Origin of the sequence: Achromobacter sp. ESBL13 (assembly GCF_036668755.1) — a bacterium.
GTDB lineage: Bacteria > Pseudomonadota > Gammaproteobacteria > Burkholderiales > Burkholderiaceae_B > Achromobacter.
Map to the genome: position 1 here is coordinate 168939 of NZ_JAZEVT010000005.1, position 57064 is coordinate 226002.

52 protein-coding genes and 1 tRNA gene (2 of these 53 only partly in view) are annotated in these 57064 nt (G+C 65.8%); 33 read left to right on the forward strand and 20 right to left on the reverse strand.

Translation table 11 applies throughout. The features are described from left to right. The 12 genes from V6F88_RS19850 to pdxK form a co-directional block, all read left to right on the forward strand. On the forward strand, positions 1-8851 hold the 3' portion of the coding sequence (locus V6F88_RS19850) for a filamentous haemagglutinin family protein (protein ID WP_332611657.1). It extends 4007 nt beyond the left edge of the window; only the last 8851 of its 12858 coding nucleotides appear in the window; its start codon lies beyond the left edge, outside the window; the stop codon is at positions 8849-8851. Between the two features lie 343 nt (positions 8852-9194). After that, a complete protein-coding gene (locus V6F88_RS19855) occupies positions 9195-10808 on the forward strand; it encodes a ShlB/FhaC/HecB family hemolysin secretion/activation protein (protein ID WP_332611659.1) in 1614 nt (537 codons plus the stop codon). Positions 10809-10842: 34 nt separating this feature from the next. Beyond that, positions 10843-12828, forward strand: a complete 1986-nt coding sequence (locus V6F88_RS19860; protein ID WP_332611660.1) for a DUF2341 domain-containing protein — start codon at positions 10843-10845, stop codon at positions 12826-12828. 10 nt (positions 12829-12838) lie between these two features. Beyond that, on the forward strand, positions 12839-13258 hold the full coding sequence (locus V6F88_RS19865; protein WP_046804844.1) for an ExbD/TolR family protein: 420 nt from the start codon (positions 12839-12841) through the stop codon (positions 13256-13258). Between the two features lie 16 nt (positions 13259-13274). Next, positions 13275-13988 carry a TonB C-terminal domain-containing protein gene (locus tag V6F88_RS19870; RefSeq protein ID WP_332611661.1) on the forward strand — a complete coding sequence of 238 codons (714 nt, stop codon included), beginning with the start codon at positions 13275-13277 and terminating at the stop codon, positions 13986-13988. Between the two features lie 36 nt (positions 13989-14024). Further along, on the forward strand, positions 14025-15719 hold the full coding sequence (locus V6F88_RS19875; RefSeq protein WP_332611662.1) for a putative porin: 1695 nt from the start codon (positions 14025-14027) through the stop codon (positions 15717-15719). 10 nt (positions 15720-15729) lie between these two features. Next, the gene (locus V6F88_RS19880) at positions 15730-16422 is read left to right on the forward strand and encodes a DNA repair protein (protein ID WP_332611663.1); all 693 of its coding nucleotides are present in this window, start codon (positions 15730-15732) and stop codon (positions 16420-16422) included. A 46-nt stretch (positions 16423-16468) separates the two neighbouring features. After that, the gene (locus V6F88_RS19885; protein WP_332611664.1) at positions 16469-16942 is read left to right on the forward strand and encodes a YbjN domain-containing protein; all 474 of its coding nucleotides are present in this window, start codon (positions 16469-16471) and stop codon (positions 16940-16942) included. Positions 16943-16968: 26 nt separating this feature from the next. Next, entirely contained in the window at positions 16969-18123 is a 1155-nt protein-coding gene (locus V6F88_RS19890; RefSeq protein ID WP_332611666.1) for a peptidylprolyl isomerase, read from the forward strand. Between the two features lie 13 nt (positions 18124-18136). After that, positions 18137-18601: an MbcA/ParS/Xre antitoxin family protein gene (locus V6F88_RS19895; RefSeq protein ID WP_332611667.1), complete on the forward strand. Its 465-nt coding sequence runs from the start codon at positions 18137-18139 to the stop codon at positions 18599-18601. After that, positions 18598-19131 (forward strand): RES family NAD+ phosphorylase, encoded by a 534-nt coding sequence (locus tag V6F88_RS19900; RefSeq protein ID WP_332611668.1) that lies wholly within the window; start codon positions 18598-18600, stop codon positions 19129-19131. The genes V6F88_RS19895 and V6F88_RS19900 overlap by 4 nt, the downstream gene beginning before the upstream one ends. Before the next feature lie 58 nt (positions 19132-19189). Further along, complete coding sequence (pdxK, locus tag V6F88_RS19905; protein ID WP_332611669.1) at positions 19190-20053, forward strand: pyridoxine/pyridoxal/pyridoxamine kinase; 864 nt, start codon at positions 19190-19192, stop codon at positions 20051-20053. A gap of 173 nt (positions 20054-20226) precedes the next feature. On the opposite strand, the gene cynS is transcribed toward pdxK, so the two are convergent. From cynS to amaB, 8 genes are all read right to left on the reverse strand, one after another. Then, positions 20227-20670, reverse strand: coding sequence for a cyanase (gene cynS / locus V6F88_RS19910; protein ID WP_332612030.1), 444 nt, complete (start codon positions 20668-20670; stop codon positions 20227-20229). Between the two features lie 11 nt (positions 20671-20681). Continuing rightward, on the reverse strand, positions 20682-21476 hold the full coding sequence (locus tag V6F88_RS19915) for an ABC transporter ATP-binding protein (protein ID WP_104144090.1): 795 nt from the start codon (positions 21474-21476) through the stop codon (positions 20682-20684). 4 nt (positions 21477-21480) lie between these two features. After that, entirely contained in the window at positions 21481-22323 is an 843-nt protein-coding gene (ntrB, locus tag V6F88_RS19920) for a nitrate ABC transporter permease (RefSeq protein WP_104144089.1), read from the reverse strand. Continuing rightward, positions 22323-23735, reverse strand: coding sequence for a CmpA/NrtA family ABC transporter substrate-binding protein (locus V6F88_RS19925; protein WP_332611671.1), 1413 nt, complete (start codon positions 23733-23735; stop codon positions 22323-22325). Before V6F88_RS19925 ends, ntrB begins: the two co-directional genes overlap by 1 nt. 134 nt (positions 23736-23869) lie before the next feature. Continuing rightward, complete coding sequence (locus tag V6F88_RS19930) at positions 23870-24508, reverse strand: response regulator (protein ID WP_046804855.1); 639 nt, start codon at positions 24506-24508, stop codon at positions 23870-23872. A 7-nt stretch (positions 24509-24515) separates the two neighbouring features. Further along, the gene (locus V6F88_RS19935) at positions 24516-25652 is read right to left on the reverse strand and encodes a sensor histidine kinase (RefSeq protein WP_332611673.1); all 1137 of its coding nucleotides are present in this window, start codon (positions 25650-25652) and stop codon (positions 24516-24518) included. A 183-nt stretch (positions 25653-25835) separates the two neighbouring features. After that, a complete protein-coding gene (locus tag V6F88_RS19940; protein WP_332611674.1) occupies positions 25836-27128 on the reverse strand; it encodes a phospholipase A in 1293 nt (430 codons plus the stop codon). Between the two features lie 198 nt (positions 27129-27326). Then, entirely contained in the window at positions 27327-28829 is a 1503-nt protein-coding gene (gene amaB, locus V6F88_RS19945) for an L-piperidine-6-carboxylate dehydrogenase (RefSeq protein WP_332611676.1), read from the reverse strand. A gap of 256 nt (positions 28830-29085) precedes the next feature. Between amaB and V6F88_RS19950 the strand changes: the two genes are divergently transcribed. The 9 genes from V6F88_RS19950 (at position 29086) to V6F88_RS19990 (ending at position 35894) form a co-directional block, all read left to right on the forward strand. Continuing rightward, positions 29086-29835 (forward strand): amino acid ABC transporter ATP-binding protein, encoded by a 750-nt coding sequence (locus V6F88_RS19950; RefSeq protein WP_332611678.1) that lies wholly within the window; start codon positions 29086-29088, stop codon positions 29833-29835. A gap of 105 nt (positions 29836-29940) precedes the next feature. Further along, complete coding sequence (locus V6F88_RS19955) at positions 29941-30732, forward strand: ABC transporter substrate-binding protein (RefSeq protein ID WP_332611679.1); 792 nt, start codon at positions 29941-29943, stop codon at positions 30730-30732. Between the two features lie 72 nt (positions 30733-30804). Further along, entirely contained in the window at positions 30805-31497 is a 693-nt protein-coding gene (locus V6F88_RS19960) for an amino acid ABC transporter permease (protein WP_332611680.1), read from the forward strand. A gap of 2 nt (positions 31498-31499) precedes the next feature. Further along, positions 31500-32189, forward strand: a complete 690-nt coding sequence (locus V6F88_RS19965; protein ID WP_332611681.1) for an amino acid ABC transporter permease — start codon at positions 31500-31502, stop codon at positions 32187-32189. A 16-nt stretch (positions 32190-32205) separates the two neighbouring features. Next, complete coding sequence (locus tag V6F88_RS19970; RefSeq protein ID WP_332611682.1) at positions 32206-33498, forward strand: NAD(P)/FAD-dependent oxidoreductase; 1293 nt, start codon at positions 32206-32208, stop codon at positions 33496-33498. 13 nt (positions 33499-33511) lie between these two features. Further along, the gene (locus V6F88_RS19975) at positions 33512-34096 is read left to right on the forward strand and encodes a helix-turn-helix domain-containing protein (protein ID WP_332611684.1); all 585 of its coding nucleotides are present in this window, start codon (positions 33512-33514) and stop codon (positions 34094-34096) included. A gap of 93 nt (positions 34097-34189) precedes the next feature. After that, positions 34190-34266: transfer RNA gene (locus V6F88_RS19980), tRNA-Arg, on the forward strand. Positions 34267-34437: 171 nt separating this feature from the next. Beyond that, a complete protein-coding gene (locus V6F88_RS19985; RefSeq protein WP_332611685.1) occupies positions 34438-35004 on the forward strand; it encodes a hypothetical protein in 567 nt (188 codons plus the stop codon). Between the two features lie 161 nt (positions 35005-35165). Then, on the forward strand, positions 35166-35894 hold the full coding sequence (locus tag V6F88_RS19990) for an Abi-alpha family protein (RefSeq protein ID WP_332611686.1): 729 nt from the start codon (positions 35166-35168) through the stop codon (positions 35892-35894). 265 nt (positions 35895-36159) lie between these two features. Here V6F88_RS19990 and V6F88_RS19995 read toward each other — a convergent pair whose 3' ends face one another. The 9 genes from V6F88_RS19995 to V6F88_RS20035 form a co-directional block, all read right to left on the reverse strand. Continuing rightward, positions 36160-36741 (reverse strand): M15 family metallopeptidase, encoded by a 582-nt coding sequence (locus V6F88_RS19995; RefSeq protein ID WP_332611687.1) that lies wholly within the window; start codon positions 36739-36741, stop codon positions 36160-36162. A 343-nt stretch (positions 36742-37084) separates the two neighbouring features. Further along, positions 37085-37468 (reverse strand): GFA family protein, encoded by a 384-nt coding sequence (locus tag V6F88_RS20000; RefSeq protein WP_332611688.1) that lies wholly within the window; start codon positions 37466-37468, stop codon positions 37085-37087. Between the two features lie 110 nt (positions 37469-37578). Beyond that, the gene (locus V6F88_RS20005; protein WP_332611689.1) at positions 37579-38943 is read right to left on the reverse strand and encodes a 3-carboxy-cis,cis-muconate cycloisomerase; all 1365 of its coding nucleotides are present in this window, start codon (positions 38941-38943) and stop codon (positions 37579-37581) included. A gap of 22 nt (positions 38944-38965) precedes the next feature. Continuing rightward, a complete protein-coding gene (gene pcaG / locus V6F88_RS20010; protein WP_332611690.1) occupies positions 38966-39541 on the reverse strand; it encodes a protocatechuate 3,4-dioxygenase subunit alpha in 576 nt (191 codons plus the stop codon). Between the two features lie 3 nt (positions 39542-39544). Next, entirely contained in the window at positions 39545-40246 is a 702-nt protein-coding gene (pcaH, locus tag V6F88_RS20015; RefSeq protein WP_332611691.1) for a protocatechuate 3,4-dioxygenase subunit beta, read from the reverse strand. 89 nt (positions 40247-40335) lie between these two features. Then, on the reverse strand, positions 40336-41616 hold the full coding sequence (locus V6F88_RS20020; protein ID WP_332611693.1) for a TRAP transporter large permease: 1281 nt from the start codon (positions 41614-41616) through the stop codon (positions 40336-40338). Beyond that, the gene (locus tag V6F88_RS20025; protein WP_332611695.1) at positions 41613-42188 is read right to left on the reverse strand and encodes a TRAP transporter small permease; all 576 of its coding nucleotides are present in this window, start codon (positions 42186-42188) and stop codon (positions 41613-41615) included. Before V6F88_RS20025 ends, V6F88_RS20020 begins: the two co-directional genes overlap by 4 nt. 40 nt (positions 42189-42228) lie before the next feature. Then, the gene (locus V6F88_RS20030; protein WP_332611697.1) at positions 42229-42672 is read right to left on the reverse strand and encodes a type II 3-dehydroquinate dehydratase; all 444 of its coding nucleotides are present in this window, start codon (positions 42670-42672) and stop codon (positions 42229-42231) included. 19 nt (positions 42673-42691) lie between these two features. Beyond that, positions 42692-43699 carry a TRAP transporter substrate-binding protein gene (locus V6F88_RS20035; RefSeq protein WP_332611698.1) on the reverse strand — a complete coding sequence of 336 codons (1008 nt, stop codon included), beginning with the start codon at positions 43697-43699 and terminating at the stop codon, positions 42692-42694. A 131-nt stretch (positions 43700-43830) separates the two neighbouring features. On the opposite strand from V6F88_RS20035, the gene V6F88_RS20040 reads away from it, so the two are divergent. Next, positions 43831-44652, forward strand: a complete 822-nt coding sequence (locus tag V6F88_RS20040) for an IclR family transcriptional regulator (RefSeq protein ID WP_046804884.1) — start codon at positions 43831-43833, stop codon at positions 44650-44652. Positions 44653-44715: 63 nt separating this feature from the next. Here V6F88_RS20040 and V6F88_RS20045 read toward each other — a convergent pair whose 3' ends face one another. Next, positions 44716-45534, reverse strand: a complete 819-nt coding sequence (locus tag V6F88_RS20045; protein WP_332611701.1) for an IclR family transcriptional regulator — start codon at positions 45532-45534, stop codon at positions 44716-44718. A 154-nt stretch (positions 45535-45688) separates the two neighbouring features. On the opposite strand from V6F88_RS20045, the gene V6F88_RS20050 reads away from it, so the two are divergent. The 4 genes from V6F88_RS20050 (at position 45689) to V6F88_RS20065 (ending at position 48352) form a co-directional block, all read left to right on the forward strand. Next, positions 45689-46720: a TRAP transporter substrate-binding protein gene (locus tag V6F88_RS20050; protein WP_332611702.1), complete on the forward strand. Its 1032-nt coding sequence runs from the start codon at positions 45689-45691 to the stop codon at positions 46718-46720. Positions 46721-46722: 2 nt separating this feature from the next. Continuing rightward, the gene (locus V6F88_RS20055; RefSeq protein WP_332611704.1) at positions 46723-47436 is read left to right on the forward strand and encodes a hypothetical protein; all 714 of its coding nucleotides are present in this window, start codon (positions 46723-46725) and stop codon (positions 47434-47436) included. A 96-nt stretch (positions 47437-47532) separates the two neighbouring features. After that, the gene (locus tag V6F88_RS20060) at positions 47533-47991 is read left to right on the forward strand and encodes a hypothetical protein (protein ID WP_332611706.1); all 459 of its coding nucleotides are present in this window, start codon (positions 47533-47535) and stop codon (positions 47989-47991) included. An 88-nt stretch (positions 47992-48079) separates the two neighbouring features. After that, complete coding sequence (locus tag V6F88_RS20065; RefSeq protein ID WP_332611708.1) at positions 48080-48352, forward strand: hypothetical protein; 273 nt, start codon at positions 48080-48082, stop codon at positions 48350-48352. 515 nt (positions 48353-48867) lie between these two features. Here the strand turns inward: V6F88_RS20065 and V6F88_RS20070 are convergent. Continuing rightward, positions 48868-49683, reverse strand: a complete 816-nt coding sequence (locus tag V6F88_RS20070; RefSeq protein WP_332611710.1) for an IclR family transcriptional regulator — start codon at positions 49681-49683, stop codon at positions 48868-48870. Positions 49684-49852: 169 nt separating this feature from the next. Between V6F88_RS20070 and V6F88_RS20075 the strand changes: the two genes are divergently transcribed. The 3 genes from V6F88_RS20075 to V6F88_RS20085 all read left to right on the forward strand — a co-directional run bounded on the left by V6F88_RS20075 (position 49853) and on the right by V6F88_RS20085 (position 53888). Beyond that, the gene (locus tag V6F88_RS20075) at positions 49853-50695 is read left to right on the forward strand and encodes an enoyl-CoA hydratase/isomerase family protein (RefSeq protein WP_332611712.1); all 843 of its coding nucleotides are present in this window, start codon (positions 49853-49855) and stop codon (positions 50693-50695) included. Further along, on the forward strand, positions 50692-52812 hold the full coding sequence (locus V6F88_RS20080) for an acetate--CoA ligase family protein (protein WP_332611713.1): 2121 nt from the start codon (positions 50692-50694) through the stop codon (positions 52810-52812). Before V6F88_RS20075 ends, V6F88_RS20080 begins: the two co-directional genes overlap by 4 nt. Positions 52813-52895: 83 nt before the next feature. Beyond that, entirely contained in the window at positions 52896-53888 is a 993-nt protein-coding gene (locus V6F88_RS20085) for a tripartite tricarboxylate transporter substrate binding protein (protein ID WP_332611715.1), read from the forward strand. A gap of 194 nt (positions 53889-54082) precedes the next feature. On the opposite strand, the gene V6F88_RS20090 is transcribed toward V6F88_RS20085, so the two are convergent. Then, positions 54083-54727, reverse strand: a complete 645-nt coding sequence (locus V6F88_RS20090; RefSeq protein ID WP_332612032.1) for a nucleotidyltransferase family protein — start codon at positions 54725-54727, stop codon at positions 54083-54085. Here V6F88_RS20090 and V6F88_RS20095 point away from each other — a divergent pair. The 4 genes from V6F88_RS20095 to V6F88_RS20110 form a co-directional block, all read left to right on the forward strand. Then, on the forward strand, positions 54726-54938 hold the full coding sequence (locus tag V6F88_RS20095; RefSeq protein WP_332612067.1) for a hypothetical protein: 213 nt from the start codon (positions 54726-54728) through the stop codon (positions 54936-54938). The two genes, V6F88_RS20090 and V6F88_RS20095, sit on opposite strands and share 2 nt — an antisense overlap. Positions 54939-55135: 197 nt before the next feature. After that, complete coding sequence (locus V6F88_RS20100) at positions 55136-56194, forward strand: XdhC family protein (RefSeq protein ID WP_332611717.1); 1059 nt, start codon at positions 55136-55138, stop codon at positions 56192-56194. A 14-nt stretch (positions 56195-56208) separates the two neighbouring features. Then, positions 56209-56853 (forward strand): aldehyde dehydrogenase iron-sulfur subunit PaoA, encoded by a 645-nt coding sequence (gene paoA / locus V6F88_RS20105; protein WP_332611718.1) that lies wholly within the window; start codon positions 56209-56211, stop codon positions 56851-56853. After that, a protein-coding gene (locus tag V6F88_RS20110) for an FAD binding domain-containing protein (protein WP_332611720.1) crosses the window boundary here: on the forward strand, positions 56850-57064 show its beginning. It continues 736 nt past the right edge of the window; the window shows 215 of its 951 coding nt (coding positions 1-215); the start codon lies at positions 56850-56852; the stop codon falls past the right edge of the window. Before paoA ends, V6F88_RS20110 begins: the two co-directional genes overlap by 4 nt.

Consider the following 57064-nt stretch of genomic DNA (forward strand, 5'->3'; position numbering starts at 1 on the left):
GTATCGCGTCGCGGGCGACAACGTTTCAAGCATTGACGTGCAGGTGCCGCGCGAACTGGTGCTGGGCGCGGGTGCGGCGGGCAAGGGCCTGCGCGCGGATCTGAAACCGGGCGAGGCCGAAGAGGGCCTGCGTTATGGACACACCCGTCTGGACACCACGCGCTTGTTGGGGGGCGGGGGCTTCGATCATCTGGGGCTGCTGTCCAATGGCCTGATGTCGTTTGACGGCGACGTCAACGTCCAGACGGCGCAAAGCCTGCGGCTGTATGCCGGCGCGTTCTCGCTGGCGCCACAAGCCGACGCACAAGCCGACGCACAAGCCAACGTACAAGCCAACGTACAAGCCAACGCACAAGCCGACGCACAAGCCAACGCACAAGCTAACGCGCAAGCGCGCGTGAACCTGGCGTCGTCGTATGTGCGGCTGTCCGGCTTGGGCAAGTACGCGGCCACCAATGGCGTGCTGCGTCCGCGCGTGTTGTTCGCCGATGCGGCCGAGGTCGGCGAAGGCGCCTTCACCGCGCGCGCCGGCAATCTGCTGGAAGTGGGCAACAGCTTGTCCTTCGGCACGCAGGGCTCGATCGTGCGCGGCGTGGGTGGTGCGCTGCCGGTGGCGCGCGCGGGCTTTGACCGCGTGACGCTGGACAGCGCGGGCGACCTGCGCTTTCTGGCCAACAACGACAACGAACCGCGCACGCGACTGTGGACGCGCGGCGATCTGGCATTGATTGCTGCGCAGGTCTATCCCGCCACCGGCGCCGAGGCCGAAGTGCTGGCGGGCTACACGCGGCGCGAGGACGGCACGCAGTGGTTCGACCCCGATCGCCGCCTGACCGTGGCGCGTCACGATGCCGCGACGGCTGCGTTGCCGCCCATTCCGTATTCGGCGTTCGGCTCGTTGCGCCTGGCGGCTGCCACCGTAGAGCAGGGTGGCGTCATCCGCGCGCCGCTGGGCGCCATTGTGCTGGGCGACCTGAGCCAACGGATGGGCACGCAACGCCTGAGCCTGCTGCCCGGCAGCGTGACCTCGGTCAGCGGCGCCGGGCTGTTGATGCCTTATGGCGGCACGACGGACGGCGTGTCGTATCAGTTCAAGGGTGCGCCGGTGTCTTTGGTGGGCGTGGGGGGCGCATCCGGCATCGGCGACCAGGCCGCGCTGCGCACCGGCATTACCCTGGCATTTCAGGACGTGGATGCGCTGCCGGGCTCGGTCCTGGACCTGTCCGGTGGTGGTCAGCTGACCGGCGCGGGCTTCGTGTCCGGTCGCGGCGGTTCCACCGATGCGCGGTACGCGCCGCTGGTGCGCAACAACCCCGACGGTGGCTTTACGTTGCCCGGCCTGGCCGCCAACCCGGTGTACGCCATCGTGCCCGGCGCGCAGGCGCCGGTGGCGCCAGTGGGCGGCGAGGCCGGCGCTTCCACGCCCGGCGTGGGCCGGCAGATCACGTTGGGGGCGGGCGTGCCGGGCTTGCCGGCCGGCACCTACACCTTGATGCCGTCCACCTATGCCTTGCTGCCCGGCGCCTTCCGCGTCGAGATCAACGGCGCGGCTTCGGCGGGCGCGGCGGTGACGCCCATGCGGATGCGCAACCAGTCCTGGGCCGCAAGCGGGTCCTTGTCGACCGCCGGCACACAGGTGGCCAACAGCCTGGCCAGCGCGGTCATCCTGACGCCGGCGAGCGTGTTGCGCACCCTGTCGCAATACAACGAAATGAGTTACGCCAGCTTTGTGGCGGCGGACGCCGTGACGCGCGGCGTGCCACGCGCGATGCTGCCCGCCGACGCACGCACCTTGCGCTTGGCGCTGCATGCCGGTTCGTCGGACGGGCAGGCGTTCAGTTTTGAAGGCCAGGCCGATTTCAAGGCTGCGCAAGGGGGCTTTGGTGGCGCCGTGGCGGTGAGCGGCGGCAGCACCGCGGTGGAGATCCTGGCCCCGGGCCAGGCGCCCACGGCAGGTTTCGCGGGCACGTCGGTGGGCGCCGATGCGCTGACGGCGTTGGGCGCCAGCCGCCTGGTCGTCGGTGCGATGCCGGTGGTGTCCTACGGGCAAGGCGGGCGCTTTTATACCTTCCAGCAGTCCGCCCGCGAAGTGGTGCTGCGCACCGGCGCGCAGCTGACCGCGCCCGAAGTGCTGCTCTCGGCAAACACCATCGAGCTTGAAGCCGGCGCCGGGATATCGACGCTGGGCCGGGGCGCGCCGTCCGTGGATTCCACCAGCGGCTACGCGTTCCAACCGGGCAGCGCCAGCCTGCTGGCCGTGTCCAACGGCCGCCTTGATGTGCTGGCGCCCGACGCGCTGGCCACGGGCGCCATCCGCATCGGTACCTGCGCCGTGGCGGCGTGCAACGATGTGACGCGCCTGTATTCCGAAGGCACCATCGCCGCCGCCACCAATGGCGCCTTCGACCTGGGCGAGCAGGTGCGCTACGGCACCCGCAACCTGTCGCTGGCTGTTGGCGCCGTCAATGTCGGCACGGCGCAAACGCTGGCGCAGGCGGCGGAGCAGGGCATCCTGCCCAGCGGCCTGACGCTGAACCAGGACATCCTGGCCCGCCTGCTGCGTGGCGACACCAGCATGGGCGCGCCCGCGCTGGAAGTGTTGACGCTGACCGCGCGCGACGCGATGAACTTCTACGGCACCGTCGCGCTGGACACGCGCGACCCAATCACCGGCAAATACAGCCTGGCGACCTTGGCGCTGGGCACCCCGGCCATCTACGGGTTTGGCGACGCGGGCGACGAGGCGGGCATCCGCACCCAGAACCTGGTCTGGAACGGCGCAACCCAAGCGCCCGGCGCAGTGGTGGCCGGCGGCGCGGGCACGGGCAAGGGCGTGCTGCGCATCGACGCCGAGCGCATCGAATTCGGCTATGGCCAGGGCGCGCAGCCCAGCGGCCAGGAAGACAACGCGCGGCTGGCGCTGGGCTTTGCCAGCGTCAACCTGAACGCCAGCGAACGGATCACCGCCAACCATCGCGGCAGCTTGTCCGTGTACGAATCGCAGGGCGCATTCGACAGCAGCACCGGCCGCTACGCGTATCGCGGCGGCAACCTGAACCTGACCACGCCGCTGTTGACCGGGGGCGCGGGTTCGGTGAACCAGATGCTGGCGGGCGGCGACGTGCGCCTGTCCGGCGCCGGCGCCGGGCCGGTGGCGGCCGTGCAGGACCTGGGCGCGCAAGTCGGCCTGTCCGGCGCCACCGTGCAAATCGATGGCCGCATCGTGCTGCCCAGCGGCAAGCTCACATTGCAAGGCCGCGACGGCGTGTTGCTGAGCGGGGCGTCGCAAATCGACGTGTCGGGTCGCGCCATCGCGTTCAACGACGTGCTGCGCTACAGCTGGGGCGGCGACGTGATCCTGGAAAGCGCACAGGGCGGCATCCGGCAAGCGGGCGGCGCGCTGATCGACCTGTCCGCGCAACAGAACAACGCGGGCACGCTGCGGGCCGATGCGCTGGCGGCGTCGGCCGGTGTGGTGGACCTGCAAGGCCGCATCCTGGGCGCCAGCTCGGGGCATTACGATGCCGGCGGCACCGCCGTGCCGTATCGCGCGGGCAGCATCGACGTGCGCGCCCAGCATCTGGGCACGGCGGCCACGCTCAGCACGGATTTCGATGCGCTGAACCAGCGCCTGAACGAAGGCGGCGTCATCGGCGCGCGCAGCTTCCAGCTCAAGCAAGGCAGCCTGACGCTGGGCAACACGTTGCGCGGCAATGACATCAACCTGTCCATCGATAGCGGCAGCCTGACGGTGGCCGGCGTGGTGGACGCCAGCGGTGAACGCGTGGGCCGCATCCGCCTGGCCGCGCGCGATGGCCTGACGCTGGCATCCAATGCCGTGCTGGACGTGCACGGCACCGTGCTACGCGTAGACAGCTACGGCAAGATCATCGACGCGCCCAACCGGGCGGCGGTCGAACTGAACGCCGGGCGCGGCGCGCTGACGCTGGCTGGCGGCGCGCGCATCGACCTGCGCCACGGCACGGCGGCCACGGCAGGCACGGGCGCGGGCCAGCATGACGGGGCCTCGCGTGGCACGCTGGACCTGCTGGCGCCGCGTATCGACGCGGCGGGCAACGCGGGCGTCAATGGCGGCGCGGCGGCCACGGCCGGCGACATCGCCATCGACGCGCGTGGGCCGCTGACCATCGACGGCGCCAAATCCATTTCGCTGGTGGCCATGCAGCGCTATGACGACGCGCGCGTCGGCGACCCGGCCGACCGCGCCAACGGACGCAGTCATCAGATCATCGACCAGGCCTATCTCGACACGCTGCATGGCGACAGCGCAGCGTTCATCGGCAACGCACTGGCCAACGGCAATCTGCTGAACGCCAAGCTGGCAGGCTTGAACAACGCCACCTACCGCGACGTGTTCCACCTGCGGCCGGGCGTGGAAATCGTCAGCAAGACGGGCGATGGCGACCTGGTCGTGCAAGGCGACCTGGACCTGTCGGGCTATCGCTATGCCAGCCTGAACCCGCGTTCGGCCATGACGTCGGTGTACGGCTCGGGCGAGGCGGGCGCGCTGACCTTGCGTGCCAAGGGCAATCTGGACGTCTACGGCAGCATCAACGACGGCTTCGCGCCACCGGCAGCCACGCCCGACGACGAGCACGGCTGGATTCTGACGCCGGGCGCGCAGCCCTTTGGCGGCGACGTGGTGTTGCCGCGCGGCGGCGTTGTTTTGGCCGACGGCACCGAATTCCCCGGTGGCAAAACGCTGAACTACGCGCTGCCCTTGCAGCCGACGACGCTGGCCGCCGGCACGCGCCTGCCCGTTGAAGCGGCGCTGAACCAGCCGCTGTCGATAGCGGCAGGCACGGTGTTGTCCGGCGACGTGCGCGATGCGGCCGGGCAATTGCTGTACCCGGCGGGCAGCATCCTCAAGCAGGCGGTGGACCTGCCGGTGGGCACGCGCCTGGGCGCGGGCACGCTGTTGATGGCGGGCACGGCCATGCAGGCATTCATGTGGCCGGCCAATGTGGCGCTGCCCAACCTGCACACCACGCAAGGCTATGAGCCGAACGTGTTGTTGATGGCGGGCACGATCACGCTCAAGCAAGGCGCGGTGATTCCGTCGCAGGCCAAGCTGGTGTTTCCGGATGGCGTGGACTATGTCGAGTTGCGCCCCGGCACGGCGGCCGATCAGCGGCGCAATTGGGCGCTGGCCCCGATGCTGCCCGCCGGCAGCCAGTCGTGGTCGTTGCGCCTGGTGGCCGGCGCGGATCTGGATGCGGCGGACCCGCTGCGCGTGCAACCCGGCCCTGGCGCCGGCAAGCTGAACCTGGCCGACAGCCACTACAACGTCACGCTGGCGATGGGCGCCGGCCTGGTGTGGGGCCCCGAGGCGGGCCCCTCCGGCTTCGAGCCCTATGCGCCGGTGCCGGAAGACCTGCTGTGGTTGTGCGACGCGGTCGAAGGGCTGTGCCTGCCGCCGCCCCGCTGGGCCTGGGCACCGGGCAACACGTACGGTCAGCCCGCCGGGTCGCCGGTGTCGGACGAAGACCTGGAAAAGTGTGCGCGCTCGCCAGAGCAGTGCTATGAGAACAAGTCGTCGACGACGGTAACCGCGCACACGCAGAACTTCAGCGTGCTGCGCACCGGCACGGGCGACCTGGACCTGGCGGCCGGCGGTGACATCAGCCTGATGTCGGCTTACGGGGTCTACACGGCGGGCACGCAGTCCGCCGACGTGGCGCCCGCCTACCAACTGCCGCGCGGCCGCTACGAAGCCACGGTGCTGGGCGATGCGCATTCCAGCACCTACGAACCCTTCGTATCGGAGGGCGGCACTTATCAAGCCTGGTATCCGGAACAAGGCGGCAACCTGGGCCTGTACACCGGCGGCGCCCTGCGCGGCGACGTGTGGGGCAAGACCACCGGTGGCCCCTTCGATGCGCGTGTGCTGGCGCCCAGCGTGGGCGTGGGCAACTGGTTGTGGAGGCAAGGCTCGGGCAGCGCCAACGGCGGCGATACGCCGACCGCGTGGTGGATCAACTTCGGCAGCTACGTCAAGGCGCCTTCCGACTTCAAGGACAACACGCCGCTGCTGGTGGGCTTCACGGGCTTTGGCGCGCTGGGCGGCGGCAACGTCAACCTGCGCGTAGACGGCGACGCCGGCAATATCGAATCGCGCGGGTCCGTCACCAACCCGCGCGGCCAGGGCTTGATCGTGGCGGTGGGCAGCACCGGGCGTGTCGCGGCCGATGGCGCCATCACGCTGACGGGCGGCGGCGACATCGACATCCGTGTGGGCGGCGGGCTTAACCCCACGCAGAGCGCACGCGGACGGGTCTCGTCCACCGTGGGCCCCACGCCGTACTACGGCGAACCCGCGCTGGACCTGCAAGGCGCGCTGATCAACCTGCGCGGCCACGCCGGGCTGTCCAGCGGCGCGGTCGGCGGCCTGGACTTGCAGTACGGCAACGAATCCACCCAACAGGACGCCAAGGACAGCCGTGGCTACGACCCGTATGTCTCCACCATGGCCAGCGCCACGGGCGGCCTGGTGCTGATCCCCGGCGACTCGGTCATGCGGCTGGATACGCGCGGCGACCTGGTGGTGGGCGGCGCCGGCGACCCCGGCCGCGTGGCGGTGCCCAACACCACGCCGTACCACCTGCTGGATGGCACCTTGCGCACCGGCGGCGGCACCAGCTGGTTCTCGATGTGGACCGAGAACACCGCTATCGAACTGTCCAGCGCGGGCGGCAACCTCACGCCCAGCCGGCAGACCTCGCACAGTGCGCAGGGGCTGTCGGTGCAGACCGGGCGCAATACGTCGCCGTCGGACGGCCGCTATCTGTATCCGTCGATTCTTCGCGCCACGGCCTACGACGGCAGCGTGTACGCGGGCGTGTCGGCCGGCTACCTGAACAACGAGGCCACGGGGCTGCCGTATTCGCTGACCCTGGCACCGGGCGCGCGGGGCCAGCTTGAAGTACTGGCCGGCAATTCCATCTACGCGGGCGGCTACGCCATCAACCGCTCGGGCGCCGACCCCGCAAGCGTGGCCAGCGTGTTCGCGCCGGCTTTTGCGGGCTACCTGTCCGAGGCCAACTCCAATGTGGCCCTGGGCAACAAGGGCGTGGACGGCATCGATGGCGCCCGCGACACCCATTTCCCCCTGTTCTATTTCAATGCGCCGACGGCCGGGGCGGCGGGCTCCAATGCGGTGACGCGCTTCTACGCCCGCGATGGCGACATCGTGGGGCTGCGCACCGGCGAAATGCTCTCTGTCTTGCAGGGGCCGAATACCGGGCAGACGTGGTACGAGGCGTCAGGCCCCGTGTGGATGATGGCGGGCCGCGACATCGTGGCCTCGGGTACCGACACCGGCGTCAAGACCGATGTGCCCACGACCAACGGCATGAACTTTGGCGCCAGCTCGACGTCGGTGACATCTACCGGCAACCTGTTCCTGCACCGCGACGCGCTGGACGTATCGCGCGTGTCGGCGGGACGCGACATTCTGTACAGCTCGTTCCAAGTGGCGGGCCCGGGCGTGCTGGACGTATCGGCCGGCCGTCACGTGTTGATGGCGGATCACGCGTCCATCACCAGCCTGGGGCCGGTGCTGTCGGGCGACCACCGGCTGGGCGCGTCTATCGCCGTGCAGGCGGGCGTGGGGGCCAAGGGGCCGGACTACGCGGGCTTTATCGACCGCTATCTGGATCCGGCCAAGGCCGCCGACCGCGGCCGTCCCTTGGTTGACCAGGGCCTGGCCTTCAAGACCTACGAGGCCGAACTGCTGCTGTGGCTGACGCAGCGTTACGGCTTTGCCGGCAGCACGGACGATGCGCGCGCGGTGTTCGCGGCGCTGCCCGCCGAGCAGCAACGCATCTTCGCGCGGCAGGTGTATTTTGCCGAGCTGCGTGCCGGGGGCCGCGAATACAACGACAAGAGCAGCCCGCGCAACGGCAGTTATCTGCGCGGTCGCCAAGCCATTGCCGCGTTGTTTTCCGACGCGACGCCGGGCGCGTATGACGGCGACATCACCTTGTACGGCGCGGCGGGCATCCGCAGCAGCTTCGGCGGCGACATCCAGTTGATGACGCCGGGCGGGCAGCAGGTGTTCGGCGTGGAAGGCGTGGCGCCGCCCGCCACGGCCGGGATCATCACGCAGGGCGAAGGCAACATCCAGCTGTATGCGCAAGGCAGCATTCTGCTGGGGCAAAGCCGCGTCATGACGACCTTTGGCGGCGGCATCACGGCGTGGTCGGCCGAAGGCGACATCAACGCGGGTCGCGGGTCCAAGACCACGGTGCTGTATTCGCCGCCCAAACGCGAATATGACGCGGTTGGCAACGTGACCCTGTCGCCCAACGCGCCCAGCACCGGCGCGGGCATCGCCACGCTGGCGCCGCTGCCGGAGGTGCCGGCGGGCGACGTGGACCTGTACGCGCCGCTGGGCACGATCGACGCGGGCGAGGCCGGCATCCGCGTGTCGGGCAACGTCAACATCGCGGCCTTGCAGGTGGTAAACGCCGCCAACATCCAGGCCCAGGGCGACAGCGTGGGCGTGCCGGTGACGGCGGCCGTCAACGCCGGCGCGTTGTCATCGGCCAGCGCGGCGGCCACCTCGGCCGTCAACGCGGCCGAGGCGTCGGCGCAACGTGCGCAAAACGAAGCGCGCCAGAATCAGCCGTCGGTCATCAATGTGCAGATTTTGGGCTATGGCGACGAACCGGTGGCGGGCGCCGCCCCGACCGCGCCGCCCGCCGGTTCGGCAGCGGCGGCGCCCAAGTACGACGCCGCCAGCGCCGTGCAGATCCTGGGCGCGGGGCCGCTGAACGCCAGTGAAACCAGCGGCCTGAGCGCAGAGGAGAAAAGCCGTCTGACGATGTAAGGACACTGCCCACAGGCATGGCGCCCATGCCTGGTACGCGCGGCCGGTATACCACCGGCCGCGCTTTTTTTTGCCGCGCCGCTTGCGCCGCATCCGCCGTCATATCGCGCGGCCAGAATCCCGGCGCAAGGCGGCGATGGACGGCAGCCGCGCGCACGCCGCGATTCTTTTTCATGAAGTTTTTCTTACAACGCGTCGTCCCGGGCCGGCCAGTACGTCTAGTAACAAGCAGAAGCCATGGACGCGCGGTTGCGGGCAAAAGCCGTAACGCAATTGTCGCGTAGCGCTGCGCGGTAGCGGCCGGCATCGACCGGCTTTCACACAAGGAACTGAGTGCATCGTCATGCATGATTTCGAAAGTAGGGGCAGCGCGTTGCGCGCCATATTGCGCCGCGCGCCGCATGCGTTGGCCTTGGCCATCGCCATGAACAGCGCCCTGGCGCAGGACGCGCCCACGGGCGCCGCGCGCCGCGTCAACATCAACGAATACGTCGTGCGCGGCAACACCGTGCTGCAAGCGCGCGACATCGAGCGCGCCGTCTATCCCTATCTTGGGCCCGACCGCACGCTGGCCGATATTGAATCGGCGCGCGAAGCCTTGCAGACGATTTACCAGGAGCAGGGCTACCAATCCGTCTATGTGGACCTGCCCGAGCAGCAGGTGGCCGATGGCATCGTCTTCCTGCAAGTGTCCGAAACCAAGATCGGCCGCGTGCGCGTGGTGGGCGCGCAGCACTATTCGCCGCTGACCATTCGCGACGAGGTGCCCGCGTTGCAGGAAGGGCAGGTGCCCAACTTCAACCAGGCGCAGGCCGAGCTGACCGGCCTGAACAAGGGCGCCAGCCGCCAAGTGGTGCCGCTGGTCAAGGAAGGGCGCTTGCCCGGCACGATGGACGTAGACCTGAAGGTGGAAGACAAAAGCCCCTGGCATGCCAGCGTGGGCCTGAACAATGATTACAGCGCGGACACCTCGCGCCTGCGCAGCACGGCGTCGCTGGGTTACGACAACCTGTGGCAGCTGGGCCATTCCGTCAGCCTGACCTTCTTTACCGCGCCGCAGGAAACCGACAACGCCAAGGTGTGGTCGGGCTCGTATTCGATGCCGCTGGCGCCGCGCTGGGCCTTGCAATTCTCCGGCTACAAAAGCGACAGCAACGTGGCCACCATCGGTGGCACCAACGTGCTGGGCAAGGGCTATTCGTTCGGCTTGTCCGCGATCTACACGATGGACCCGCAAGGCGACTGGAGCAATTCGCTGTCCATCGGCCTGGACTACAAGAAGTTCGACGAGTCCACCCGCTTTGGCGCCAACGAAGACCAGATCCCCATCAAGTACCTGCCGTTCACGCTGGCCTACAACGGCTACCGCTACAGCGAGTCCTCGCAAAGCAGCCTGGGCTTGTCGCTGGTGGGCGCCAGCGGCTCGTTCTTCAACCAGGGCAGCGACTGGAAGGAATTCGACGACAAGCGCTATCAGGCCAACCCCAGCTTTGCCCTGGTGCGCGGCGACGGCACGCATACGCAAAACCTGTTTGGCGATTGGCAACTGGGCCTGCGCGGATCGTTCCAGCTGGCCTCTGGTGCACTGGTGTCCAACGAACAATTCTCGGCGGGCGGCGCGACCAGCGTGCGCGGCTATCTGGCGGCCGAACGCACGGGCGATGACGGCATCCTGGCGTCGCTGGAATGGCGCACGCCGTCACTGGCGCGCTGGTTGGGCGCCAACGTCAACGAATGGCGCTTCTATGCCTTTGCCGACGCGGCCAGCCTGCGCTTGCGCGACCCGCTGCCCGAGCAGGACTCGCGCTACTCGCTGGCCAGCGTGGGCCTGGGTACCCGCCTGCAAATGATCGATTGGCTGTCGGGCTCGCTGGACTGGGGCTATCCGCTGAAAGACGGCCCCAACACCCGCAAACACGATCCCCGCCTGAACTTCAGCGTGCGCGCCAGCTTCTGAGCGCCCGCCACTTTTCCATCCCGGAGTCTTACTCATGCAACGCCTATTGATGCTCCTGCTGACCGTGCTGGCCGGCGTCTTGCCGTCGGCCGCCAACGCCTGGTGGCAACCGGATTGGCAGTACCGCAAGCAAATCACCGTTGACAGCACCGCGCAGGGCCTGCCGCTGGGCGGCCCCGCCGGCCGCACGCCGCTGCTGGTGCGCCTGCATACGGGCAACTTCACCTTTGACGGCATCAACGAGAAGGGCGCCGACATCCGCTTCGTGGCGGCCGACGACCAGACCGTGCTGAACCACCAGCTGGAATCGTTCGACCCCTTGCTGGGCATGGCGCTGGTGTGGGTGGACGTGCCGGAACTGGCCGACGGCCAGCGTCAGGACATCTGGATGTACTACGGCAACCAGAAGGCGCCCGCGTCCGCCAATGGGCAACTGAGCTTCGACCCGAACTACACGCTGGTCTATCACTTTGACGGCGCGGCCGGTGCGCCGCCGCGCGACACCACCGCCTACAGCAACCACGGCCAGACGCCCACCGGCGCCGCCGTCGATGGCGTGATCGGGCGCGCCGCGCAGTTCACGGGCAACGCGCCGCTGATGCTGCCCGCCAGCCCCTCGCTGGCCATACCCGCCGCGGGCGCCTTCACGTTCAGCGCCTGGGTGCGCGCCGACCAACCGGCCGGCGAACAGCTGGTCTATGCGCGTCGCGATGCGGGCAACGCCTTGCTGATCGGTATCAACCAGGGCGTGCCGTTTGTGGAAGTGAACGGCCAGCGCAGCCAGCCCGGCCAGCCGCTGACGCCCGCCGCGTGGCAGCACCTTGCCGTGACGGCTGATGGCAGCCAGGTGCACCTGTACGTGAACGGCCGCGCGACGGCGTCGCTGGCCGCCAGCCTGCCGCCGCTGGCCACGCCCGCCGCGCTGGGGGGCGACGTGCCGATGCCGGCCGCCTCCGCGGCGTCGGCCACTGCGGCGGCGCCTGCCACGCCGGCGACGAATTCCGCGAATTCCGCGAACTCCGCGAACTCGGCGAATACCGCGACCGGTGCGGCATCCGCCGACGCCGCCGCGCCCACCGCCGCGCCGCGTCCGGTATACGCGCCGTTCGTGGGCGCCATGGACGAAGTGCGCCTGTCCAAGGTGGCGCGCCCCGCCGCGCTGATCCACGCCGACGCCGCCTCGCAAGGCGCCGAGTCGCGCCTGGTGACTTACGGCGCGGATGAAGAGCAGTCGGGCTTCGGTTTTGGCGGCCTGGGCTTTCTGCTCAAGGCCGTGCCGATCGACGCCTGGATCATCATCGGCGTGCTGGTGCTGATGATGGTGCAGTCCTGGATCATCATGTTCAAGAAAAGCCGCAACGTGGCGCGCGTGGCCGCCGCCAACGAGGCGTTTCGCGACAGCTTCGCCACGGTCGGGCAACGGCTGGAACTGCTGGCCGATGACAACGCCTTGGCCCAGCGCCTGGCGAACGCCTCGTTGTGGCGCCTGTACCGCGTAGCCATCAACGAAATCCGCACGCGCCGCGCGCAGGGCGCCGACACCACGTCGATCTCGGCCGCCACCATCGAAGCCATCCGCGCATCGATGGACGCCGTGCGCACCAAGGAAAACCTGGCGCTGGGTTCCAAGCTGGGCTCGTTGTCGAACGCAATCGCGGGCGGCCCGTACATCGGCCTGCTGGGCACGGTGCTGGGCATCATGGTCGTGTTCCTGGGCACGGCGATGGCGGGCGACGTGAACATCAACGCCATTGCCCCGGGCATGGCCGCCGCCTTGCTGGCCACCGCGATGGGCCTGTTCGTGGCCATCCCCGCGCTGTTTGGCTACAACCGCCTGGTGTCGCGCAACAAGGAAGTCAGCGCCGACATGCGCGTGTTCGTCGACGAATTCATCACGCGCCTGGCCGAAGTGCACGGCGAAACCCAGGCGCAGGAAGCGGCGCATCACGCCGCCACGCGTGTGCCTGCCCCCGGCCATCCCGCCGTGCGCGAGGCGCAGCTCGCGCCCGCCCAAGCGTAAGGAGCAACGCATGGCTTCCGTATCCACCTCGCAGGACGATGATGACGACGCGCCTGTTGACGGCATCAACATCACGCCGCTGGTCGATGTGCTGATGGTTGTGCTGGTCATGTTCATCCTGACCGCCACCGCGCAGATTGCCGGCATCAAGGTCAACCTGCCCAAGGCCAGTTCAACCATGGCGTTGTCGCAGCCCAAGACCAAGGCGATATCCGTCAACGACGCCGGCCAGGTATTCCTGGACGCCTACCCGGTCACCTTGCCCGAACTGGAAGACCGGCTGCGTACCGAGAAAGCGCTGAACCCCGACTTCCCGGTGATTGTGCGCGGCGATGCCGCCGTGCAATACCAGAAGGTCGTGGAAGTGCTGGACCTGCTGCGCCGCCTGGAGCTTGCGCAGGTCGGCCTGGTCACCGGCAAGCCGCAATAGGGCCGGGAACCACGTCATGTCGCAACACGCATCCGATCCCTTGCGCGGGCCGCATCCGGCGCGCCGCTGGCTGAAGCTGGCGGCCGTGGCGGTGGTGGCCGTCGTGGCGGCCTATGCGCTTTGGCGCTGGGCCAACGATATGTCCGGCGTTCGGCGCGATGCGCCGAAGGTCACGGCCATCATCCCGCTGCCCCCGCCGCCGCCGCCGCCGCCCGAACCTGAAAAGCCGCCGGAAACCGAGCCGCCGAAGGAAGAGCCCGTGGCCACGCCGGAGCCCGAGCCGCAGCCCACGCCTGAACCGCCCAAGCCGCAGGACGAAGCGCCGCCGCGTCCGGCTGACGACCTGGCCAACCCGATGCAGATCGACGGCGATGCGCAGGCCGGCAGCGACGCCTTCAACATCGGCGCGGGGCAGGGCAAGGGCATGTCGGGCGGCGGTGGTGGCCGCGCGGGCAACGCGTCCTACAGCCAGTACCTGGCCTATGCGCTGCAAAAGATCCTGCGCGAAGACGAACGCACCCGCAACCTGACCTTCCGCCTGCAAGCCAACATCTGGCTGACGGCGGCCGGCCAGATCACCCGCGTTGAATTGACGCGCGGCAGCGGTGACGCCGACGTCGACGCCCGCGTGATCGCCGCCTTGCGCGCGGTGCCGGGCTTGGACGAACGCCCGCCGGCCTCGGCCAACATGCCCATCCGCGCGTCGCTGACTGGCCGCCGCCCGTCTTGATGTTCCAAATTGAATTGATCCTGGAGTGACAACAGCATGAAGTTCCCTTTGAACCGGTTGGCGGTATCGCTGGCGTTGGCCGTGGCGGGCGCCGCCTGCCCGCCGGCGCACAGCGCGCCCGCGCCGTCCGAGAACGCCACCATCAACCTGATCCGTCTGCTGGTGCAGCAAGGCGTGCTCAAGCCCGAACAGGCCAATGCGCTGGTCGCGCAGGCGGAAGCCGAAGCGAAGGCGGCCCGCCAGGCCACGCCGGACCGGGGCGCCGCCGTGGCGCAGGCCGGCGATGTGCGCGTGCCCTACATCCCGCAGACCGTGCGCGACCAGATCCGCGACGAGGTCAAGGCGGAAGTCATGGTGCAGGCCAAGGAAGAAAACTGGGCGCAACCCAACACGTTTCCGGACTGGGTATCGCGCATCACGGTGGAAGGCGATGTGCGGGTGCGCGACGAATCGCGCCTGTACAACGGCGGCAACAGCAATGAAATCACCGACTTCGCCAAGCTGAACGCCAAGGGGCCATACGACGTCAACCCCAATACCAACGGCGGCTATCCGCCCATGTTGAATACGCGCGAAGACCGCCGCAACCAGCTGCGCATCCGCGCCCGCCTGGGCGTGCGCGCCGAAATCTCGGATGCCTGGACGGCCGGCATCCGGCTGGCCACCGGCAGCGACGACAGCCCGGTTTCCACCTCGCAGACGCTGGGCGGCGGCATGGGCAAAAAAGACATCTGGCTGGACCAGGCCTACCTGACCTATCGCCCGGCCAAATGGGCCACGGTGACCGGCGGGCGCATCGCCAACCCGTTCGAATCCACCGATACGTTGTTCTCCAATGATCTGAACTTTGACGGTATCGCCGCGATCTTCAAGCACCCGCTGCAAGGCCGCGACGTGACGCTGTTCGGCACGCTGGGCGCGTTCGCGACGGAATACGCGAACAACGGCTGGAGCTCATCGTCGATGAGCGAAGGCGAAACGGAAAATAAATGGCTGCTGGGCGCACAGGTAGGCGCCGACTGGAAGATCAACAACCAGAACAGCCTGCGCGGCGCGCTGGCCTACTACCACTTCGACAACATCGCGGGCCAACGATCCAGCTCATGTTCGCCCTGGGCCGGAGCCGAAAACTGCGACACCGACTGGTCGCGCCCGGCATTCATGCAAAAGGGCAACACGCTGTTCCTGCTGCGCAACATCGCGCCCAACCCGCTTAACCCGGCCGACACGCCGCAGCCGCAATACGTGGGCCTGGCGTCCAAGTTTGACCTGCTGGACCTGAACCTGCGGTGGGACACGCGCGTGTTCGATGGCCTGGGCCTGCGTCTGAACGGCAACTACATCCGCAACCTGGCCTACAGCAAGAACAAGATGGCGAGCCGCTCGCAAGGCTACATCGTCAACAACTTCGGCGACAACGGCGACATCGAAAGCGGCCCCAACGCCTGGATGCTGCAAGCCACGCTGGGGCGCTCGTATGACTTGAAGGACAAGGGTGATTGGCTGGCCTTCGTTGGCTACAAGTACATCCAGCCGGACGCACTGCCCGACGCCTTTAACGATTCGTCGTTCCACCAGGGCGGCACCAACGCGCGCGGCTACTACATCGGCGCGGGCTACGCGTTCGAGAAGAACGTGTACGGCGTATTCCGCTGGATGAGCACCAAGGAGATCTACGGTCCGCCCTTGGCCATCGACACGATGCAGTTTGAAATCAACGCCAGGTTCTAAGGCCATGGACATGCATACCGTTTGGGATGAATCCCGCCATGCGGCCACGGCGGGACGCGGGCGGCGCTTGGCGGCGGCCGTGGCCTTGTGCGCGGCCGGCTTGAGCGTGGCGGGCGGCGCGCGAGCCGAAAGCATGGAAGAGCGCCTGCGGGCGCAGTTGCGCAGCACCACGCAGCAGCTACAGCAACTGCAAAGCGAACAGGCGCAGATCAACGCAGCCAAGACGGCCGCCGAAACCCAACGCGACGCCGCGCAGAAAGAGCTGGAGCTGCTGCGCGCGCAGCTGGCCAAGAGCCGTGGCCAAGCCGAAAAGCTGGCCGGGCAACAGGACGCCGTGGCGCAAGCCGCGCAAGCCCAGGTCGCGGCCAGCCAGGCGCAGCTGGGCAAGTTCAAGGGCGCGTACGACGAACTCCTGACCTTGTCGCGCGCCAAGGAAGCCGAGCGCGCCGCGCTGGCCCGCACGGTGGCGCTGCGTGATGACGACATCAAGACCTGCGTGGCCAGGAACCGCCAGATGTACGAGGCGGGCAAGGAAATTCTGAACGCCTACGAACGCATCAGCACCGGCGACATCCTGGCCATCAAGCAGCCCTTTGCCGGCAAGGCGCGCGTGCAGTTCGAAGAGCAGGCGCAGACCTATGGCGACAAGCTGTACGACGCGCAGGTGCCGGGCAGTCAAGCCGCTGCAACGTCGCGCCCGTAGCCTTGCTTTCCCAGATCGCTTCATCCCATTTTTCAGGACCTTGAGAATGACCGAAACCAGCTTGATCCTTGATGTCGACGCCGAACGCCTGCAAGCGTTGCTGCAATCCGTGGGCTACCGCGTCACGCTGTCCGAGCAGAACGGCATGGTGCAGTTGTTGAGCGCCAGCCAGGGCGTTGGCTTTGCCGCCCGCATGGGCAACCCGGCCGAGCAGGACGGCCATTTTCTGGACTACACGCTGAGCTGCGCGTTGCGCGTGCAGGGCGACGTGCCCGCCGGCCTGGCCGAGCGCTGGAACGTGGAAAAGCGCTTTGCCCGGCTGACGGTGCAGGGCGTGTTCCTGGTGCTGGAACTGGACGTGATCGTGGCGGGCGGCGTGTCGGAATCGTATCTGCGCGCCACGACGGAATTGTGGGACCGGCTGCTGCAAGAGTTTTTGCTGTTCCTGCGCGCCAATGCGTCGGCGCAGGAGGATGCGAATGCGGTGCAAACCCCGGCTGAATCGTTGGCGATTGTGTAACGTTAATTGCCAGAAGGGATAGAACCATGAACCAGACCCTGAGCGCCAACAAACGGCTGCGCGTCACGGCGGCCGTGTTGCTGATCGCCGTTCTGGCGGGCGCGGTGGCGTTGATGCGCGGCAACGACGCGCAAAGCGGCGAGGCATCGCCCACGGCCGCGGCTTCGGCGCCAGCGCCTGCATCGGCTTCAGCTCCCGCTCCCGTACCCGTACCCGCCCCCGGCTCGGCTACGGCCCGAACGCTCGCCGCCACGGCGGCCGCCGCCGCGCCATCTTCTAACGCCACCGCCAAATCGCAATCGAACTCGCCGCAGACCCAAGCCACGGCCATCGCCACGCTAGGCGCCGTACGGGTTGATCGCGACGAGCTGATGCGCCAATTGCAGGCCTTGCCGCCGCAAGCGCGCCAGCAGTTGCAGGACAACCGGGCGGGGCTGGAGCAATGGCTGCGTGCCCGTCTTGCAGAGAAGGCGCTGATCGAACAGGCGCGTGCGCAGGGCTGGCAGGATCAGCCCGACATCCGCCGTGCAGTGCAGGCGGCCGAGGAGCGCATCGTGATGCAAAGCTATCTGGACTCGGTCAGCCGTGCGCCGGATGGCTACCCCACCAACGCCGATCTGCAAGCCGCCTACGAACGCGCCAAGCCGCAGCTGACCGTGCCCGCGCAGTACCACGTCAGCCAGATCTTCCTGCCCGCGCCGCTGGGCGATGCCGACGCGGTCGCCGCTGCGCGCAAGCAGGCGCAGGACCTGGCCAAGCGCGCCCAGGCGCCCAAGGCCGACTTCGCGGCACTGGCGCAGGCCAATTCCCGCGACGAGACGACGCGGGCGCAAGGCGGTGACATCGGCTTCGTGCCCCTGGCGCAATTGACGCCGGAAATGCGTCCGGTGGTCCAGCAGATGAAGGCTGGCGACGTGTCGGCGCCGGTGCAGTCGGCGGCCGGCTTTCACATCTTGAAGCTGACGGCGTTGCAACCGGCGGGCGTGACGCCGTTCGATCAGGTCAGCCAACAACTGCGCGCGGCGCTGCGCAGCCAACGTCAGGAATTGGCCGCGCGGGCCTACATGGAGGGCTTGCTGAATGCCGGAACCGTCAGTATCGATGGCGCAGCGCTCAACGCCGCGTTCGAGCAAAGCACGGCGGCAACGCCCGGCCCCGCCTCCGTCGCCCGCGCTCCGTAAGCCGGCGTTGGGCGTGGACGTTGCGCAGGCACGCACGGTGATCCACCAACCGCCCCGCGCGGCGAACGCCGCGGCTGACCACGGCGTCACGCTGGCGTTGGACCTGCGGCTGACGCAGGCCCTGGGCGCGACTCGCGCACCGTCTACGTTGCAGGGCGCCGCGCCGCTGTTGCAGGCATTGCGTCAGACGTTCCCGGAAGACGTGGCGCGCTGGTTTCCGCTGCTGCCGTTATGGCCACCGGAGCCCGGCATGGCATTCGGCCTGGACGTGTCCGACCTGCGGGCGCTGTATCACGCGCTGCGGGTGGTGTGGCTGGCCGAGCTGGTATTTGGCGGCCGGGATGAGGCGCAGCGCTGGCTGCGCAGCCCCAAGCGCCGGCTGCTGGGCCGGGTGCCCCTGCTGCTGTGCCAGCACGGGCGCTATGCCGGGTTCATTGAAAGCTGGCTGATCGATATCGACGAAGGCAACGGACCATGATGCTGCTGTGGCGCTTGAGCAATGCCCGGGATTTACAGCCGCGCGCCTGCCCGGCCGGCCGCTGGCATGGCGCGGGCGTGCCGGTCATCGTGCTGGAGGCCAGCCCGGCGGCGGCGGTGCTGGCGCGGCTGGTGTTGGCCGAGCTTGCGCACCCCGACGCCTTGCCGCGCGGCTATCACTTGCTGTCGGTGACCACGCCCGGCCGTTCGGTCAGCGTGGCGGACGCGCCCATGCCTTGGCAGACGGACCTGCGCGCCACCCGCGCGATAGGCGACGCGTGGGTAGCCAGCGGCCAGTCATTGCTGCTGCGCGTGCCGGCTGCGTCTGGCGGCTTTCAGTACCTGCTTAACACCGCGCATCCCGACATGGCGCAGTGCCGCGTCACCGCGTCGTCCGCCTATCCCTATGCGCCGCACCTGGGCGCCATGGCCAAAGCGATACGCGATGGCGCCGATTGGCTGGCCGCCGCCGGCGAGGGCGGGGCGCGGGATGGCTCGGCCGCTGCCATCGAAGGCGCCGCGCGGGACTAGAATGTTGCACAGCCGGCGCTACGCCGCATGCAACTTTGTTCCGTCAGGAGCCCGCCGTATGACCGTCATCTCCGCTGCCCTTACCGCCGGCGCAGCGTTGCCCGCCACCACCGCGCAGGTGGACATCATTTCGATCCAGTCGCAAGTGGTCTACGGCTACGTGGGCAACAATGCGGCCATGCCGATCTTTCGCCGCGCCGGGCTGCGCGCCATCGCGGTGCCGACGGTTCTTCTCAGCAACACGCCGCACTACCCGACGCTGCATGGCGGTGCCGTGCCGCTGGACTGGTTTGCCGGGCTATTGAAAGGGCTGGACGAACGCGGCGTGACGCGCGTGGCGCGCGCCGTGGTGTGCGGCTATCTGGGGCAGCCGGGGCAGGCGGACTTGCTGGCCAGCTGGCTGCCGGCACTGCGCGCCATGCGGCCGGACGTGCGCGTGCATATCGATCCGGTCATGGGCGACCGCAACGACGGGCTGTATGTGGACGCGGGCCTGGTCGCGCAGTACCGCGACCTGCTGGTGCCCTTGGCCGACGGCATGACGCCGAACCATTTCGAACTTGAGATGCTGGTGGGGCGGGCGTTGTCGACCATCGACGAGGTCGCGGAGGCCGCGCGCGAGCTGATGGCGCTGGGACCGAAATGGATCGTCGTGACCAGCGCCGCGCCGATGGTGGCGGCACCCGGCTCCTTGCAGCTGGCGGTGGTGACGCAGGACCAGGTCAGCGTGGTGACGCACCCGGAAATCGCCATCCCGCCGTCGGTGCATGGCACCGGCGACGTGTTCATGGCCAGCGTCACCGCCCGGCTGTTGACCGGGCTGGACCTGGTGGACGCGGTGCGCGAGGCCGCCGACGAGGTCACGTCCGCGCTACGGCGCACGCGCGAGCTGGGCTGGGAAGAGCTGGCGGTGGAAGAATAGGCGAAGCGCCCACCCCTAGCGTCCGGGCGCAGTCGCCAAGCCGAAGCCGCGAGCCGCAGCCCTAGCCCCCGCCGCAGCCGTGGCCCCGGCCCCCGCCGCAGCCGTGGCCCCGGCCCCGGCCCCGGCCCCGCCCCGCCCCCGCCCTCTACACAGCCGCGCTGCGGCGCAATCGTTCAATACGTCTTGTACGGCAGGAATTTGCCGCTCATCACGATCTGCACGCGGTCGCCCTTGGGGTCCGCTTCGCGCGACAGGTCCATCTTGAAATCGATGGCGCTCATGATGCCGTCGCCAAATTCTTCGTTGATCAGCGCCTTGAACGTCGTGCCGTAGACGTTGATCAGTTCGTAGAAGCGGTAGATCAGCGGGTCGGTCGGCACGGTGCTGGGCAGCGAGCCCTTGTAGGGCACCACTTGCAGCTGCACCACGGCGTCGTCGGGCAGGTCCAGGATGCGGGCGGCGGCCAGCGCCTGTTCCTCGGTCAGCGTCATCTGGCCCAGCAGCGCGGCGGTGGTCCATTCCTTGCTTTGGCCGACGGCTTCGGCGATGGCGGTCCAGGACAGCTTCTTTTCCAGCTTGCGGGTAACGACCAGTTCGGTTACTTCAGCGCGGGACATCATGATGGGGTTCACTCCTTGTGGGATGCCTTGTCGACCAGGAAGTCGACGAGATGGTTACGGATGTCGTAGTAGCGGGGTTCGTGATGCAGGCTGGCGCGGGTCCGGTCGCGCGGCAGGTCCACGCTGACGGACTCGGCAATGCGGGCGTAGGGGCCCGCGCTCATGAGCAGGATGCGGTCCGACAGCAAGATGGCTTCGTCCACATCGTGCGTGATCATGAATACGGTCTGGCGCGTCTGCTGCACGATGGCGCGCAGCTCGTCCTGGATGGTGCCGCGCGTCAGCGCGTCCAGTGCGCCAAAGGGCTCGTCCAGCAACAGCATCTTGGGCTGGATGGCGAAGGCACGGGCGATGCCCACGCGCTGCTTCATGCCGCCCGACAATTCGCTGGGCTTCTTGGCGGCCGCATGCGCCAGGCCCACCATGTCCAGGTAACGCATGCTGTGTTCGCGCACCTGATCGCGGCTGTACGCGGGCCAACGTGAGCGCACGCCGAATTCCACGTTTTGCAGCGCCGTCAGCCAAGGCAGCAATGCGTGCGCCTGGAACACCACGCCGCGTTCCAGCGAGGGGCCGGAGATCTGGCGGCCGTCCATGATGACGACGCCTTCATTGGTGTCGTCGATGCCGGCCAGCACATTCAGGATGGTGGTCTTGCCGCAGCCGGAATGGCCGATCACGCAGACGAACTGGCCCTGTTCGATATCGAAGTCGATGTTCTCGAACACCGGCGCTTGCGGCTGCCCATTACGTCCGGGATAGCGTTTGCCCAGGCCCTGGACTTGCAGAAATGCATGGCTCATGGCGTCATTCCCGATAGCTGACCAGCCGCGCGGCACGTGCCAGCACGGTGTCCAGCAGCATGCCGATCAGGCCGATGAAAAATATCGCGCAGATGATGTTGGCGATGGACAGGTTATTCCATTCGTTCCAGACGAAGTAGCCGATGCCGGTGCCCCCGATGAGCATTTCGGCGGCCACGATCACCAGCCACGCAATGCCGACCGAGATGCGCATGCCGGTCATGATGGTGGGCGCGGCGGCGGGCAAAATCACCTGCAAGGCGGTGCGCAGGCGCGACACTTCCAGCGTGCGCGCCACGTTCAACCAGTCCTGCCGCACGGCGCCCACGCCGAAGGCGGTGTTCACCAGCATCGGCCACAACGAGCAGATGAAGATGACGAAGATGGCGGACGTGTCGGCGTCCTTGATGGTGTATAGCGCCAGCGGCATCCAGGCCAGCGGCGAGATCGGCTTGAGCACCTGGATGAAGGGGTCGAACGCGCGGTAAACGGTCTTGGACATGCCGATCAAAAACCCCAGCGGGATGGCCACCAGCGCGGCCAGGCTGAAACCGGTCAAGACGCGCGCCACCGAATACGCCAGCTGCACGCCGATGCCTTTGTCGTTGGGGCCGCGGTCGTAGAAGGGGTCCTTGATGTGTTGCCACAGCTTTTCCCCGACCTCGGCCGGGCCGGGAAAGGGCGTCTTCGATCCGCTGGCGGCGGCGTTGCCGACCAGCGCGGCATAAGCCGGGTCCACCGCCACGCCGCCGGTGTCGGGGCGGGTGGCGGCGTGCCAAAGCAGCAAAAACGCCAGGAACAACGCAACGGACAGAAACGTTGCCCGCCAATATTGCACGGACCGCATCAGGTCCTCCGGATCTTGAAGCTGGCCAGATAGGCCTCGGGCTGCGACGGATCAAACGGCTTGCCCATGACGCTGAAGGTCTTGGCCGATTCAGCGGGCGGGGTCAGGCCGGCTTCGCGCATCAGGCGCACGGCGTCGGTAGCCAGGAAGACGTCGGCCGCCACCTTCTGGTAATCGATGTCGCCCTTGACCTGGCCCCAGCGCTTCATCTGCGTCAGGATCCACACGGCAAACGATTGCCACGGCATGGGATCGAAGTCGATGCGGTTGGGGTCGGTCAGCACTTTGCCCAGGCCATCGGCATAGGTGCCGGTCAGCACTTGTTCAACGACGGTGACGGGCTGGTTCAGGTAGTTGGGGGCGGCAATGACGGACGCGATTTCCTTGCGATGCGCGGCGTCGCGGGCGTAGGCGGTGGCTTCGATGATGGACTTGAGCAGGGCCTGATAGGTGTTGGGCATGGCCGTCACGAATTCCTTGCTGGCGGAAAACGCGCAGCAGGGGTGGCCGTCCCAGATGGCTTTGGACAAGGTATGGATGAAGCCGACGCCGTCGTACACGGCGCGTTGGTTGACCGGGTCGGGCGCAAGAAAGCCGTCGATGTTGTCGGCGCGCAGGTTGGCGACCATTTCAGGGGGCGGCACGGAACGGATCTGCACGTCGGTGTCAGGGTCCAGGCCGTGTTCGGCCAGGTAGTAGCGCAACAGGTAGTTGTGCATGGAAAAGTCGAACGGGACGGCAAACTTGAAGCCCTTCCAGTCTTTGGGGTCGCGCCGGTCTTTGTGTTTCATGGACAGGGTGATGGCCTGGCCGTTGATGTTTTCAACGGCGGGCATGGTCCACGGCACGGCGCGGCTGGCGCCCACGCCCATCGAGATGGCCAGCGGCATGGGCGACAACATGTGGGCGGCGTCGTATTCGCCGGACATGGCTTTGTCGCGAATCAGCGCCCAGCCGGCGGTCTTGACGACTTCTACGTCCAGGCCTTGCTTGGCGTAAAACCCCATCGGGTGCGCCATGATGATGGGCGTGGCGCAGGTGATGGGGATGAAGCCGACTTTCAGTTTTTGCTTTTCCAGCGGGCCGGTGGATTGCGCGAAGGCTTCGCGGGCCGCGGCCAGCGGAAAGATCGACGCGATGGCGGCCATGGCGGTGCTGCTGCCGACGGCGCGCAGGAAGCGGCGGCGCAGGGCGTCTTGCGGGAACAGGGCGCGCATGACGGCCTGGTCGACGGCGTTGCTCGTGGTGTCGTCGTGGCTGGCGCGGAGTTGGGCGGTGCCTTGGCGGGCAAGCGCGGCGGCTGCCTCCGTGGCCGATTGCGCGGCGCGTTCGTGGTCGGCCTGCGAGGCGTGGCGGCCACAACCGCAGGCAAGGCGGCTGTTGGCATCGAACGGGTTGCTGAATAGGGACATGGGATGGCTCCGGCCAGAAGGGTTGGAGCCATCATGGGGCCGGGCGCGCGGCACCGGTATCCCGGGTTCGACGATATGCGTGTAGTGCGCGTACTACGCGGTGCGCGGGCGCGCCGCGCTGGTGCGCCAGGGGGCTAAATCGCACCCAGCTGGTGCGTGTTGGCGTAGGCGACCAGCTCGACCAGGGTGCGCACGCCCAGCTTTTCAAAGATGCGGCTGCGGTAGGTGGAAATGGTGTTGACGGACAGCGCCAGCTGTTCGCCGATGGCGGAGACGGATCGCCCCGCGACCAGCAGTTGCAAGACCTGGAATTCGCGGTTGGACAGTTGTTCGTGTGGGGGGCGGGTGCTGTCCTGGCGCACGGTGTGGGCCAGCAGTTCGGCGACGGCGGGGGTCACGTAGAGCTTGCCGGCGGCGGCGTTGACCAGGGCGGACAGGAGCTCGTCGGGGTCGCAGCCTTTGTTCAGGTAGGCGTGCGCGCCGGTGCGCAGGGCGCGCACGGCAAACTGGGTTTCGGGGTAGACGGACAGCATGACGACGCCCAGCGCGGGGTAATCGGCGCGCACGGTTTTCAGGACGTCCAGGCCGTCGCGTTCGCCCAGCGCCACGTCCAGCACCATGGCGTCGTAACGGGTCTGGCGCAGGGCGCGCAGGGCCGATGGGGCGTCGGCGGCCTCGTGCACGAGAGCGACGCGCGGGTCTTCTTCCAGGATGCGGGCCAGGCCGCGCCGGATGATGAGGTGGTCGTCGACGATAAGCAGGTTCAGGGCCATGGGAGTGTCAGGTGGGATTGAGCCGCAGGCGGGCGCGCATGCCGGCGCCGGGCGCGCTGTCCAGCGCAAGATCGCCGCCGATGCCGCGCGCGCGTTCGCGCATGCCCAGGATGCCGAAGGTGTGGCGGGCTTCGGGCAGCTGCATGCCGATGCCGTCGTCTTCAACGGTCAGCAACAGGCCGTCGTCGCTCCAGACGGCGCTGACGCTGACGCTGCGGGCGCAGGCGTGGCGTTGCACGTTGGTCAGCAGTTCCTGGACGATGCGGTAGACGGCGATTTCAGCGTTGCGGTCAAGGCGGCGGCGTTCGGTGTCGGGCGGGCACAGGTAGCGGCATTGCAGGCCGGTGCGGGTCTGGAGGTCTTGCAGCAGGGTTTCCAGGGCGGCCCACAGGCCCAGGTGGTCAAGGACGACGGGGCGCAGGTCGCTGAGGATGCGGCGGGTGGCGCCCATGGCGGTCTGGGTGACTTCCAGCATGCGATCGACGTGGGATTGCAGGGCGGGGGTGGCGCCAAGCTGGCGGCGCAGCCAGTTCAGGTCCAGTTGCAGGGCGGTGAATGACGCGCCGAGATCGTCGTGGATGTTGCGGGCGATGTGGGCGCGTTCTTCTTCGCGCAGGGTGGACAGGTGCGAAGACAGGCGCCGCAGGGAATCGTGGGCATTGCTGAGTTCGGCGGTGCGTTCGCCAACGCGGCGTTCAAGCAGGGCCTGGGTGCTGTGCAGTTCGCGTTCGATGCGTTTGCGGTCGGTGATGTCGGAAAAGGTAACGACGGCGCCCACCACTTCGCCGTCGTTGCGGATGGGGTATGAGGCGTACTGGGCGTCAAAGCAGGAGCCGTCGCGGCGCCAGAGCACTTCGTCGTCAACGCGCACGCCACGACCTTCGCGAAAGGCCTGGAAGATGCGGCAGTCGTGCACGGGCATCAGGGCGCGGTCGGCGTGGGAGTGGTGGATCAAGTAGTGCATGTTGCGGCCCACGACTTCGTCGGGGGTGTAGCCAAGCAAGGTGGCGCCCGCGCCGTTGATGAAGATGCAGCGGCCGCGCAGGTCGATCCCGTAGATGCCTTCGCCGGCGGATTCCAACAGCATTTCCAGCTGACGGCGCCAGGCGGCATGATGGGATAGATGGTTCAGGTCGGCAAACATGGTTATGCCTTGGATCCCTTGTGTGTTTTTTTTTGAAGGGAGTTTACGACGACGGGGCGGTGTTGGGGCAGGGCCTGCAAAGGGGCGCGCGGCCGGCGGGGGGCCGCCCCACGAAGGGGCGGGCCGCTTGGGAAGGTGAGGGCGGTCTGCGTGGGTTGCAGACCGCTTTGTGGCGATGCTGCGTTACGGGACCAGCGACAGGCCCACGCGGAACTGCGATTCGTTGCGTTGGTTGTAGCCCAGCAGCGTTTCGCCGTAGCCGTTGAAGTACTGCAAGTGCAGATAGCCGTTCATGTTCAGCCACGTGCGCTGCAAGGGCCACGCGAAGTCCAGCTGCGTCGTGCGGCGCTTCTGGTCGCCTTGGCGGTACATGGCGGACACCACGGCGCCGTTGTCTTGCGCCCAACGCAGCTGCCAGTCGACGCGGCCGGCGTAGTCGGCGTAGTCGCGGTTTTCGTCTGCCACGCTGAAGTAGGCCTTGACCTTGGGGGCGAAGGTCAGCGTGCTGCCGCTGTCAAAGCGGTAGTGGAAGCGCGGTTCGATGTAGCCGTCGTTAAGTGAGCGCGAGTCGTCGCCGTCCTTGCCGTTCGAGCTGTGCTCGACCCCGGTGTTCATGCCAAAGCGCCAGTTCTGGTTGGCGGACTGCCAGATGTTGTCCGACAGCCAGAAGGCGCTGGGGTTGAAGGTCGTATCGATGAAGGGCATCGAATCGCTTTGCAGATCCCACAGCGAGGTCTGGGTATAGGCCAGGTAGAAGTTCTGGCCCCAGGTGGCCGGCTGGTCGCCGGCGGGGCTGAACAGGCGGTACTTGGCGCTGATCTGGAAGCGGGCGGTGGTTTGGCCGCGCGTGCCGATGTCGAAGTAGACGGGCTTGTATTCCGAGATGGAACTGCGGAAGCGGTCGAACGCGGTTTGCGGTTGCACGGTGGGTGCCACGGCGGCGTTGGGCGCGGGGCCGCCTTCGGGCGAAGCGCCGACGGCGGTGACGGCGGCTACGGGTACGGGTTCGCCGCTGCGTGCGTCGACCACGGGGCCCTGGGCGGGGCGGCTGGCGATGGTGCCGCCGTCGCGGCCGGTGGCGTCCAGCGCCATCATGGACGGTTGCCCTTCGATGGAGACGGCTTGCAGTCCGTGGGCGCTGCTGGGCACCACGGCGGTCCACGCCATGCGCGCGAAGTTGTTGACGGGCACGCTGTAGCTGGCGCGGTCGCCGGCCAGTTTGGCCAGGCTTCGGACGATCTGGCCGTCCTGGCTGCGCCATTGCAGAACGAGTTCCGGCGGGGCTTCCCAGTTGGCGCGCGCGCTGCCTTCGTTGAAGAACACGGCTTCGATGGTGACGGTTTCGCCGGGGGCGGCCGAGGGGCGGTCCAGGCGGTACGAGACGCCCGCGGCGGCAGAGCCGGCGGCGCTGAGGGCAACGGCGGCGGTCAGGGCGTGCAGGGTGAAACGGCGGGGTGCAAGACGGCGTAAGGACATGGTTGCGGTGTGTTTTTCTTGTGACGAGGCAATGTAGCATCGCGCGTCGCAACTGTTTGTAAGGCAGGCTTATCGGATGTAGGGGGTGTAATAAACAGGCGTTACGCGGCGTGTCGCAAACAGGCAAAACCCATGCACAAGGCCCCGCGCGTTGCGGACAACGCGCGGGGCCTTGTGCATCAAATCATGCGGGCGGGTTTATTCGCCGAACTTGATGCCTTGCGCCAGCGGCAGGTTGCGCGAGTAGTTGATGGTGTTGGTGGCGCGGCGCATGTAGTTGCGCCAGGCGTCGGAACCGGATTCGCGGCCGCCGCCCGTTTCTTTTTCCCCGCCGAAGGCGCCGCCGATTTCCGCGCCGGACGTGCCGATGTTGACGTTGGCAATGCCGCAGTCGGAACCAGAGGCGGACAGGAAGGTTTCGGCTTCGCGCAGGTCGTTGGTGAAGATGGCGGACGACAGGCCTTGGGGCACGCCGTTTTGCAGGGCGAGCGCGTCGGCAAATTCCTTGTAGCGCATCACGTACAGGATGGGCGCGAAGGTTTCGTGGCAGACGACGTCGGTCTGGCCGGGCATTTCGGCGATGGCGGGACGCACGTACCAGGCGTTGGGATATTCGTTTTCCAGCACGCGTTCGCCGCCGGTCACCTTGCCGCCTTGTTCACGCGCGGCACGCAGGGCGTCTTGCATGGCGTCGAACGAGCCGCGGTCGATCAGCGGGCCGACCAGGTGGCCAGCGTCCAGCGGGTTGCCGATGGGGGCGCTGGCGTAGGCTTTGTGCAGGCGTTGGACCAGGGCGTCGGCAACGCTCTCGTGCACGATCAGGCGGCGGGTGGTGGTGCAGCGCTGGCCGGCGGTGCCGATAGCGCCAAACACGATGCCGCGCGCGGCCATGTCCAGATCGGCGGTGGGGCCGACGATGATGGCGTTGTTGCCGCCCAGTTCCAGCAGCACGCGGCCGAAGCGTTGGGCAACGCGCGGGCCGACCTGGCGGCCCATGCGGGTGGAGCCGGTGGCGGACACCAGCGCCACGGTGTGCGAATCGACCAGCGCTTCGCCGACTTCACGGCCGCCGATCAGCACTTCGGACAAGCCGGCGGGGGCGTCGCCGAATCGTTGCATGGCCTGTGCGAACAGGGCTTGGCAGGCCAGGGCGGTCAAGGGGGTTTTTTCAGACGGCTTCCAGACGACGGCGTTGCCGCAAACGATGGCCAGCGCGGCGTTCCAGGACCACACGGCCACGGGGAAGTTGAACGCGCTGATGACGCCGATGACGCCCAGCGGGTGCCAGGTTTCCATCATGCGGTGGCCGGGGCGTTCGGATGCGATGGTCAGGCCGTACAACTGGCGCGACAGGCCGACGGCGAAGTCGCAGATATCGATCATTTCCTGCACTTCGCCTTCGCCTTCGGCCAGGATCTTGCCGGCCTCCAGGCTGACCAGGCGGCCCAGCGCGGTCTTGTTCTGGCGCAGCGTTTCACCCAGCAGGCGGATCAGTTCGCCGCGGCGGGGGGCGGGCACGTCGCGCCAGGCCAGGCTGGCCTGCCGTGCGCGCGTGATCGCGGAATGGGCCTGGGCCACCGTGTGTTCGTGCACCTGCGCCAGTTCAGCGCCGTCGATCGGGCTGCGCGCGGCCAGGGTGCCGCCGGTAAGGGCGTCGGCGGAAAGGCCGAGCGCTTGCAGGATGGTTTGAGGGGTGTCCATGCCGGTTCCTTGGATTGCCGGCGAAACCTGTGCTTCGCCAAGCGGGTTGTGCGGGAAATGCGGGGTTATGCGCGGCTTATGCGCGGCTTATGCGCGGCTTATGCGGGTTATGCCTAAGTGGCGATTCGGGAAAAAAATTTACTATACGAAACTCCGGCGTGAATTGCGAAACTTTTTTTTCTAAACCGGCTTTAGCGTCTTTTGCCCCTGGGTGGGCGGCGCGGGCCATAGAAAAACCCCTCTTCGAGGTGCATCAGTGGCAGACGCTTTACTTGATGTCCAGGCAGTCACCAAGACGTTCCAGCGCGACGGGCAGCCCCCGCATCTGGCGCTGGACAACGTGGATTGCCAGTTGAATCGAGGCGAAGTCATGGTGATCGTGGGGCCGTCCGGGTCCGGCAAAAGCACCTTGCTGCGCACGCTGAACGGTCTGGAAAGCATCGATAGCGGCACGATCCGCGTGGACGGCGTGTCGCTGACCGACTCCGCCACCGACGTGAACCACTGGCGCACCGAGGTGGGCATGGTGTTTCAGCACTTCAACCTGTTCCAGCACCGTACCGCGCTGGACAACGTTGCGCTACCCCAGCGCGTGGTGCGTGGCCGCAGCCGCGCCGACGCCGAAAAATACGCGCTTGATCTCCTGGGCCGCGTGGGCATGGCCGATTACGGCCAGCGCTATCCCAGCCAGTTGTCCGGCGGCCAGCAGCAGCGTGTGGCGATTGCGCGCGCGTTGGCCATGGACCCCAAGCTGATGCTGTTCGACGAGGCCACCTCGGCGCTGGACCCCGAAACGGTGGGCGGCATTCTTGAATTGATGCGGCAGTTGGCGCGCGACGGCATGACGATGGCGGTGGTGACCCACGAGATGGGTTTCGCGCGCGACGTCGGTGACCGCGCGCTGTTCATGGACGCGGGCCGCATCGTGGAAACGGGCACGCCCGACGACGTGTTCTGCCATCCCAAGGAGCCGCGCACGCGCGCCTTCCTGGACAAGATCCTGTAGTCCAAGCACAGGCCGGTCCGGCAAATCCGGGCGCTGCCGGCCATGCGGCAACACAACGCTTTGCCCGGAATGACAAGGTTTTATCCACCTCTAGGGGACATTCAAATGTTGAAAATCAAACAATGGCTGGGCGTGGCCGGCGTCGCGTTCGCGGCGGCCACGGTGGCGCTGCCGGCGCAGGCCGACGAACTGGGCGACATCATCAAGCGCGGTGAATTGCGCGTGGCGGTGCAGACGTCGGGGCCCCTGATGAGCTTCATGGACAAGACGGGCAAACGCACTGGCCTGGCCGTGGAAGTGGCCAAGCGCATGGCGGACGACCTGGGCGTCAAGCTTGTACTGCAAGACTACGAATGGAAGGGCTTGCTGCCCGCGCTGCTGTCGGGCAAGGCCGACATGGTGGCGGCCGACATGACGCCCACGCCGCAGCGCGCGGCGCAGGTGCTGTTTTCGGCGCCGATGTTCTATGCCGAAACCGTTGCCGTCGTGCCCAAGGATTCGCCCTACAAGTCGTACGAGGAACTGGACAAGGCGGGCGTGAACGTCGGCGTGCTGGGCGCCAGCACGTATGCCGAAGTGGGCAAGAAGATGTTGCCCAAGGCCACCATGAAAGAGTTCTCGGGCGGCAGCGCGCCGGTCGGCCAGGCCTTGTCCAGCGGCCGTCTGGACGCCGGCATCATGTCCATGTCCACCGCCAACCAGTTCCTGGTGGACTTCGGCAACCTGCGCGTCCTGGACGGCGTGATGGTGCGCGAACCGCTGGCCTTTGCCGTCGGCCCCAACGCCTTCCGCCTGAAGTTCTGGCTGGATAACTGGCAAACGCTGAAGACCGCCGACAACACGCTGCCGGATCAGGTGAAGTACTGGTACTCCACCGACTGGAAGAAGGACCACTGATCACGGATCGCTGATTGACGATCACCGATCACGGATTGATAGCGCGGCATAACAGGGGAGGCCGAAGCGCCCATGGACTGGTTGACTGACTATTACAACTGGCGCATCGTCAGCCAGTACACGGGCGAATTCGCCAGGGGCCTGGCCAACACGCTGATCGCGGCGGGCGCCAGCCTGGTGCTATCGGTGTTGGCCGGCGTGCCGCTGGCCTTGCTGCACATGTCGCGCCGCGCCGCCGTGTGGCGGCCGGTCGCGGCCTACGTGCAGTTCATCCGGTCCACGCCTTTGCTGGTGCAGATCTACCTGGTCTATTACGCGGTACCCATGTTGATACCGGGCGCCGGGCGCTGGAGCGAAATGATCCTGGGCATCATGGCCATGACGCTGCACCACGCCGCCTACATGAGCGAGATCATCCGCGTGGGCATCGAATCCGTGCCGCGCGGCCAGATCGAAGGCGCCAAGGCGTGCGGCATGAATTATCAACAGCGGCTGCGCTACGTCGTGCTGCCGCAAGCCTTTGCCAATACGCTGCCGCCCTTGCTGGGGCAGACCGCCGTTCTTATCAAGGACACGTCGTTGCTGTCGCTGATCACGGTGTTTGAACTGGTGGCCGCGGGCGTGCAGATGAACAGTGACCGCATCGTGCCCAGCGAAAGTTTCCTGACGATTGCCGCCGGCTATCTGCTGATCTACGGCGTGATGCTGTTGTTGTCGCGGGGCGTCAGCCTGTGGTTGGCCGGCCCGGCCTGGAACGCGAGGTAAGCATGCTGGATTCCTATCTGTCCACCGCCGGCGTCGTGCTGCCCTTCCTGCTGAAGGGCTTCTGGGAGACGCTGAAGATATCCTTTGTGGCCATCATCGCCGGGTCGCTGCTGGGCTTTGTGATCGGCGTGATCCGCAGCTATCACATACGTGTTATCCATCAATTGCTGGGGCTGTATATCCACGTCCTGCGCGGCACGCCGTTCCTGGTGCAGCTCTACATTTTCTACTTTGTGCTGCCCAGCACCGGTATCGAACTGCTGCATTGGGATTCCGGCACCGCCGCGTTCGTGTCGCTGTCGGTGTACACGTCCTGCTATGTCGCTGAAATCGTCATGGGCGCCATCCAGTCCGTGCCGCGCGGCCAGACCGAAGGCGCGATGACGCTGGGCCTGCGGCCCCTGCAAATCCTGCGGCTGGTGGTGTTGCCGCAGGCCATGCGCCTGATCGTGCAACCGATGAGCGGCGTGTACGTCATGCTGATCAAAAGCACCGCCATCCTGTCGGTGGTCGGCATCACCGAACTGACGCGCCAGGGCGAGGTGTTCATCATCACCTTCCCGGCCAAATCGCTATTCATCTACGGCATGATCGCCGCCATCTATTTCATCTACTGCTACCCGTTGCTGCGCCTGGCCAATTGGCTGGAAAAGCGCCTGACGGGCGGCTTGCAAGGCGCAAGCCTGCACTGACACGGACCGCACCGGCATGGCCTCCGAGTACATCGACACCTATTACAAGCGCACCCTGTCGGGCAGCGATACGCGCTATGCGCCGCTGGCCGGCGTGGCCAGCACCGACGTCTGCGTGGTGGGCGGCGGCCTGGCCGGCTTGTCCACCGCGCTGGAACTGGCCCGGCGCGGGCGCAGCGTCACGTTGCTGGAAGGGCGGCGCATTGCCTGGGGCGCGTCGGGCCGCAACGGCGGCTCGGTGTCGCCCGCGTTCTCGGCCGGCGCCGACGCCATCAAGCGCCATGTGGACGAAGACCATTACCGGCAGCTATACCGGCTGTCGATGGAAGGCGTGGAGATCATCCGCGACAACATCCGCACCCTGGGCATCGCCGACGCGCATCAGGTCGACGGCCGCCTGCGCGTGGTGCGCTACGAAGCCACCGACGCGCTCAAGCAATGGTGCGATGCGCAGCGCCGCGACTTCGGCCGCGACGTGCGCTTTCTGACGCGCGAGCAGGTGCGCGAACGGCTGGTGTCCGATGTCTATCACCAAGGCATCGAAGACCCTTCTTCGTTCCATTTCCATCCGCTGAATTACGCACGCGCGCTGGCCCGCGAATGCCAGCGCCTGGGCGTGCGCATCCATGAAGATTCCCCCGTGACCGGGGCGGCGCTGGACGGCGCAGTCAAGCATCTGAAGACGGCGCAAGGCCAGGTCGACGCGCGCACCGTGGTGTTGGCCACCGGCGGCTACACGGGCGACGTCGTGCCGGCGCTGCGCCGCGCCATGTTGCCCATTGCCACCTACATCATGCTGACCGAACCGCTGGGCGACCGTGTAAAGGAAGCCATCCGCAGCACCGCCGCCATCGGCGATGATCGCCGCGCCGGCAACTATTACCGCGTGCTGGATGGCGGGCGCATCGGCTGGGGCAGTAGAATCACCACCCGTGTTGAGGACCCGCCCGATCTGGCCGAGTCCTTGCGCCGCGAATTGCTGTCCGTCTACCCGCAGTTAAAGGGCGTGCGCGTTGAAACCGCATGGTCGGGGCGCATGGCCTACGCCCGCCACCTGATGCCGCAAATCGGCCAACTGGCGCCGGACGTGTGGTACTGCACGGCGTTTGGCGGACACGGCATGAACACCACCTCGATCGGCGGGCGCGTCGTGGCCGAAGGGATCACCGGCGACACGCAGCGCTACAAACTGTTCGCACCCTTTGGCCTGGCCTGGAACGGCGGCGGCCTGGGCACGGCGGCGGTTCAACTGACTTATTGGTCTTACCAGGCGCGCGACTGGTGGCGGGAGCGCACTACGCGGGCATGACAAGGTACACAGGATGCAAGGCAACAAACAAAGCGCATTGGCACAACGGCTGCGAGCCCTGCGCCAGGCGCGCGACTGGACACTGAAACAGGCGGCGGCCGCCACCGGCGTCGCCGCGTCCACGCTGTCCAAAATAGAAAACAGCCTGCTGTCGCCCACCTATGACAACCTGATCAAGATCGCCGCGGGCCTGGAACTGGACGTGGCCGAACTGTTCACCGCGTCCGACGCCCACATGGGCACCGGCCGCCGCAGCCTCAGCCGCCAGGGCGAGGGCCGCCAATACGAAACGCCCTACTACGACCACCGCCTGCTGTGCACGGCCCTGTCGCACAAGCGCATGATGCCGTTCCACACCCGCGTCAAGGCCCGGTCGTTCGACGAATTCCAGGACTGGAGCCGCCACGGCGGCGAGGAATTCGTCTACGTGCTGGAAGGCGAAGTCCAGCTTTTCACCGAGTTCTACGAGCCGGCCCGTCTGACATCCGGCGAAAGCTTCTATATAGACAGCCGCATGGGCCACCGCGTCATCAGCCTGAGCCCGGAAGACGCAATCGTGCTGTGGGTGTCGACGCACGCGGATATCGAGGAAGAGTGAAGGCGGCGGCGCGGGAGTAACGGGCCGCCGCAAAGTTTCCCGCAACAAGGTAAAATGCGCCGCCCGGATCTCTTGCCGGGTGTCAAAGACTGCGCGGCAGTAGCTCAGCTGGATAGAGCACGGGCCTTCTAAGCCCGGGGTCGGGGGTTCGAGCCCCTCCTGCCGCGCCATAAATAATAATTAAATCAGTGGGTTGCGAGCTGCTGGGTACGGGTGCAGAATCCCCAGGTGGTGCAATTATAGGCCGCGAGTGCACCCAAATTGTGCTCGCGGATTCGTCCCCCTCTTAGCTCTCACTGAACTATATTCGTCCGCACTATCAGACCAGAATAGAGAGTCGCATGACGTTGGAAGAGTTCGAGAGTGTCGCGAAGATTGCTTCGCCGGTCGTGGCTCTGATCCTAGGGCCCATGATCAAGCGTCTGATGACTGCGAAGCCTAAAGTTATTCGTTACGTAGTGCATGTCTCTACCCATAGGCAGCGGCTTGACGACGGACAACTTGTTCAGCTTCATACTCACACGGTTATTTACGAGAATGTGGGGCGATCGGCCGCGCACAACTTGCGCATTTCTCATGGGGTGCTGCCAGTGAACGTGGTGATCTTCCCGCCTGTGCAGTTCAAGCGGGAACCGGCGCAAGATGGGCCGGGCGGTGACATCGCGGTGCCTGTGCTGGCACCGAAGGAACGGATAACTATCTCCTACATGTACCCGAGCACTCTCATGGCTGACAGCGTTCATGGGCCAGCCAAGACCGATGAGGCTCTTGTGAAGGACGTGCAGGCCCAACTGATAGCCAAGCCTCCCAAAATTCTATATGCGGTATTAGCAGGACTTTGTCTGTTGGGCGTGTCTGTGCTGGTTTACCTGCTGCTCGTCGCCGCCTACAGGTTTGTGGCTACGTAGATGCGGGCTGAAATTCGATGCGGTTTTCTGCGGGGGTAGCACGTCCCGCGTTCGCCCAAATTTCCCCCGTAGGGGCAACCCCCGCAGTCTTGCCACACTCGGCCAATTTCGCCCGCCGCAGTGCACCTACACTTGTGGGCAATCCACGCTAAAGAACTGACATGACTCCGGACAACGAGACCGCCCAAGAAGTTGCGAAAGCTACGAAGGCCATAGCGGATGCCTCCGGCAAGCTTATCGAAGCATCGCGGGATGCTGGCGGGTTCATTGCCCGTTTCATCGCAGGCCCCTTGGAGCAAGGTGTAGGTATTTTCGAGGACAAGCTGAAGTACATGCGTTGGGACCGGCAGGTGCGCTTGATGAAGAGGGCGCAAGAAGTGATCGCACAATGCGGATTCGGCGATCCGACGCGGCCAGTGCCCATGAAAGTGGCGATTCCGCTTTTCCAAGGGGCATCCCTTGAGGAAGACGACGCGCTACAAGATCGTTGGGTTAACTTGCTTGTGAACGCTGGGTATTCCGAAAGCGGGCTGGACGTACGGCGCGCGTACGTGGAGATACTTGGGCAATTGGATGGCCTGGAGGCACAGATTCTGGACAGGATTTATGCTCTGCCCTTTGACCAAGTACGGCATGAGGGCGTGCTCACGTGTTGGCTGCCGGAACGCGCGGAAGTTGCGACAACGGAGAACAGAAATTCGTCGGAGCCTTCGGATAGGGTGTGCGGGGCGCTGGCGAATTTACAGCGTTTAGGCTGCGTCTCCTTTGGGCTCACCTGGGGCGGCGGCGAGAACTTCAGAATTGTGAACTCGACGCGCCTAGGCAGGGACTTCGTTGTTGCTTGCCGGAAGCCGTCTAAAGCAGAAGGGCAAACCGCACTATATGTCTAGGTCCGCCTTCTAGTTGGCTGGTCTGGCGTGCGTGTTTTTTGTACCCGCATGGATACGGCTATCACCGGCCCACCATCGTGCCTATACAGAGAACCCTAGCGAAACGGAATCGCTCTTTACTGGGGAAATGGTCTGCGGTTCTTGATATACGAAAAACACTGGGTTTTCTAAACGTCCGATCCTGATATGAGGGCCCGCGCTTCGTCAGCCGAGTCATTAGCCCGCTTATTATGGCGGTGCGAGTATTCGAAGCCGATGAAATACGCTACATATCACGGGCCGCTTTCCACCGAGCGAAAAGGGACTTTGATACCTCAAAATGCATGGCGTCTTCCACCGGAAAGGCGGCGCCCCAGTACCAGCCTGCCGCGTTGAAGTAGGTCGACAGGATTAACAAGCCGCGCTGCGTCATGCTGTTTCCTTGTGCATCAAGCTCGCCGCCCAAGTTAATGTCGATCGCAGCTCCCCAGCTGTGATTCGACACGCCAGGTCCAATCTTCGTAGACCCGTCGGCTTGCCTGATCTTCGTAAAGCGCGAGCACAGCATGCCAGCCGATCCCAGCAGCGCGTAAAGATCTGGGATTTCACGCTGCACTCGCGACAACACGTCATGAAGCGACATTACCGCTGGCCGCAGCCCGGTGACCTTGAACGGGCCGACATTTCGCGTCTCGAGAAGGGGAGTGAATACCGGCGCATTGGGCTGGGTGCAGCTGCCGTCCGGTTTGTAGACGGCGTCTTGCACGGGGTGCCCGAACAGGTCTATCAGGTAGCTATTGGAAGGAGAAGACAGCCCAAGGTTGAACGTATGTTTTGGAGGGACCGGAATCAGTTCAAGGTAATTCATGGGCTCATTCTCCGTATCGCGCAGACGCGCAGACCTGCTTACGAGAAGCAGGCCTCGATGTGTAACGTTATCGTAGGCGGAGAAAACTGAGCGGGCATACCCACCTTTAGGTATGGACGCTGGTGCGCTAGGGCAGAAAAAGTCCGCCGAACCAGCCTGAGAACTGAAATTGCTTGCGCTTCGCCGGGGCTCTTGCCGGGTGAACCTGTGGCCCTTCCTGATGCCTTGGGCCGATGGTCGACCGGTCCATATCCCCTTTTTGCGAACGCTCCTGGCGTGGTCGTAAAACCGCCGGATTCGGTTTGGCGGGAGACTCTTGGGTTTGGCCTGCCACTCTGCAACGTCAAATCGCCAGCCCCGCCCCGTCCACCTTCAGGACCGGCACCCCCGCCAAATCCACCCCATCAAGACACCGTACGTTGACCGCCCAACCGACAAAGGCCTGCTTTCCCTGCGCCAGCTCTTGAGCCGTGGGCGCGCTGGGCACTCGAAACGGAAGGATCCCGCAGCGCGGACAAAAGTAGTCCTTTGCGGTCTTTGATCCCCACTGATAAACGCTCAAATCATCCAGCGGCGTCAACATGCGCAGTGCTGCGGTCGGTACGCGATGAATCAGCGCGCCACGCCGCTTGCAGATCGAGCAATTGCAGCTGCGGACATGGTCCAGGTTCATGTCCACTTCAAAGCGGCACGCGCCGCAATGGCAGGAGCCTTGATAGGTGCGCATAGGGGTCGTCCGCCTAAAAGGAGTGATTTTAGAGGCAGGGATGGCAAGGCGGGGTGGTACGGCCATCGTCAAATACCGCCATGCTATTCGGCGCAGGCTGCGTTTGCCCTCTACCCCGCCAACACCCGATCACAAACCTCCCCCGCTTGCCCCAGATAAGCCGCCGGATCACTCAAGCGATCCAGCTCTTCCTTCCCAAGCAGATCCCGCGTGCCCTCATGCGCCGCCAGCGCTTCCTGCATCGCAACCTTCAGCGTGCAGTTCCTGCGAACCGCCTCCTTGGACGCCCGTTCGACCAATTCATGCGCTTCGATACGACCCATTCGACCGCCAAGCGCCAGCGCGTACGCTTCGGCCAGAATCAACCCGTTCGTCGCACCAAGATTTCGGGCCATGTTTTCCGGATGCACTTCCAGCCCGTCCAGCATGCCCGCCAGATGCCGTAATGCGCCGCCCGCCAACGCGCAGATCTGCGGCAGGACGTCCCATTCTGCTTGCCAGCCGCCCAACGCGCGTTCGTGTTCCTGCACCATCGCGGACAGCATGGTGGACACCAGCGGTGGCATGCGGGTGGCGGCGGCGAGGATGGCGGCGCTGCTGACGGGGTTGCGCTTGTGCGGCATGGTGCTGGAGCCGCCGCGCCCCGGGCCGGCGGGTTCGGCTAGCTCGGCGATCTCGGTCTGCGCCATCAGCGACACGTCGCGGGCGATCTTGCCCAGCGTGCCGGTCAGCACGCCCAGTGTGGCCGCCAAGTCGGCCAGGCGGTCGCGATGCGTGTGCCAGGGCATGTCGGGCAGGGCAAGGCCCAGTTCTTCGGCCAGGGCGCGCGCGACATCGGGGGCGGCGTTGCCCAGGCTGGCCAGCGTGCCGGCGGCGCCGCCCAATTGCAGCAGGGCGCATTGTTGGGCGTCGTGGCGCAGGCGTTGCCGCGAGCGCGTCAGCGCTTGCAGCCAGCCCGCTGTCTTGGCGCCGAAGGTGGTGGGCAGCGCGTGTTGCAACCACGTGCGGCCGACCATGATTGTGTCGCGATGCGTCGCGGTCAGGCGGGCGCACGCGTTTTGTGCCGCGTCCAGGTCCTGGTCCAGCTGCGCGGCCACCTGTTGCAGTTGCAAGACCAGCGCGGTGTCCAGCACGTCTTGGCTGGTGGCGCCCCAATGCACGAAGCGTGCCGCCTCGGCGTCTGCCTGGCGCACGGCGGCGGTCAGCTGCTTGACGAAGGGGATGGCGATGTTGCCGGCCAGCATGGACGCGGAAGCGATGGCGTCCAGGTCCAGGATGCTGTCGATGTCCTCGGCATGGCAGACCTTGTGGATGCTGCGGGCCGCGCTGTCCGGGATGACGCCGCAACGCGCCTGGGCGCGGGCCAGCGCGGCTTGCACCGCCAGCATCCGCCGGATGGTGCCGGGCCCCGAGAACAAGCCCATGATGTCGCGGTCGGAATAGATCTGTTCGGTCAGGCCGGAAAGAATGGTCATGTTGTGCCCGTTGCTGACGTGGTCAGAGGTCGAAGAACACGGTCTCGCCCGCGCCCTGCAAGACGACGTTCCAGCGCAGTACGCCGTTGTCCGACGCCTGCGCGATCAGCGTGCCGCGGCGCGCGGCCGGCGTCTGGCGCAGCACCCAATCCTGTTCGTTGGCTTGTGCCTCGTCCGGAAAGTACAGGCGGGTGGACAGATGCTTGAGCAGGCCGCGCATGAACAAGGAGACCAGCAGATGGGGGGCTTGCAGCGAGCCGTCGGGCGCCGGCACGCCGCCGGGCTTGATCGTGGTGAAGCGGAACGAGCCGTCCGCTTCCGTGGGTACGCGCCCGAATCCCGTAAAGCCTGCTGCGCCGGCGTTGTCCGCATAGCGCGGGTCATCCGGGTGGCGGTACACGCCGCGCGCGTCGGCCTGCCAGATTTCTATCATGCCGTCGGGCACCGGGTTGCCCTGGCCATCGATGATGCGGCCTTCAATCACGACCGGGGGCGCGCCCAGGTCGGGCTGGCCCGCCGTCAAGTCCGCACAGTTCAGCCCGGACAGGCCGATGTGCAGGTAGGGGCCGACGGTTTGCGAGGTAGTGGGGTAGAGCATGCATTACTCCATCGGGGTAGCGTTACGGCCGCGCAGCACGATATCAAAGCGGTAGCCCAGCGCGTAGTCGGGCACGGTGGTTTCCCAATCAAGCGTGGCGACCAGGCGGGCGCGCGCCTTGGCGTCCGGCACGCATTGGAAGATGGGGTCAAATTCCAGCAGCGGGTCGCCGGGAAAGTACATCTGCGTGACCAGCCGCGTGGCGTACGCACGGCCGAACAACGAAAAGTGGATGTGCTGCGGCCGCCAGCCGTTGTAATGGTTGCCCCAGGGGTAGGCGCCCGGCTTGATCGTTTTGAACTGATAGCGACCGTGCGCGTCCGTGACCGTCCGGCCTTCGCCGCTGAAGTTGGGGTCCAGCGGGGCGTCGTGCTGATCGCGTTTGTGCAGGTAGCGGCCGGCGGCGTTGGCTTGCCAGATTTCGATCAGGGCATCGGGCACGGGCCGGCCGTTCTCGTCCAGCACGCGGCCCGACACGATGATGCGTTCACCGATGGCGTCGGCGTTGGCGATGCGCGTCAGGTCGTTGTCGCCCTGCTTGACGAAGGCGGCGCCGAATGCGGGGCCGGTGATTTCGGACAGGGTCTGCGGCACCGCGATCAGCGGTTCGTTTGGTGAACGCAGCAGCGTGGAACCATAAGCGTCGAAGCGGTAAGCGGGCTGGGTGTTCCAGAACGGACGCCGGTATTGGGCAAGATCGGACATTGCGAAAATTCTCCTATGTGTAGCGGATCAGGGCGTGCGATACGGTTGTGCGGGTGTAGGCCTGACCCGCCCCCCACAACGCCTGCGCATCACCCGCCGAACCAGCGCGCGGGCACGATCACCAGCGCCGGGAAAACGACCATCAGGAACATGATGGCGAACTCCGCCGCCATGAAGGGCATGACCCCGCGTGTGACGTCGTCCATCTTCATCTTGCCCACGCCCGCCACCACGTTCAGCACGGTGCCTACGGGCGGCGTCACCAGGCCGATCGAGTTGTTGATGATGAACAGCACGCCGAAATACACCGGGTCGATGCCGGCCGCGCGCACCACCGGCATCAGCACGGGCGTCAGGATCAGGATGGTGGGCGTCATGTCCATGGCGGTGCCCACCACCATCACCAACACCATGATCGCCGCCATCAACAGGATCTTGTTGCCGATGAATGGCTGAAGCATGTCCACGACTTTGGCGGGCAGGTCGGCCACGGTGATCAGCCACGCGCTGACCATGGCGGCGGCAATCAGGAACATCACGATGGCGCTGGTCTTGGCGGCCGACACGAACACCGCGTACAACTGGTTCAGCTTCAGTTCGCGATAGACCAGCGTCGATACCAGCAGCGCGTAGGTGGCGGCCACCACGGCGGCTTCGGTCGGCGTGAAGACGCCCATACGCAGGCCCACCAGGATGATGACCGGCAACATCAGCGCCCACAGCGCCTTGCGCGCCGCCGTGCCGATTTCCTTGGCGGATTTACGCGGCGGCGGCACCACTTTTTCACGGCGGACCAACCAGGCCCAGGTCAGCCACAAGGCGCCGCCAATCAGCAAGCCGGGAACGATCGCAGCCATGAACAGCTTTGAAATCGACACGTTCGCGGCCACGCCGAAAATCACCAAGCCGATGCTGGGCGGGATCACCGGGCCGATCACGCCGGTGGCTGCAATCAAGCCGCCGGCCGTTGATTTCTTGTGGCCCGCGCTGACCATCATCGGCAGCAGCAAGGCGGTCAACGCCGCCGCATCCGCCACGGCGGAACCGGACAAGGCCGACAACAGGCAGCCGGCCATGATCGTCACGTAGCCCAGGCCGCCCTTGACGTGCCCGACCAGCGCCAGGGCCAGGTCCACGATGCGTTTGGACAGGCCGCCCACGTTCATGATTTCGCCGGCCAGCATGAAGAACGGCACCGCCAGCAGCGGAAAGCTGTCCGCGCCGCCGATGACGTTCTGCGCCAGGATCTGCGAATCAAAGATATCCAGATGCCACATCAGCGCCACACCGCTGGCCAAGAGCGCAAAGGCAATGGGCACGCCCAACGCCATCACGCCCAGCAGCGACCCGATGAATACGAAGATGGTCATGCGCTTCTCCCCGGCGCGCCGTGGTTGGCGTCGTCCAGAATCTGCTTGAGCTGCACGGCTTCTTCGGATTCCTGGACCATGATCAGGTCCTCTTCGCGCAGCTTGCCGGCCAGCACGCGATAAAGATCCACCGCGATGATCAGCCCGGCCAAGGCCGAGAACACCAGCCCCGCCACATACACGATCGCCATCGGCAAACCGCTGACCGGCGCGCTGACGTCCGCGTTGATCACGGCCTGTTCCCAGCTGCCCTTGAACATCAGGCCCACGATGTACAGCATGATGATCTGGCCCACGACCAGGCATATTTTCTTGCCCGCCGTCGGCAGCTTGGCCACCACCATATCCATGCCCAGGTGGCCGCGTTCCTTCAGCGCGATGACGGCGCCCAGGAACGTCAGCCAGATGAACATCCAGCGCGATAGTTCTTCCGACAAGGTGATGCCGGAATTGAACCCGTAGCGCGCGACGACGTTGCCGAAAACCAGCACCACCATCGCCGCCAACAGCAGCGCGATGGCCAGTTCCAGCACGCGGCACGCGACCGCGATGAACCCGTCTATGAAGACCATGAGGCCGCCCCCTTCAGCGTGGGAAGAAGCGTGCGCGAAGTCATGCGCGCGCTTCTTTCAGGATGTCGACCAGCCCGCGCAGCGCCGTCAGGTAAGAATGCGGCCCCAACCCTTGCACGGTGCCGCGCACCGCCGGCGAAATGATCGAATGCGCGCGCCACGTTTCGCGCGCGGCGATGTTCGACATATGCACTTCCAGCGTGGGGAAGGGCATCGCCTTGATCGCGTCGTGCAGCGGCACGCCATGCTGCGTCAGCCCAGCCGGATTGACCAGCGCACCTTGCGCCGCGTCGATGTTCTGGTGCAGAAAATCGATCAGGGCGCCTTCGTGGTTCGATTGCAGCGTGGCCAGTTCCACGCCCAATTCCTCGGCCAGCGTGGCCAGGCGCTGGTTGATTTCAGCCAGGGTGGTGGTGCCGTAAATGTGCGGCTCGCGGCGCCCGAACAGATTGAGGTTCGGGCCATGCAAAACAAGAATCTTCATGATGGATACGCCGGTGCGTTTACTTGCGGATGCGTGCGAGTTCGTCGTTGTAGAGCTTGACGATGGCGGGGTCGTAGCTGCCGGTGAAGTGTTCAATGACGGGCTTGACGACCTGCTGCATGCGGACTTTTTGCGCGGGCTCGATCGTGTTGTATTGGATGCCCTTGGCTTGCAATTGCGCCACGGCCTTTTGCGCCGCTTCACGGCTGACGTTGCGCTGGTAACCGCGCGCCTCGTCGGCCGCCTCTTGCATCATGCGCTGTTCGGTGGGCGACAGCTTGTCCCAGAATTTCTTGCTGACCAGCACGATGTTGGCGGCATACACGTGGTTGGTCGCGCTGACGTACTTCTGCACTTCGTAGAACTTGTTCGACAGAATCACCGAGTACGGATTTTCCTGGCCGTCCACCGCTTTGGATTCCAGCGCGCCGTACAGTTCGGCAAACGGCATGGGTACGGGGTTGGCCTTGAACGCCTTGAACGTGTCCAGGAATACCGGGTTGGGAATGACGCGAATCTTCAGGCCCGCCAGGTCTTCCGGCTTGGTGATGGCGTGCTTGGAGTTGGTCACGTTGCGAAAGCCCAAGTCCCAGAAACCCAGCGCAACCAAGCCCTTTTCGGGCAACTTGGCGATCAGCGCGCGGCCCAGTGGCCCATCCAGCAGCGCGTCCGCCTGGCCGAAGTCGGTGACCGAAAAGGGCAGGTCTACCAGCCCGAATTCCTTGACGATGCCGGCCAGCGACGTGGATGCCGGCGCCGACATTTCCTGCACGCCGCCTTGCAGGCCGGACTGCTGCTGCATTTCATTGCCCAGCTGCGATGCGGGGAATTCCTTCACCTTCAGTTTGCCGCCGCTTTTGCTGGCAAGAATTTCTGCAAACTTCTGCACGCCCGCGCTCACGGGGTGATCGGTGTTGTTCAGGTGACCGAAGCGGATGGTGCGTTCCTGAACGTCTTGCGCGTGGGCCGTCATGGCGGTCGAGCACAGCAGGCCCATCAGGCCCAGGCAGAAAATGCGGGTCTTCATCGTTGTCTCCTTCCGTGATTTTTTGGAATGTTCTCGATGTCTTGGAGGACTCGGTAGTGGAATGTAATTCCGAGTGGAATAGTTTTCCACCTAGGGTTATCATCCATCACCCCATTACTTGTTGAGATGACATGGCCGGAGTCCTCGAACGCGCGCTTGCCGTCATGGAGCACCTTTCCTCCAGACCCGAAGGCGTGCCGCTAGCCTCGCTGGCGCAGCAGCTGGAGATCCCCCAAAGCGCCGCCCATCGCTTGCTGACCGACCTGTGCCGTTGCGGCTACGTCAGGCAGATTCGCGACCACGGCGACTACGCGCTGACCGCCCGGGTGGCGTCCATCGGACTGAGCTATCTGGCGGCCACCGGCATCGTCGATATCGCCCAGCCGCTGGTCGACCGGCTGGCTGATATCTCGGGCGAGCTGGTGCGCCTGGCCATCGTCGATAACGAAAGGCTGACGTGGGTCGCCAAGGCGCAGGGCGCGCGTCACGGCCTGCGCTATGACCCGGAAATGGGATCGGACGCGCGGCTGTCGTGCAGCGCGTCCGGGCACGCGTGGATGTTGACGATGTCGGACGAACGCGCGCTGGATCTGGTGTCGCGGCAGGGCTTTGGTTCCCCCGCGGAATATGGCCCGAACGCGCCCACCACGATTGCGGCATTGACGAAGATGCTGCAAGCCGGCCGCAAGCGCGGCTACGCAATGATCAACGAAGTGTTCGCACCCGGCATGACTGCCATGGCGGCGCCCGTGCAGCGCAAAGGCGAAGACGCCATCGGCGTGCTTAGTATCGCGGGCCCCGCCATGCGGCTGACCGAAGCGCGCATGCTGGAACTGGGGCCGCAGTTGCTGGCGGCCACCGAAGAGTTGGCGCTGGCAAGCCTGGCGTCGCCGATGTTCCGAAAGCGCTTTCCCATGCAGGGCCGTAACGACGGCGACGACACGGCAAAGTAGGCGGTGTTTGGACCCAACCGCGTAAGTTCGGACCCGTGCACGCCGCTCCCCGGCTATCGCGCGCTAGTCCTCTACTGCCGGGCCATTGCCCCACGTGCCCACGCGCGCCGAGCGCAGTAGCGGCGATGCCTCTCCCGCCTGTGCCAACTCACTGGCCGCGCGCAGCAGCGCCGGCCCGAATTTTTCCATTGCCTTCAGCGTCAAGCGTTGCGACGGGCCGGCCACTATCAGGATGCCCGTGCTGGCGTGGCCGGGGCGGCGAACCGGCGCGGCCATCGCGCTCATGCCCGCCGCATAGACGTCTTGCAGCATGCTGTAGCCGCGCCGGCGGTGGCCATCCAGGCTGGCTAGCAGCGCGCGGATCGACGTGGGCGCGTTCGGCCCGAAGTCGCGCGGCTTGCCCAGCCCTTGTTCGGTGACATAGGCAATGGCCTGGTCCTCCGGCAACGTCATCAGCCAGGCGTGGCCGGCCGCGCTGCAAGACAGGCGCAGGTCGATGCCCATGTCGGGGTCGTACAGCAGCCCGGACTTCGCCCCTTGCGCCTTGGCAACCAAGGTCAGGCGCTTGCCGTCGACGATGGCCAGCCGCACCAGTTCGCCGGTTGCCAGGGCGAAGCGGTCAATGACCGGTTGCGCAATGTCGACCACGCCCGAACGCCCCAGAAAGCTCAGGCCCATCGACGCCAGCTTGGTCGTCAGCGCATACTCGCCGCGCACCGGCGTCTGCCGCACATAGCCATACTTCATCAACTCGTGCAGGGTGCGGTGGCAGCCGCTGCGCAATTGGTTCAGGTCGTCGGCCACCGTCGCCAGCGCGACGCCGTCGGGGTGGTTGGCCAGGTATTCAAGCAATGCCAGTGTCTTTTCTATTGCCCCGCTCATGCAAGCTCCCTGGGTTGGCCACCATGAAAAATCCGCGCGCCGGATGCCGAAGAATTCAAATTTTGAATTCATCCAAAATTTGAACGGCATTCAAAATTATGCCCTAAGCTCGCAGCGAAATAGTCCTTGCCGACACCAAACAAGAGGGGTTGTGATGCAGATTGGAAAGCCGTTATTTCGCCTTGCCGTAATTGCCGCCGCATCCCTGTCGGTTTGCCTGGCGCTGACAGCCACCGTGGCCGCGCAAGAGATCAAGGCGCGCACCATGAAGTTTGCATTCAGCTTGGCGGCGGATCATCCGTTGGGGCAGGGCGCGCAGAAATTTGCCGACCTGGTCGCCGAGAAAAGCGGCGGCAAGATGAAGGTGTCGATCTATGCCAACGCCGTGCTGGGGGGCGACCCGCAAAATCTGTCGGCGGTGCGCGGCGGCACGCTGGACTTCACGTCGATGGCTACCGGGCTGCTGGCCGGCATCGACAAGCGCTTCATGGTGTTCGACCTGCCTTTTTTGTTCAACGACGCGAGCGAAGCTTATGCGGTGTCCGATGGCCCGGTGGGCAAGCGTCTGCTGGACGGCTTGGCCGACCACGGCCTGGTCGGCCTGGGTATCTGGGACCTGGGCTTTCGCAATATGACCAACAGCCGCCGCCCGATTACCGGCGTGCAGGATTTTCAGGGCTTGAAGATCCGGGTGATTGCCGCGCCCGTCTATATCGAGATGTTCAAGACCCTGGGCGCCAATCCGGTGCCGATGACGTTCGGTGAAGTCTATGGCGCGTTGGAGTCCAAGGCGATCGACGGGCAGGACAACCCCGTGGGCGTGATCCAGTCCGCGAAGTTCGCCGAGGTGCAGAAGTATCTGTCGCTGACGCGGCATATCTATACCGGCATGCCTTTCCTGATGAGCAGGAAGACGTGGGATGGCATGTCGCCGGCCGAACGCCAGATCATCCTGGACGCGGCCAACGAAGCCAAGTCGCAAGAGCGCAAGATCTCGCAGGCCAAAGAAGCCGTGGCCATCGACGACTTGCGCAAGCTGATGCAGGTGAACGAGCCGTCGCCGCAAGCGGTCGACGGCCTGCGCCAGGCCGTCAAGCCGGTGGTTGACAAGTTCGCCGGCGAGATCGGCGCGGACGTGATGCAGCAGGTGGCCACGGAGTTGTCCGCGCTGCGGGCAAAGCGCTGATCATGGCGCTATTGGGCTGCGCCGCCATCGCCATGTGGTGGGACATCGCGCCGGCCTGGCGCGCGGAATTCGAAGACTGGCACTCGCATGAACACTTTCCCGAACGCATGGGGGTGCCGGGTTTTCTGCGCGGCTCGCGCTGGGTCAGCGCCCATGGCGGCGTAGGCTTTTTCGTCATGTACGAACTGGACGCGTACGGCACGCTCAGCTCGCCGGCTTACCTGGGCCGGTTGAATCGGCCGACGCCCTGGTCCACCAAGCTGATGCCGCAACATCGCAACATGATCCGCAGTCAGTGCCGGGTGCTGGAAAGTGTGGGGGGCGGTTTGGCCCGGTATGCGTTGACCATCCGTCTGTCACCGCGCGCGGGTGCGCAGGACGCATTGCGCGCCTATCTGAAAGCGCATGCCGCGGCCAGTTGCGCGCGCCCGGGCATTTCCGGTGCGCATCTGCTGATGACGCAGACGCCGGCAATTGCGCAAACGACCGAGCAAGCCATACGCGGCGCGAAGGACGGTGTTGCCGATTGGATCTATGTCGTCAACGGCTACGACATCAACGCGGTCACCGCTTGCGAAGGGGACGTGCGCAACGCCGAAGCACTTGCGGTGCACGCCGACCCGGCCGACGCGTGGTCGGACATTTATTGTTTGTCGCATACGTTCGAATCGTATGGACCGGGGCCGGCAAGGCAAGGAGTAACGTCAAAGTCGTAATGCAAAATAGCGGGGGCACGCTACTACGCAGGTTTCGGCAAATGCTAATCTCAAACAACCGTTTTATCGGCGCACCCATTTTTCAAAGGCCCGCCCATGCCCTCTATTGATCCGTCCCTTTCCTCTTTGACCCTGAATACCAGCGAAGACGGCCTGCGTTATCTGCAAGGCTATGTCGACACGCCGGACATTAACGGGGGCCAGGTCTATGTGTCCGTTCAGGTGTTGGCGGACTCTCGCGACAATGAGGCCGCGACGGCGGCCTTCACGCGGATCATGCAGGACCTGGGCACGTGGATCGGCAAGGCGACGGCGTATCTGGAAGACCTGTATCGCAGCGATCCGGACGTGCTGGGGTGTGACGCATCGTTCCAGCTTCCCGCGGGCGTGCCCTTGGTGGGCGGCCCGGAAGTCATCTTTCATGGTGAGGAAGACTGGTCCATTCTGTTCGAGCAGGGGGTGTTTCCCATCTGCGAACCCTACGGCATCATGGTCAACTTCCAGGACGGCGAAGTGGCGGATTTCACTGACCTGTCGGGCGTCGAAGACGACTGACGGCCAAGCCGCGCTGCTACGACTTGGAACGATTTTTTGACGTTTGCCTTGCTATAAATAGGGCTGATAAAGCCACGGGCCAGGGAAAATGTTGATTCGATTGTTCAGCCGCCATAGCGTGGCGCTGTTGCTTGCCGCACTGATATCCGCCTGTTCGTCCACGCCGCCCACCCCGACCGGTTCCAGCGAAGCCGCCAAGGTTGCCGCATCCGAGCGGGTGGTCAGCGACAACTGCAAGATTCTGCGCAGCCGCTGCATCTTTGAAGGGTCTTACGATGCGGGCGAACGAAATTATGCCGAACTGGAAGCCAAACGCCTGAACAAGGCGGAATTGGATCGGCTGCGGCGCATGGCGCAGTAGCCTCAAAGCGCGCCAGCAATCGCGCGCGGTACGCAATTGTCTCGGTGGCGCCGCAAGCCGTCGGGCCACATCGCACGCGCTATCTCCGTATGTCGAAAGTCTTATTAATGCGCATTATCTGCATGGATTATCTCGCTGGCGGATTATTACAGAATAATCCGCAATAAAGTTAACGCGTTAGATACTTTCTGTCTGGTTTGATTGCCTTTCCTAAACTTCGGGGACGCATCCCTCACTACACTTCGCGGTCCGTATAGAAATGCGAATCCGGGATGTTCAATAGGGCGGTGATAGTGCATGTGGCTGTGTTACTTGTGCTCTGGCCATCACAAAAAATAAGGCAGGAGATAATCTGTGTGCAATACCCCCTTAGTACCCGAATCATCGTGCTGATCCAAAAAGACATTTATATGAAATGGAACGCGCCGGCGCAGAGTGGCTGTACATCGGAATCCGAGCACAGCGCCGCGCGGATAAGGCCGGTAACCGGCGTTCGCGGCTGAAAAAGCCGCCTTCTAACGCGGCGGCGCTTGCCGTTCAAGCTCGCGCACGATCTTGTCTTTCAGTGCCAGCAAGTCCGCCGCGTGCTGCCTTTCCACGGACGCCGCGGTGTCGTCCGTCATCAAGCTCAGGTTCAATGCCAGCGTCGGGCCTCCGGGCACGCGCAGCGGGGTGGACATGGCGACAACGCCGGGCTGCCACGACGCCACGCAATAACCCGCCGAGGTCACTTTAGCGATCGCCCGATCAATATCCGCGCGTATCGGTTTCCACGATGCGCTGCGATACCCCGACATTATTTTCTTGAGTAGCGCGTGGCGCTCTGCTGCCGGGCGTGTGGCCAGATACGCGCGGCCCAAAGACGTGAGTTCCATCGGAACACGTTGGCCCGCCACGATGGTGCGAAGGGACGCCCGTCGGTTATAGCGGATGGATTCCAGATAAACCATTTCGGTGCGGTCGGCGCCGGCAAGGCCGATATTGACGTGCAGTTTGTTGGAGACGTCTCGCATGGTTGGCGTAGCGGCGTTCAATACCGGCGACGCCGCGCGCATGGCGTGGCCCAGGCTTAACACCGGCGCGGCCAGGCGGTAGGCGCGCGCGCCGCGCTCATATTCCAGAAAGCCGCTGGTGACCAGCGTCTGCGTCAGCCGGCTGACCGTGGCCGCTGACAGGCCGGTGCGTTCGGCAAGCTCGCCATTGCCCAGCAGGTCGGTGCCGGGCTTGAATGCCCGCAGGATTTCCAGGCCACGGGCCAACGATCGGTTCTGGCCGACGCCATCGAATCGTTGCGGCGCGTGGGCCGGGTCATCGGGTGTCAAAGTTGCCATCGGTCAAAGCCGCCATTGTCGAATCCTTCATCGTCGAAGCCCGCACAGCCAATTCCACCAGATGGAATTGCCCCCGTGTTTTTCCCTACTGTAGCGCCTACCGTGTCGATATCGCCAGCGAAAAAAACATCGGATCGCGCTGGCCTATCGACCCAGACGGAGCAACAAGATGGCGGACTACGAATTCATCAAACTGCATGCGGACGGCGGCGTGGCAACGCTGACGCTGAACCGGCCAGAGAAGCGCAACGCCATCAGCGACGCCATGCGCGCCGAACTGATCCATGCGCTGGAAGCCGTGGCCGCCGACCGGGGCACCAAGGCGCTGGTGCTGACCGGCGAAGGCAAGGGCTTCTGCGCGGGCGGGGACATTTCCGGCATGCAGCGTCGCATGGAGGCGCCGTCGGGTGACATCGCCTTCAATGGGTGGTCGCGGCAGCAGCGCGTGCACCATGCGGTCAGCCTGCTGTTTCGCATGCCCAAGCCCACCATTGCCGCCGTCAACGGCGCGGCCGCCGGCCTGGGCGCGGACACGGCGCTTAGCTGCGATTTAATCGTGGCGTCGGACAGCGCGTCGTTCACCTGGAGCTACATCGCGCGCGGCTTGATTCCCGATGGCGGCGGCATGTTTTTCCTGCCGCGCCGCGTGGGCCTTGCCCGCGCCAAGGACCTGATCTATTCCGGCCGCAAGGTCTTGGCGCAAGAAGCCCTGGCGCTGGGCATCGCGGACCGGCTCGCCCCGGCCGGCGACGAAGTGCGCGCGGCGCAGGCCTGGGCCGCCGAACTGGCCAAGGGCTCGGCCACCGCGTTGGCGCTAAGCAAATCGATACTGGACCAAAGCTCCGAGCTGACCGCCGACCAGGTTTTCGCCATGGGCAGCCAGGCGCAGGGCATCTGCTACACCAGCACGGAACACCGCGAATCCGTTGCGGCCTTCCTGGCAAAGATGGCCGAGGCGAAGATGGCCCAGGCCAACACGGCGTCGGGCCGTGCCGCCGGAGACGCGCAATGAGCGGCATACAGAAATTGCTGCGACCGCGCAGCGTCGCGGTCGTGGGGGCATCGGCGGACCCGGCCAAGACGTCGGGGCGGCCCGTGGCCTATCTGCAAAAGCACGGCTTTGAAGGGCGCATTTATCCCGTCAACCCCAAAGCGTCAGAGATTGGCGGGCTGCGTTGCTATCCCGACATCCGCTCCTTGCCGGAAGCGCCGGACGTGGCCATCGTGCTGCTCAGCGCTGAACGGACGCAGCAAGCCATTGCCGAACTGGCGGCCATGGGCACGGGCGCGGCCATCGTGCTGGCCAGTGGCTATTCGGAAACCGGCGAGGCGGGCGCGCGCCGTCAGCGCGAACTGCGCGAGGCGGCGGGCAGCATGCGCATCCTGGGGCCGAACACCATCGGCCTGGTCAACCTGACCGACCGCATCACCTTATCGGCCAGCGGCGCGTTGGAAGTGGATGAACTGACCAGCGGGGCAGTCGGCTTGGTGTCGCAAAGTGGCGGCATCCTGGGCGCGTTGCTGTCGCGCGCGGCAGCTCGCGGCATCGGGTTTTCCAAGCTGATCTCCACCAGCAACGAGGTTGATCTGGACCTGGCGGATTTCGTGGATGCGTTGGTGGACGACCCGGCCACGCGCGTCATCGCGCTGTATGTCGAGAGCATCCGCAACCCCAAGACGTTTCGCGCGGCGGCGCGCAAGGCGGCGGCGGCCGGCAAGCCCATCGTGGCGTTCAAGATCGGCCGCTCGGAATCCGGCGCGCAGGCGGCGGCCTCGCATACGGGCGCCTTGGCTGGGGCCGACGCCATGTACGACGCGCTGTTCGACGAGACCGGGATCATTCGCGCGCAGACGTTTGCCGAGCTGCTGGACATGCCCGCCGCGCTGGCCGGCGATCGCAAGCTGCGCGGCGATCGCGTGGCGATCCTGACGTCAACGGGTGGGGCGGGCACGCTGGTGGCGGACAGCCTGGGCATGGCGGGCTTTGAGCTGCCCGCGCCGGACGCCGCCACGGGCGCCGCCTTGCGCGCGCTGCAAACGGGCGACCACGCCGCGCTGGATCGCAACCCGATCGACGTGACGCTGGCCGGTTTGCAGCCTGACTTGCTGCGTAACGCCATCCGCATCGTGCTGGAAAGCGATCAGTACGATGCGCTGGTCGTCATCGCGGGATCTTCCGCCGTGGCGCAGCCCGAGCTGATGGCGGGCGCGCTGCGCGATTCGCTGACGCCTGACGGCAAACCGGTGCTGGCGTATATCAGCCCGCACGCACCACGCGCCGCTGAAGTCCTGAGCCGCTACGGCGTGCCCGCTTTTCCCGCGCCCGAAAGTGTCGGCGCGGCGTTGTCCGCCATGCGGCGGGTGCAGCGTGGCAAGCCGCGCCCGGTGCGCGATGGTGCGCCGTCCCGCGCGGCTTCGCCCATGTTTCTGGAACCGCACCAGGCGCTGAACGAAGCAGAGGCCAAAGCGCTGTTCGCGCAGTTCGGGATACCGGGCGTGCGAGAAATGATCGTCAATGCCGACGCCGACGCCGACGCCGAAGCCGAAGCCGAAGCCACCCGCGTGGCCCACACACTGGGTCCGCGCGTGGTGCTCAAGCTGCTGTCGCGCGACATCACCCATAAGAGCGACGTGGGCGGCGTGGCCGTCAATGTCGCGCCCGAGGACATTGCGCAGCGGGTGCGGCAGATGCGCGCCGACGTGCAGCGGCACACCGGTACCCCGCCCGACGCCTATCTGGTGCAAGAGATGGTCACCGGCGCGGCCGAGCTCATCGTCGGCCTGCATCACGACCCGCTGGGCACGGCGATATTGCTGGGCATGGGCGGCGTGGTGGCCGAGCTGGTGCGCGACACCACCTTGCTGCTGTTGCCCGACGTCGGCGCGGCCTTGGCGGCGGATGACGTCGAGGCGGCGCTGCGGCGCTTGAAGACCTGGCCCTTGCTGGATGGCTATCGCGGCCGCCCCAAATGCGACGTGCCCGCGCTGGTGCAGGCGGTGTTGGCGTTTGCGCGCATGGCCGGCACCTTGCAAGGCCAACTGCTGGAGGCCGAGATCAACCCGCTTTTCGTCAAGCCGCTAGGGCAGGGCGTCTGCGCGGCTGATGGTGTCGTGGTGATGCAGGACTAGGCAGGCACGCCGCCATACCCTCACCCCCTTTTTTTGCCGACGCGCCGCGCAAGATCGGCGCAAAAAAATATCAGGAGACAACGATGAAGACCTACCCCTTTGCCTTGCGGCCCATCAGGGCGATCGCCGCTGCAATGTTGACGCTAGGCGCCGTGGCCGCGCCGCAAGCGCACGCCGCCTTTCCCGACCGGCCATTGCGCATCGTCGTGCCGTTTACGCCGGGCGGCGGCACGGACATCATCGCGCGCCAGCTTGCCAAGGGCCTGACCGACGAACTTGGTCAATCGGTCATCGTCGAGAACCGGCCGGGCGGCAGCACCATCATCGGCACCGAGAATGTGGCCAAGAGTCCGCCCGACGGCTACACGCTGCTGATGGCGACGTTCGCGCATGCGGTCAACCCCGCCATCCACAAGAAGCTGCCCTACGACACCGACAAGGCGTTTGCGCCCGTTGCGCTGATCGGCAAGTCGCCCAACGTGCTGGTGGTGTCGCCCAAGTCCAATTTCAAAAGCGTGCAGGACATCCTGGCCTACGCGCGCGCGCATCCTGGCAAGCTGACGTTCGGTTCTTACGGCAATGGCACGTCGGCGCATCTGGCCGGAGAATTGTTCAAAAGCCTGGGCAAGGTCGACGTCCTGCATGTGCCGTACAAGGGCGCGGGCCCCGGCATCAACGACCTGATGGGTGGGCAGATCGACATGATCTTTTCGACGTCGGCCAGCGTCAGCGGCCACGTCAAGACCGGGCAGTTGCGCGCGCTGGCCGTGACGACCAAAGACCGTTCGCCGTCCTATCCCGGCGTGCCTGCCGTGGCCGAAGCGGGTGTGCCGGGCTACTACGTGGACAGCTGGTACGGCGTGTTCGTCCCGCAAGGCACGCCCGCAGCGGTGGTCGACAAGCTGAACGGCGCGATCAAGAACGTGTCGGGCAAGGCGGATTTTAAGGCGGCGCTGGAATTGGAAGGGTTGGTGGCTGATGTGGGCACGCCTGCCGCGCTGGGGGATTACGTAAAACAGGAAGAAACGCGCTGGAGCAAGATCGTCAGCGAGGCCGGCATAACCGACGCGCCTTAGGAACCGCGCGCTGGCGCGGCGCGGGCGGACGCGCGGATGAACGCGGTAGCCGGGATACGTAGGCGGGATACGTAGGCGGGATACCGGGCCGGGTACGTAGCCGGAATACGTAGCCGGAATACGTAGCCGGAATACGTAGCCAGACTACCTGGCCGGACTACCTGGCCGGGATACCTGGCCGGGATACGGCAGAATCAATGACCGGCGTGCAGGTCCCGCGGCGTGTCCACATCGGCGTGCACGCCGGGGTCGTCCACCGCCAACTCGTGCACGGGATGGCGCAGTAGCAAGCTGCGCGCGCCCACATCGCCCGACAGCGCGGCAAGCTCGGGCCAGAGATCGCGCGCGAAGGCGACGGGGTGGCCGCGCTTGCCTTGCCACGTAGGCGTCACGATGCGATGGCGCGCCGCTGCGGCGGCCACTTGCAGGCAGGTGTCGGCGCGCAACCACGGCATGTCGGCCAAGGCGACAAGGCACGACGACGCGGCGGGAACGCTCTGCCCCTGGGCGGCAACGTCTCGCCCTTTGGGTAAGGAACCCTTGGCCCGGTCAATGGGCGAGCCAAGCAAATGGCGGGCGGCGGTCGCCAGACTGTCGCCCATGCCGTCCGCGATCGCGCCCACCATGACAAGCTCGCATCCTTCCGCTTGCAGCAGCGCGCCCAGCGCCGCTTGGTCGGGTCGAAGCACCGCGATGGTGCGTGACGTGGCGCTGCCCAGCGCGCGGGCTGACGCCACCGCCACCGGCGTGCCATCTTCCAATCGCGCCATCAACTTGTCCTGACCGGGGGCGTCTGCGCCGTAGCGCCGCCCATGGCCGGCCGCCAGCAAGATGCCGATGCACGCGGCCGAGGGCAAAGCGCGCAACGCGGAAGAGGGGGACGCGGAAGGCGGGGACAAGGAAGGCGCTGACAAGGAAGGCGGTGACAAGGAAGGGGCGGACAAAGAAGGCGCTGACAAAGAAGGGGCTGACAAAAAAGGGGCTGACAAAGATGGGGCTAACAAAGAAGGGGCGGACAAGGAAGGGCTGACGAAGATAGTAGCGGCCTAGGCATGGCGCTTGCTGGGCGATCACGATTGACGGTGGGCAGCTGGGAGGTGGAGCGTGGCGTCTCGGACACCCGCGCCACTTCCGACATTCCCCCCCGTAATTCGTGAATTTCACTCAACGGTGTATGCGGATTTTGCCTCTTTTCTTGCCGGGTAAGCCACTGTTAGAGTAAGTCCGATATTTCCAAGGGCACCAACATGGAAAGTCTTGATCTACAAGTGTTGGCCGCTATCCAGGCGTGGCGGCGCCAGGGCCACCGGTTTGTGCTGGCCACGGTAGCCGCAACCTGGGGCGCCTCGCCCCGGCCACGCGGATCGTGGCTGGCGGTGCGCGACGATGGCCGCATCGCAGGGTCGGTATCCGGTGGCTGTATCGAAGACGACCTTATCGAAAAAATGCGGCGCGGCGACCTGTGGCGCGCTGGCCCCTACGCCCTGACGTACGGCGCCACCCGCGACGAAGCCCTGAACTTTGGCTTGCCCTGCGGCGGCATCCTGGAATTGTTGATCGAACCCAAACCGGATGCGGTGCAACTGCAAAGCCTTGCCGACCGCCTGCGCGACGGCGAACTTATCAAAAGATCGTTGAGCCTGGCCGATGGCACCGCGTTGCTGGCCCTTGCCGCGCCGGGCGATCGATTCGGCTGGGATGGCAAGACGCTTACCACGCTACACGGCCCGCAATGGCGCTTGCTGCTGGTCGGGGCGGGCGACATCGCGCGCTATGTGGCGCCGATGGCGCTGGCGCTGGGCTTCGACGTCACCGTGTGCGACCCGCGCGAAGAATATGCCGCGTCTTGGGACGTGCCGGGTACTCGACTTGTCACGACGATGCCTGACGACACGGTGATGGCCCTTGCGCCGGACGTGCACACGGCGATCATCGTGCTGGCGCATGACCCCAAGCTGGACGACATGGCCTTGCTGGAGGCGCTGCCGTCGCCGGCGTTCTTTGTGGGCGCGTTGGGCTCGCGCCGCACCAACGAACAGCGACGCGCGCGTCTGCGCGAACACTTTGGTTTTACAGAAGCGCAGGTTGCGCGCCTGCGCGGCCCGGTGGGCCTGCCCATCGGCAGCCGCACCCCGCCAGAGATCGCGGTGTCGATCCTGGCAGAGCTGACGCAGCAACGTATCCAACAGACGACACACGCCGCCGCGCATTCCCGCCGGGAATGGGAATGCGGGTTGCTGCAACCCGACCCGAAACCCGACCCGCAACCCGACCCGCAGCGCGTCGCCGTCCGCGTCGCCGACTAAACAAAGGGGCAGACTTGGAAAACTCATCCGCAATCAAGATCACCCGGCGCAATCTGCTGAAAGCGGGCGCCGTTTCCGCAACCGCCATGGCCGCCTCATCGTCGGTGTCGTTGGCGCAGCAGGCCACGCAGACCGGCGTGCAGCCCATGTCCGCCACAGTAACGCTGCGGGTCAATGGGTCGCCACGCGAAGTGTCGTTGGACATGCGCACCAGCTTGCTGGACGCGCTGCGCGAACACTTGCATCTGACCGGGACCAAGAAGGGGTGTGACCACGGCCAGTGCGGCGCCTGTACGGTCGTGCTGGATGGGCGCCGCGTCAATTCCTGTTTAACCCTGGCGGTGATGCATGACGGCGCCGAGATCACCACCATTGAAGGGCTGGGCTCGCCGGCCGCGCTGCACCCGCTACAGGCCGCTTTCGTCAAGCATGACGGCTATCAGTGCGGCTACTGCACGCCCGGTCAGATCTGTTCGGCGGTGGCCATGCTGGAAGAATTGGCGCAAGGCGTGCCCAGCCACGTCAGCGACAGCCTGACCGAGCGCCCGCTGCTCAGCGTGGACGAAATCCGCGAACGCATGAGCGGCAACATCTGCCGCTGCGGCGCCTATTCCAACATCATTGAAGCCATCACCGAGGTGGCGGGGAGCAAAGCATGAGGCCGTTTACCTACGAACGCGCACGCACCCCCGCCGACGCCGCCGCCAGCGCCGCCCAGGCGCGCGGCGCGCGCTTCATCGCGGGCGGCACCAATCTGCTGGACCTGATGAAGCTGGAAGTGGAAACGCCCACGCACCTGATCGATGTGAACGGCCTGGAGCTGGACCAGATCATGCCCACGCCCGACGGCGGGCTGCGCATCGGGAGCCT

Bases quoted from the DNA above. Each gene is read 5' to 3' on its own strand.
- V6F88_RS19870 (WP_332611661.1), top strand. From the start codon at position 13,275: ATGTCGCAACACGCATCCGATCCCTTGCGCGGGCCGCATCCGGCGCGC.
- V6F88_RS19865 (WP_046804844.1), top strand. From the start codon at position 12,839: ATGGCTTCCGTATCCACCTCGCAGGACGATGATGACGACGCGCCTGTT.
- V6F88_RS19880 (WP_332611663.1), top strand. From the start codon at position 15,730: ATGCATACCGTTTGGGATGAATCCCGCCATGCGGCCACGGCGGGACGC.
- V6F88_RS19995 (WP_332611687.1), bottom strand. From the start codon at position 36,741: ATGAATTACCTTGAACTGATTCCGGTCCCTCCAAAACATACGTTCAAC.
- V6F88_RS20020 (WP_332611693.1), bottom strand. From the start codon at position 41,616: ATGACCATCTTCGTATTCATCGGGTCGCTGCTGGGCGTGATGGCGTTG.
- amaB (WP_332611676.1), bottom strand. From the start codon at position 28,829: ATGGACACCCCTCAAACCATCCTGCAAGCGCTCGGCCTTTCCGCCGAC.
- V6F88_RS19935 (WP_332611673.1), bottom strand. From the start codon at position 25,652: ATGTTTGCCGACCTGAACCATCTATCCCATCATGCCGCCTGGCGCCGT.
- V6F88_RS20050 (WP_332611702.1), top strand. From the start codon at position 45,689: ATGCAGATTGGAAAGCCGTTATTTCGCCTTGCCGTAATTGCCGCCGCA.
- V6F88_RS19885 (WP_332611664.1), top strand. From the start codon at position 16,469: ATGACCGAAACCAGCTTGATCCTTGATGTCGACGCCGAACGCCTGCAA.
- V6F88_RS19930 (WP_046804855.1), bottom strand. From the start codon at position 24,508: ATGGCCCTGAACCTGCTTATCGTCGACGACCACCTCATCATCCGGCGC.
- V6F88_RS19875 (WP_332611662.1), top strand. From the start codon at position 14,025: ATGAAGTTCCCTTTGAACCGGTTGGCGGTATCGCTGGCGTTGGCCGTG.
- V6F88_RS19915 (WP_104144090.1), bottom strand. From the start codon at position 21,476: ATGAGCCATGCATTTCTGCAAGTCCAGGGCCTGGGCAAACGCTATCCC.
- V6F88_RS19855 (WP_332611659.1), top strand. From the start codon at position 9,195: ATGCATGATTTCGAAAGTAGGGGCAGCGCGTTGCGCGCCATATTGCGC.
- V6F88_RS20095 (WP_332612067.1), top strand. From the start codon at position 54,726: ATGCACGCGGCCGAGGGCAAAGCGCGCAACGCGGAAGAGGGGGACGCG.
- V6F88_RS19890 (WP_332611666.1), top strand. From the start codon at position 16,969: ATGAACCAGACCCTGAGCGCCAACAAACGGCTGCGCGTCACGGCGGCC.
- V6F88_RS20035 (WP_332611698.1), bottom strand. From the start codon at position 43,699: ATGAAGACCCGCATTTTCTGCCTGGGCCTGATGGGCCTGCTGTGCTCG.
- V6F88_RS19970 (WP_332611682.1), top strand. From the start codon at position 32,206: ATGGCCTCCGAGTACATCGACACCTATTACAAGCGCACCCTGTCGGGC.
- V6F88_RS19860 (WP_332611660.1), top strand. From the start codon at position 10,843: ATGCAACGCCTATTGATGCTCCTGCTGACCGTGCTGGCCGGCGTCTTG.
- V6F88_RS20075 (WP_332611712.1), top strand. From the start codon at position 49,853: ATGGCGGACTACGAATTCATCAAACTGCATGCGGACGGCGGCGTGGCA.
- V6F88_RS19965 (WP_332611681.1), top strand. From the start codon at position 31,500: ATGCTGGATTCCTATCTGTCCACCGCCGGCGTCGTGCTGCCCTTCCTG.
- V6F88_RS20025 (WP_332611695.1), bottom strand. From the start codon at position 42,188: ATGGTCTTCATAGACGGGTTCATCGCGGTCGCGTGCCGCGTGCTGGAA.
- V6F88_RS20060 (WP_332611706.1), top strand. From the start codon at position 47,533: ATGCCCTCTATTGATCCGTCCCTTTCCTCTTTGACCCTGAATACCAGC.
- V6F88_RS20000 (WP_332611688.1), bottom strand. From the start codon at position 37,468: ATGCGCACCTATCAAGGCTCCTGCCATTGCGGCGCGTGCCGCTTTGAA.
- V6F88_RS19985 (WP_332611685.1), top strand. From the start codon at position 34,438: ATGACGTTGGAAGAGTTCGAGAGTGTCGCGAAGATTGCTTCGCCGGTC.
- V6F88_RS19940 (WP_332611674.1), bottom strand. From the start codon at position 27,128: ATGTCCTTACGCCGTCTTGCACCCCGCCGTTTCACCCTGCACGCCCTG.
- V6F88_RS20065 (WP_332611708.1), top strand. From the start codon at position 48,080: ATGTTGATTCGATTGTTCAGCCGCCATAGCGTGGCGCTGTTGCTTGCC.
- V6F88_RS19990 (WP_332611686.1), top strand. From the start codon at position 35,166: ATGACTCCGGACAACGAGACCGCCCAAGAAGTTGCGAAAGCTACGAAG.
- V6F88_RS20070 (WP_332611710.1), bottom strand. From the start codon at position 49,683: ATGGCAACTTTGACACCCGATGACCCGGCCCACGCGCCGCAACGATTC.
- pdxK (WP_332611669.1), top strand. From the start codon at position 19,190: ATGACCGTCATCTCCGCTGCCCTTACCGCCGGCGCAGCGTTGCCCGCC.
- V6F88_RS19975 (WP_332611684.1), top strand. From the start codon at position 33,512: ATGCAAGGCAACAAACAAAGCGCATTGGCACAACGGCTGCGAGCCCTG.
- V6F88_RS20055 (WP_332611704.1), top strand. From the start codon at position 46,723: ATGGCGCTATTGGGCTGCGCCGCCATCGCCATGTGGTGGGACATCGCG.
- V6F88_RS19900 (WP_332611668.1), top strand. From the start codon at position 18,598: ATGATGCTGCTGTGGCGCTTGAGCAATGCCCGGGATTTACAGCCGCGC.
- V6F88_RS20040 (WP_046804884.1), top strand. From the start codon at position 43,831: ATGGCCGGAGTCCTCGAACGCGCGCTTGCCGTCATGGAGCACCTTTCC.
- ntrB (WP_104144089.1), bottom strand. From the start codon at position 22,323: ATGCGGTCCGTGCAATATTGGCGGGCAACGTTTCTGTCCGTTGCGTTG.
- V6F88_RS20100 (WP_332611717.1), top strand. From the start codon at position 55,136: ATGGAAAGTCTTGATCTACAAGTGTTGGCCGCTATCCAGGCGTGGCGG.
- V6F88_RS20030 (WP_332611697.1), bottom strand. From the start codon at position 42,672: ATGAAGATTCTTGTTTTGCATGGCCCGAACCTCAATCTGTTCGGGCGC.
- V6F88_RS19925 (WP_332611671.1), bottom strand. From the start codon at position 23,735: ATGTCCCTATTCAGCAACCCGTTCGATGCCAACAGCCGCCTTGCCTGC.
- V6F88_RS20080 (WP_332611713.1), top strand. From the start codon at position 50,692: ATGAGCGGCATACAGAAATTGCTGCGACCGCGCAGCGTCGCGGTCGTG.
- V6F88_RS20085 (WP_332611715.1), top strand. From the start codon at position 52,896: ATGAAGACCTACCCCTTTGCCTTGCGGCCCATCAGGGCGATCGCCGCT.
- V6F88_RS19955 (WP_332611679.1), top strand. From the start codon at position 29,941: ATGTTGAAAATCAAACAATGGCTGGGCGTGGCCGGCGTCGCGTTCGCG.
- pcaG (WP_332611690.1), bottom strand. From the start codon at position 39,541: ATGCTCTACCCCACTACCTCGCAAACCGTCGGCCCCTACCTGCACATC.
- V6F88_RS20045 (WP_332611701.1), bottom strand. From the start codon at position 45,534: ATGAGCGGGGCAATAGAAAAGACACTGGCATTGCTTGAATACCTGGCC.
- cynS (WP_332612030.1), bottom strand. From the start codon at position 20,670: ATGTCCCGCGCTGAAGTAACCGAACTGGTCGTTACCCGCAAGCTGGAA.
- pcaH (WP_332611691.1), bottom strand. From the start codon at position 40,246: ATGTCCGATCTTGCCCAATACCGGCGTCCGTTCTGGAACACCCAGCCC.
- V6F88_RS20005 (WP_332611689.1), bottom strand. From the start codon at position 38,943: ATGACCATTCTTTCCGGCCTGACCGAACAGATCTATTCCGACCGCGAC.
- V6F88_RS19960 (WP_332611680.1), top strand. From the start codon at position 30,805: ATGGACTGGTTGACTGACTATTACAACTGGCGCATCGTCAGCCAGTAC.